Annotated in this window: 53 protein-coding genes and 1 tRNA gene (1 of these 54 cut by a window edge); 21 read left to right on the forward strand and 33 right to left on the reverse strand. The window is 36.4% G+C overall.

Annotation, left to right across the window (positions count from 1 at the left end; genetic code table 11):
* Positions 1 to 216: 216 nt before the first annotated feature.
* Positions 217 to 3,009 (forward strand): excinuclease ABC subunit UvrA, encoded by a 2,793-nt coding sequence (gene uvrA, locus G9C87_RS16455; RefSeq protein WP_172283139.1) that lies wholly within the window; start codon positions 217 to 219, stop codon positions 3,007 to 3,009.
* A gap of 54 nt (positions 3,010 to 3,063) precedes the next feature.
* Here uvrA and G9C87_RS16460 read toward each other — a convergent pair whose 3' ends face one another.
* Positions 3,064 to 3,702 (reverse strand): NAD(P)-dependent oxidoreductase, encoded by a 639-nt coding sequence (locus G9C87_RS16460; RefSeq protein WP_172283141.1) that lies wholly within the window; start codon positions 3,700 to 3,702, stop codon positions 3,064 to 3,066.
* A gap of 309 nt (positions 3,703 to 4,011) precedes the next feature.
* On the opposite strand from G9C87_RS16460, the gene G9C87_RS16465 reads away from it, so the two are divergent.
* Complete coding sequence (locus G9C87_RS16465; protein WP_172283143.1) at positions 4,012 to 5,118, forward strand: epoxide hydrolase family protein; 1,107 nt, start codon at positions 4,012 to 4,014, stop codon at positions 5,116 to 5,118.
* Positions 5,119 to 5,480: 362 nt separating this feature from the next.
* Here the strand turns inward: G9C87_RS16465 and G9C87_RS16470 are convergent, their stop codons facing one another.
* The 5 genes from G9C87_RS16470 to G9C87_RS16490 are packed head-to-tail and all read right to left on the reverse strand — an operon-like array spanning position 5,481 to position 8,539.
* Positions 5,481 to 6,212 (reverse strand): hypothetical protein, encoded by a 732-nt coding sequence (locus G9C87_RS16470; protein ID WP_172283145.1) that lies wholly within the window; start codon positions 6,210 to 6,212, stop codon positions 5,481 to 5,483.
* 4 nt (positions 6,213 to 6,216) lie between these two features.
* On the reverse strand, positions 6,217 to 7,197 hold the full coding sequence (locus G9C87_RS16475) for a hypothetical protein (protein WP_172283147.1): 981 nt from the start codon (positions 7,195 to 7,197) through the stop codon (positions 6,217 to 6,219).
* A gap of 29 nt (positions 7,198 to 7,226) precedes the next feature.
* The gene (locus G9C87_RS16480; RefSeq protein ID WP_172283149.1) at positions 7,227 to 7,724 is read right to left on the reverse strand and encodes a hypothetical protein; all 498 of its coding nucleotides are present in this window, start codon (positions 7,722 to 7,724) and stop codon (positions 7,227 to 7,229) included.
* Positions 7,724 to 8,197: a hypothetical protein gene (locus G9C87_RS16485; RefSeq protein ID WP_172283150.1), complete on the reverse strand. Its 474-nt coding sequence runs from the start codon at positions 8,195 to 8,197 to the stop codon at positions 7,724 to 7,726. Before G9C87_RS16485 ends, G9C87_RS16480 begins: the two co-directional genes overlap by 1 nt.
* A gap of 18 nt (positions 8,198 to 8,215) precedes the next feature.
* Positions 8,216 to 8,539, reverse strand: a complete 324-nt coding sequence (locus G9C87_RS16490) for a DUF4870 domain-containing protein (protein WP_172283152.1) — start codon at positions 8,537 to 8,539, stop codon at positions 8,216 to 8,218.
* Positions 8,540 to 8,773: 234 nt separating this feature from the next.
* Here G9C87_RS16490 and G9C87_RS16495 point away from each other — a divergent pair, with 234 nt between their 5' ends.
* Together G9C87_RS16495 and G9C87_RS16500 are read left to right on the forward strand one after the other, a co-directional pair.
* Positions 8,774 to 10,630, forward strand: a complete 1,857-nt coding sequence (locus tag G9C87_RS16495) for a helix-turn-helix transcriptional regulator (RefSeq protein ID WP_172283154.1) — start codon at positions 8,774 to 8,776, stop codon at positions 10,628 to 10,630.
* Positions 10,631 to 10,681: 51 nt separating this feature from the next.
* Positions 10,682 to 12,121 (forward strand): S41 family peptidase, encoded by a 1,440-nt coding sequence (locus G9C87_RS16500; RefSeq protein WP_172283155.1) that lies wholly within the window; start codon positions 10,682 to 10,684, stop codon positions 12,119 to 12,121.
* Between the two features lie 50 nt (positions 12,122 to 12,171).
* Here the strand turns inward: G9C87_RS16500 and G9C87_RS16505 are convergent, their stop codons facing one another.
* Together G9C87_RS16505 and G9C87_RS16510 are read right to left on the reverse strand one after the other, a co-directional pair.
* Entirely contained in the window at positions 12,172 to 13,320 is a 1,149-nt protein-coding gene (locus tag G9C87_RS16505; RefSeq protein WP_172283157.1) for a hypothetical protein, read from the reverse strand.
* A gap of 70 nt (positions 13,321 to 13,390) precedes the next feature.
* Positions 13,391 to 13,840 (reverse strand): DUF1569 domain-containing protein, encoded by a 450-nt coding sequence (locus G9C87_RS16510; protein ID WP_172283158.1) that lies wholly within the window; start codon positions 13,838 to 13,840, stop codon positions 13,391 to 13,393.
* Between the two features lie 120 nt (positions 13,841 to 13,960).
* Between G9C87_RS16510 and G9C87_RS16515 the strand changes: the two genes are divergently transcribed.
* Both G9C87_RS16515 and G9C87_RS16520 read left to right on the forward strand, forming a co-directional pair.
* Entirely contained in the window at positions 13,961 to 14,947 is a 987-nt protein-coding gene (locus G9C87_RS16515) for a GlxA family transcriptional regulator (RefSeq protein WP_172283160.1), read from the forward strand.
* 30 nt (positions 14,948 to 14,977) lie between these two features.
* Entirely contained in the window at positions 14,978 to 15,532 is a 555-nt protein-coding gene (locus tag G9C87_RS16520; protein WP_172283161.1) for an AAA family ATPase, read from the forward strand.
* A gap of 55 nt (positions 15,533 to 15,587) precedes the next feature.
* Here the strand turns inward: G9C87_RS16520 and G9C87_RS16525 are convergent, their stop codons facing one another.
* Positions 15,588 to 16,502, reverse strand: a complete 915-nt coding sequence (locus G9C87_RS16525; RefSeq protein ID WP_172283163.1) for a helix-turn-helix domain-containing protein — start codon at positions 16,500 to 16,502, stop codon at positions 15,588 to 15,590.
* A 76-nt stretch (positions 16,503 to 16,578) separates the two neighbouring features.
* Positions 16,579 to 17,376, reverse strand: a complete 798-nt coding sequence (locus G9C87_RS16530) for an SDR family oxidoreductase (protein ID WP_172283165.1) — start codon at positions 17,374 to 17,376, stop codon at positions 16,579 to 16,581.
* A 165-nt stretch (positions 17,377 to 17,541) separates the two neighbouring features.
* Here G9C87_RS16530 and G9C87_RS16535 point away from each other — a divergent pair.
* The 3 genes from G9C87_RS16535 (at position 17,542) to G9C87_RS16545 (ending at position 19,341) form a co-directional block, all read left to right on the forward strand.
* A tRNA-Arg gene (locus G9C87_RS16535) sits at positions 17,542 to 17,613 on the forward strand.
* 524 nt (positions 17,614 to 18,137) lie between these two features.
* Positions 18,138 to 19,085, forward strand: coding sequence for an MBL fold metallo-hydrolase (locus G9C87_RS16540; RefSeq protein WP_172283167.1), 948 nt, complete (start codon positions 18,138 to 18,140; stop codon positions 19,083 to 19,085).
* A gap of 82 nt (positions 19,086 to 19,167) precedes the next feature.
* Complete coding sequence (locus G9C87_RS16545) at positions 19,168 to 19,341, forward strand: hypothetical protein (RefSeq protein ID WP_172283168.1); 174 nt, start codon at positions 19,168 to 19,170, stop codon at positions 19,339 to 19,341.
* A 43-nt stretch (positions 19,342 to 19,384) separates the two neighbouring features.
* Here the strand turns inward: G9C87_RS16545 and G9C87_RS16550 are convergent, their stop codons facing one another.
* Positions 19,385 to 20,134, reverse strand: coding sequence for a DeoR/GlpR family DNA-binding transcription regulator (locus G9C87_RS16550; protein ID WP_172283170.1), 750 nt, complete (start codon positions 20,132 to 20,134; stop codon positions 19,385 to 19,387).
* Between the two features lie 81 nt (positions 20,135 to 20,215).
* On the opposite strand from G9C87_RS16550, the gene G9C87_RS16555 reads away from it, so the two are divergent.
* Positions 20,216 to 20,779 (forward strand): 5' nucleotidase, NT5C type, encoded by a 564-nt coding sequence (locus G9C87_RS16555; protein WP_172283171.1) that lies wholly within the window; start codon positions 20,216 to 20,218, stop codon positions 20,777 to 20,779.
* 438 nt (positions 20,780 to 21,217) lie between these two features.
* Here the strand turns inward: G9C87_RS16555 and ilvA are convergent, their stop codons facing one another.
* The 7 genes from ilvA to G9C87_RS16590 all read right to left on the reverse strand — a co-directional run bounded on the left by ilvA (position 21,218) and on the right by G9C87_RS16590 (position 30,033).
* Positions 21,218 to 22,483, reverse strand: a complete 1,266-nt coding sequence (gene ilvA / locus G9C87_RS16560; protein ID WP_228457033.1) for a threonine ammonia-lyase IlvA — start codon at positions 22,481 to 22,483, stop codon at positions 21,218 to 21,220.
* Complete coding sequence (gene ilvC, locus G9C87_RS16565) at positions 22,473 to 23,534, reverse strand: ketol-acid reductoisomerase (protein WP_172283174.1); 1,062 nt, start codon at positions 23,532 to 23,534, stop codon at positions 22,473 to 22,475. The genes ilvA and ilvC overlap by 11 nt, the downstream gene beginning before the upstream one ends.
* Before the next feature lie 69 nt (positions 23,535 to 23,603).
* Entirely contained in the window at positions 23,604 to 24,143 is a 540-nt protein-coding gene (gene ilvN, locus G9C87_RS16570) for an acetolactate synthase small subunit (protein WP_228457034.1), read from the reverse strand.
* Between the two features lie 8 nt (positions 24,144 to 24,151).
* The gene (ilvB, locus tag G9C87_RS16575) at positions 24,152 to 25,891 is read right to left on the reverse strand and encodes a biosynthetic-type acetolactate synthase large subunit (protein ID WP_172283176.1); all 1,740 of its coding nucleotides are present in this window, start codon (positions 25,889 to 25,891) and stop codon (positions 24,152 to 24,154) included.
* Positions 25,892 to 25,901: 10 nt separating this feature from the next.
* On the reverse strand, positions 25,902 to 27,584 hold the full coding sequence (ilvD, locus tag G9C87_RS16580; RefSeq protein ID WP_172283178.1) for a dihydroxy-acid dehydratase: 1,683 nt from the start codon (positions 27,582 to 27,584) through the stop codon (positions 25,902 to 25,904).
* Positions 27,577 to 28,476: an aminotransferase class IV gene (locus tag G9C87_RS16585; RefSeq protein WP_172283179.1), complete on the reverse strand. Its 900-nt coding sequence runs from the start codon at positions 28,474 to 28,476 to the stop codon at positions 27,577 to 27,579. The genes ilvD and G9C87_RS16585 overlap by 8 nt, the downstream gene beginning before the upstream one ends.
* Positions 28,477 to 29,244: 768 nt before the next feature.
* Positions 29,245 to 30,033, reverse strand: coding sequence for a helix-turn-helix transcriptional regulator (locus G9C87_RS16590; RefSeq protein WP_172283181.1), 789 nt, complete (start codon positions 30,031 to 30,033; stop codon positions 29,245 to 29,247).
* A gap of 166 nt (positions 30,034 to 30,199) precedes the next feature.
* On the opposite strand from G9C87_RS16590, the gene G9C87_RS16595 reads away from it, so the two are divergent.
* From G9C87_RS16595 to G9C87_RS16605, 3 genes are read left to right on the forward strand one after another with little or no spacing between them, the layout of a single operon-like run.
* On the forward strand, positions 30,200 to 31,519 hold the full coding sequence (locus G9C87_RS16595) for a TolC family protein (protein ID WP_172283183.1): 1,320 nt from the start codon (positions 30,200 to 30,202) through the stop codon (positions 31,517 to 31,519).
* 9 nt (positions 31,520 to 31,528) lie between these two features.
* Positions 31,529 to 32,575: an HlyD family secretion protein gene (locus G9C87_RS16600; protein ID WP_172283185.1), complete on the forward strand. Its 1,047-nt coding sequence runs from the start codon at positions 31,529 to 31,531 to the stop codon at positions 32,573 to 32,575.
* A 5-nt stretch (positions 32,576 to 32,580) separates the two neighbouring features.
* On the forward strand, positions 32,581 to 34,170 hold the full coding sequence (locus tag G9C87_RS16605; RefSeq protein ID WP_172283187.1) for an MFS transporter: 1,590 nt from the start codon (positions 32,581 to 32,583) through the stop codon (positions 34,168 to 34,170).
* Positions 34,171 to 34,317: 147 nt separating this feature from the next.
* Here G9C87_RS16605 and G9C87_RS16610 read toward each other — a convergent pair whose 3' ends face one another.
* The 4 genes from G9C87_RS16610 to G9C87_RS16625 all read right to left on the reverse strand — a co-directional run bounded on the left by G9C87_RS16610 (position 34,318) and on the right by G9C87_RS16625 (position 36,782).
* Positions 34,318 to 34,821 carry an endonuclease V gene (locus G9C87_RS16610; RefSeq protein ID WP_172283189.1) on the reverse strand — a complete coding sequence of 168 codons (504 nt, stop codon included), beginning with the start codon at positions 34,819 to 34,821 and terminating at the stop codon, positions 34,318 to 34,320.
* 6 nt (positions 34,822 to 34,827) lie between these two features.
* On the reverse strand, positions 34,828 to 35,196 hold the full coding sequence (locus tag G9C87_RS16615; protein WP_172283190.1) for a glyoxalase: 369 nt from the start codon (positions 35,194 to 35,196) through the stop codon (positions 34,828 to 34,830).
* Positions 35,193 to 35,636: a GNAT family N-acetyltransferase gene (locus G9C87_RS16620; protein WP_172283192.1), complete on the reverse strand. Its 444-nt coding sequence runs from the start codon at positions 35,634 to 35,636 to the stop codon at positions 35,193 to 35,195. Before G9C87_RS16620 ends, G9C87_RS16615 begins: the two co-directional genes overlap by 4 nt.
* A 93-nt stretch (positions 35,637 to 35,729) precedes the next feature.
* Entirely contained in the window at positions 35,730 to 36,782 is a 1,053-nt protein-coding gene (locus tag G9C87_RS16625) for a M28 family metallopeptidase (RefSeq protein ID WP_172283194.1), read from the reverse strand.
* An 89-nt stretch (positions 36,783 to 36,871) separates the two neighbouring features.
* On the opposite strand from G9C87_RS16625, the gene G9C87_RS16630 reads away from it, so the two are divergent.
* Positions 36,872 to 38,011, forward strand: a complete 1,140-nt coding sequence (locus G9C87_RS16630) for an aminotransferase class I/II-fold pyridoxal phosphate-dependent enzyme (protein WP_172283196.1) — start codon at positions 36,872 to 36,874, stop codon at positions 38,009 to 38,011.
* A 62-nt stretch (positions 38,012 to 38,073) separates the two neighbouring features.
* Here the strand turns inward: G9C87_RS16630 and G9C87_RS16635 are convergent, their stop codons facing one another.
* Positions 38,074 to 40,815: a sodium-translocating pyrophosphatase gene (locus tag G9C87_RS16635; protein WP_172283198.1), complete on the reverse strand. Its 2,742-nt coding sequence runs from the start codon at positions 40,813 to 40,815 to the stop codon at positions 38,074 to 38,076.
* Positions 40,816 to 40,947: 132 nt separating this feature from the next.
* Here G9C87_RS16635 and G9C87_RS16640 point away from each other — a divergent pair, with 132 nt between their 5' ends.
* Entirely contained in the window at positions 40,948 to 42,675 is a 1,728-nt protein-coding gene (locus tag G9C87_RS16640; protein WP_228457035.1) for an amidohydrolase, read from the forward strand.
* 116 nt (positions 42,676 to 42,791) lie between these two features.
* Here G9C87_RS16640 and G9C87_RS16645 read toward each other — a convergent pair whose 3' ends face one another.
* On the reverse strand, positions 42,792 to 43,403 hold the full coding sequence (locus tag G9C87_RS16645) for an inorganic pyrophosphatase (RefSeq protein WP_172283200.1): 612 nt from the start codon (positions 43,401 to 43,403) through the stop codon (positions 42,792 to 42,794).
* Positions 43,404 to 43,425: 22 nt separating this feature from the next.
* A complete protein-coding gene (locus tag G9C87_RS16650; protein WP_172283202.1) occupies positions 43,426 to 43,938 on the reverse strand; it encodes a hypothetical protein in 513 nt (170 codons plus the stop codon).
* Positions 43,939 to 44,123: 185 nt separating this feature from the next.
* On the opposite strand from G9C87_RS16650, the gene G9C87_RS16655 reads away from it, so the two are divergent.
* Positions 44,124 to 44,870, forward strand: a complete 747-nt coding sequence (locus tag G9C87_RS16655) for an FkbM family methyltransferase (protein ID WP_172283204.1) — start codon at positions 44,124 to 44,126, stop codon at positions 44,868 to 44,870.
* Here the strand turns inward: G9C87_RS16655 and G9C87_RS16660 are convergent.
* The 7 genes from G9C87_RS16660 to pdhA form a co-directional block, all read right to left on the reverse strand.
* Complete coding sequence (locus tag G9C87_RS16660) at positions 44,865 to 45,695, reverse strand: phytanoyl-CoA dioxygenase family protein (RefSeq protein WP_317168568.1); 831 nt, start codon at positions 45,693 to 45,695, stop codon at positions 44,865 to 44,867. The genes G9C87_RS16655 and G9C87_RS16660 overlap by 6 nt on opposite strands.
* 184 nt (positions 45,696 to 45,879) lie before the next feature.
* On the reverse strand, positions 45,880 to 46,800 hold the full coding sequence (locus G9C87_RS16665) for a hypothetical protein (RefSeq protein WP_172283208.1): 921 nt from the start codon (positions 46,798 to 46,800) through the stop codon (positions 45,880 to 45,882).
* Positions 46,797 to 47,474: a RadC family protein gene (gene radC / locus G9C87_RS16670; RefSeq protein WP_172283210.1), complete on the reverse strand. Its 678-nt coding sequence runs from the start codon at positions 47,472 to 47,474 to the stop codon at positions 46,797 to 46,799. The genes G9C87_RS16665 and radC overlap by 4 nt, the downstream gene beginning before the upstream one ends.
* 37 nt (positions 47,475 to 47,511) lie before the next feature.
* Complete coding sequence (locus tag G9C87_RS16675; RefSeq protein ID WP_172283212.1) at positions 47,512 to 48,081, reverse strand: murein L,D-transpeptidase catalytic domain-containing protein; 570 nt, start codon at positions 48,079 to 48,081, stop codon at positions 47,512 to 47,514.
* 12 nt (positions 48,082 to 48,093) lie between these two features.
* Positions 48,094 to 48,762: an ABC transporter ATP-binding protein gene (locus tag G9C87_RS16680; protein WP_172283214.1), complete on the reverse strand. Its 669-nt coding sequence runs from the start codon at positions 48,760 to 48,762 to the stop codon at positions 48,094 to 48,096.
* Between the two features lie 140 nt (positions 48,763 to 48,902).
* Positions 48,903 to 50,519, reverse strand: a complete 1,617-nt coding sequence (locus G9C87_RS16685) for a pyruvate dehydrogenase complex dihydrolipoamide acetyltransferase (RefSeq protein WP_172283216.1) — start codon at positions 50,517 to 50,519, stop codon at positions 48,903 to 48,905.
* A 96-nt stretch (positions 50,520 to 50,615) separates the two neighbouring features.
* Positions 50,616 to 51,617 carry a pyruvate dehydrogenase (acetyl-transferring) E1 component subunit alpha gene (gene pdhA / locus G9C87_RS16690; protein ID WP_172283218.1) on the reverse strand — a complete coding sequence of 334 codons (1,002 nt, stop codon included), beginning with the start codon at positions 51,615 to 51,617 and terminating at the stop codon, positions 50,616 to 50,618.
* Positions 51,618 to 51,742: 125 nt separating this feature from the next.
* Between pdhA and G9C87_RS16695 the strand changes: the two genes are divergently transcribed.
* Positions 51,743 to 52,345, forward strand: coding sequence for a phosphatase PAP2 family protein (locus G9C87_RS16695; RefSeq protein ID WP_172283220.1), 603 nt, complete (start codon positions 51,743 to 51,745; stop codon positions 52,343 to 52,345).
* Positions 52,346 to 52,353: 8 nt separating this feature from the next.
* Positions 52,354 to 52,821, forward strand: coding sequence for a BlaI/MecI/CopY family transcriptional regulator (locus G9C87_RS16700; protein ID WP_172283222.1), 468 nt, complete (start codon positions 52,354 to 52,356; stop codon positions 52,819 to 52,821).
* A gap of 127 nt (positions 52,822 to 52,948) precedes the next feature.
* Here the strand turns inward: G9C87_RS16700 and G9C87_RS16705 are convergent, their stop codons facing one another.
* Positions 52,949 to 53,305 (reverse strand): RNA recognition motif domain-containing protein, encoded by a 357-nt coding sequence (locus G9C87_RS16705; RefSeq protein WP_172283224.1) that lies wholly within the window; start codon positions 53,303 to 53,305, stop codon positions 52,949 to 52,951.
* A gap of 577 nt (positions 53,306 to 53,882) precedes the next feature.
* On the opposite strand from G9C87_RS16705, the gene G9C87_RS16710 reads away from it, so the two are divergent.
* From G9C87_RS16710 to G9C87_RS16720, 3 genes are all read left to right on the forward strand, one after another.
* Positions 53,883 to 54,278, forward strand: a complete 396-nt coding sequence (locus tag G9C87_RS16710) for an acyl-CoA thioesterase (protein ID WP_172283226.1) — start codon at positions 53,883 to 53,885, stop codon at positions 54,276 to 54,278.
* Complete coding sequence (locus G9C87_RS16715; protein ID WP_172283228.1) at positions 54,275 to 54,835, forward strand: helix-turn-helix domain-containing protein; 561 nt, start codon at positions 54,275 to 54,277, stop codon at positions 54,833 to 54,835. The genes G9C87_RS16710 and G9C87_RS16715 overlap by 4 nt, the downstream gene beginning before the upstream one ends.
* A 292-nt stretch (positions 54,836 to 55,127) precedes the next feature.
* Positions 55,128 to 57,671 carry the 5' portion of a heavy metal translocating P-type ATPase gene (locus tag G9C87_RS16720; protein ID WP_172283230.1) on the forward strand. The gene runs 309 nt beyond the window's last position, so only the first 2,544 of its 2,853 coding nucleotides appear in the window; it begins with the start codon at positions 55,128 to 55,130; its stop codon lies beyond the right edge, outside the window.

The following is a 57,671-nucleotide window of genomic DNA, read 5'->3' on the forward strand; positions in this document are numbered from 1 at the left end:
AGTAATAATATTTTATTATTGAAATAATCAATTGGTCTGTTTAAAGTATTTACATAAGTGTTTTTTTATCAAAAAAGTACCAAAGCAATGACCGGTCAATGTTTTTATTTTGTAAATATTAACAGTCTGTTTAATAGATTTTTTGAATAGTAAAAGCGATAATTAGACGAAGAAAATCCGTTAAAAATTCGTATTTTTGTTGGTCTTAATTTTACTATGGCATCAATTACAGAAATAGATATAAAAAAGCAGGTATTTGTTAAAAATGCACATCTTAACAACCTGAAGCACATCGATGTATTAATCCCGAAAAATAAACTGATCGTTATCACAGGAGTGTCCGGAAGCGGAAAATCATCACTCGCTTTTGACACAATTTATGCGGAGGGACAAAGGAGATATGTTGAAAGCTTAAGTTCGTATGCACGACAGTTTTTAGGGAAACTGGAAAAACCAAAAGTGGATGATATTAAAGGACTCGCTCCTTCAATTGCTATCCAGCAAAAAGTTATTTCTTCCAACCCCCGTTCAACAGTCGGAACTTCCACAGAAATTTATGATTACCTTAAACTTTTATTTGCCAGAATCGGGAAAACATTTTCCCCGGTTTCAGGACAGGAGGTAAAAAAAGATTCGGTGACAGATGTCGTGGATTTTATTAAATCTTCAAAGAAGGATTCTTCTTTTCTTTTAACGGCTCCACTGGAATATGATATTGACAATTTTGCAGAGAACTTAAATGTCCTCAAGCTAGCCGGTTTTACGAGATTGGAGATTAATGATAACGTTGCAGGAATTGAAGATCTGGAAAGCTTTGGATTTACTCCTGAAAAAGGAATGATCATTAATCTGGTGATCGACCGTTTTGCTTATGAAGAAGATGAGAGTTTTCTTCAAAGATTGGCAGACTCTATTCAGATGGCTTTCTACGAAGGTAGAGGGTATTGCTCGCTTAAAAATATTGAAACAGGAAAAGTTAGAGAGTTTTCCAATAAATTTGAGATGGACGGGATAGAATTCCTGGAGCCCAATGTCCATTTTTTTAGTTTTAATAATCCTTATGGTGCTTGCCCTACCTGTGAAGGTTATGGAAAAGTAATAGGAATCGATGAAGACCTTGTAATTCCTAACAAGACCCTTTCCGTTTATGAAGATGCTGTTGTGGCATGGAGAGGAGAAACGATGAGTGAATGGAAAAAAGCATTCATCAAAAAAGCGGGGGACTTTCCTATCCATAAGCCTTATCATCAGCTTACGAAGGAGCAAAAAAATTATTTATGGAAAGGAGATGGTAGCAGCAGTTTTCCATCGATCAATAATTTCTTCAAAATGCTTGAAGAAAATTTATACAAGATCCAATACCGTGTCATGCTTTCCCGTTATCGGGGTAAAACACTTTGTCCAACCTGTGAAGGTTTAAGGCTTCGTGAAGAAACAAGCTGGGTAAAAGTTGACGGGCATAATATCCAGTCTACGATTGAATTACCGCTTGACGAGCTCTTCCCTTTAATCAATTCTTTACAGCTTTCGGAACATGATCAGGAAGTAGCTAAAAGGCTTCTCTATGAGATCACTACCCGTCTGGAATTCCTATTAAAGGTGGGATTAGGATATCTTACCCTTAACAGAACATCCAATACGCTGTCTGGAGGAGAAAGCCAGAGGATCAACCTTGCTACCAGTTTGGGAAGTTCATTAGTAGGTTCCATCTATATTCTGGATGAACCTTCAATCGGGTTACACTCCAGGGATACTGAAAATTTAATCGGAGTTTTAAAAAATCTGCGGGATTTGGGAAATACCGTTATCGTTGTTGAACACGATGAAGATGTAATGAGAGCTGCAGACTATATTATTGATATTGGTCCTGAAGCCGGTTACCTGGGCGGTGAACTTGTTTTTGCCGGGGATTACAAAGAATTAAAAAATGCTGATACCCTTACCTCTCAATATTTAACAGGCAGACTGGAAATTAAAGTTCCCGAGAAAAGAAGGAAAGCTAAAGAATGGATCCATATTAAAGGAGCCAGACAAAATAATCTCAAAAATATTGATGTAGATGTTCCTTTGGAAAACCTGGTTGTTATTTCAGGAGTTTCCGGAAGTGGTAAATCTACACTAATGAAAGAAATTCTCACAAACGATATCCAGATACAGTTGGGAATGGGAGGAAAAAAAGGAGATTACGATACAGTGGAATTTCCTAAAAAACTGATCAAGAATATTGAACTCATCGATCAGAATCCTATCGGGAAATCTTCACGTTCAAACCCTGTTACTTATCTTAAAGCTTACGATGATATCAGAGATCTTTTTGCCAAACAAAAGATGTCTAAGATGATGGGCTATAAACCGAAACATTTCTCATTCAACGTAGATGGTGGAAGATGTGATGAGTGTAAAGGAGAAGGGGTCATCAATGTCTCTATGCAGTTTATGGCTGATATCGAGCTGGAATGTGAAACCTGTAAAGGAACCCGTTTCAAAAATGAAATTCTGGAAGTAAAGTTTGATGAGAAGAATATTTCTGATATCCTCCATATGACGGTGGATGAAGCTCTTGAGTTTTTTAAAGAAAATCATGAAGACAAAATTGTTACGAAATTAAGACCTTTGCAGGAGGTTGGTTTAGGTTATTTACAGCTTGGGCAAAGCTCTTCTACCCTTTCGGGAGGTGAAGCACAGCGTGTAAAACTTGCTTCTTTCCTGGTAAAAGGAGTAACAACGGATAAGACTTTATTTATCTTTGATGAACCCTCAACCGGACTCCATTTCCATGATATCCAAAAATTACTGAAATCTCTTCAGGCACTGATTGATCTCGGGCATTCTGTAATTGTTATAGAACATCAACCGGACATCATCAAATCTGCAGATTATATTATTGATATTGGTCCTGAAGCCGGAAAATATGGTGGTGAAGTAGTTTTTGCCGGGACACCTGAAGAACTGGCAGACAATAAAAAGTCGCATACGGCCAAATATATCAAAGAAAAATTAGAAAATTAATATGAACAGAGAGTCAAATTTGACTCTCTGTTTTTTTAATCTTATTAAATGATCTTAAAGCACATTATACAAAAAGGGGCTTTCCCTGATGTATGTTGTATCTTCAATTTGTGAAATCAGAAATTCCGCCAGGTCTGCTGCGCTGATATTTTCACCCTTACAATCTTCCAGACTGGTTTCCACATTGAAATGTTCATCGGTCTGAATAATTAAAGGAAGTCTTACCAATGTCCAGTCCAGATCTGTTGTCGTAAGTAATTCATATTCTGTCTGCTTGTCTTTTGTTGTTTTCGGATAGTTTTGATACATCCAGTCTGTTGCCTGTTTCACCTTTATATTTTTTTTATCAAAAGGGGTGTTAACATTCAATCCGGTAGTTACAATATATCTTTTAAGACCGTGAAAGGTCATCGCCTGTAGAATATTTCCCGTGGCATCACTGAATATAGGATCTTCACCAACCGGCTGCCCTAAAGTACTGATGGCACAGCTGGAATCTTTAAGTAAAGCATGAACGGACCGATAATTTCTGGCATCCCCTTTCATAATTTCTATCAGAGAATTTTCTGATTTAAAATTCTCGGGATTTCTGAGCAAAAGTTTAATGGAATAGCCTTTTTCCAAAAGCTGACGAACAAGATATTTTCCGGATTTTCCGGTACCGCCGATCACGGCTATTGTATTTGTTTTCATAAGAATCTCTTTAATGTTATAAACTGTACACGCCGGTAATATAATATTACCATTGGTTTTGTTTTTATGTAAATATAAAATGACAAGGAGTCCAGGAGCCTGAACCCTTATAAAGCCCGGTTATAGAATCTTACCGGTAAATACTGATGATATTTATAAAGAGATTTTAATAGGATAAATTTACTTATTTAATTTAAAACAGCAGTATAAAAATTTATAAATATCTAATTAATACGACTTTACAAAACAATTAAAGAATTATATTTGTTAAGAACCATAATACAACTCATACAACCAAATTCAAATCATATGAAACCATTTACCGTAAACATTTCAGAGACTGTTCTTACAGATCTGAAAAACCGAATTCAAAACACCCGATGGCCCGGAGAAGCTGAAGGTTCTGACTGGCACTTCGGAACAAGCGAAAAGTACCTGAAGGAAATTACAGACTACTGGATCAATGGATACGACTGGAAAAAACATCAAGACCAGCTGAATCAATATCCCCAATATACAACTGACATTGACGGGATTCAGATTCATTTTCAGTATATAAAAGGAAAAGGAAGCAATTCCATCCCCTTATTGCTAACCCACGGCTGGCCGGATACCTTTTATCGTTTTCACAAAATAATTCCTCTGCTTACGGAGGGTGAACAAACTTTTGATCTTATTATTCCTTCTATTCCCGGGTTTGGCTTTTCTGATAAGATTGCCATTAGTAGTGAAGCCGTAGCAGATGTATGGATCAAATTAATGACGGAAACATTAGGGTATAATAAATTTTGTGCTGCGGGTGGAGACGTGGGAATGGGAGTTACCAAAGCTTTAGCTTCCAAATATCCGGATATTATGGAGGGAGTTCATTTTACGGATATCGGTTACCCTATGGGACAGGAAGATCCGAATACAATGACAGAGGAAGAAAAGCAATTTGCCCAGTTTGTACAGCGCTGGTGGTATTCCGAAGGTGCTTACGCTATGGTTCACTCTACAAAACCACAATCATTGGCTTATGCACTCAATGACTCTCCTGTCGGGTTAGCGGCATGGATCATTAGTTTTGGAAACGCCGGTGCTCCTCCTGAATTAATCGAAACAGCTTTTGGAGGACGCGATGAGTTGCTTACAAATATTATGATCTATTGGGTCACCCAGACCATCGGTACATCCATGAGAATGTATAAAGCCGATGCTATAGCACAATGGGGAGGATCTCAGCCATTGGAAAAAACCGATGTTCCTGCGGGAATTGTAGTGCTTCCCCGTGAGGCCCAGTTTCCCAGAGAATGGGCAGAACGGTTTGTCAATGTTGTCTCTTTTAAAAAACTGGATAATGGCGGCCATTTTGCAGCATTGGAAATACCCGAGGTATTTTCAGATGAATTGAGATCATTCTTTTATTCTTTGTAGCTGCGCTAAGAATTGGTTCTCAAAACACCATGATAAGGATAAAAACGGGAAATTGATAAAGCCAATTAATACACTGAAAAACCTGATCACGGACTTATCCACAAAAAAATGTGGATAACTTGTGAATTTTAACATTTAATTCATGTTTTGTATTAAAATTATTCCTACATTTACTATGTAATACAACTGAAATGAAATCGTTTTTTGCTTTTTTCAGATTTGAAATTGCAATTAAATTTATAAAAATTTAAGCACAGCATTGTCGGCTGTGCTTTTTATTGTTGTCTAATTAAAAAAATGAGATGTATTTATCTACTGGATCCGCTCCTAAAGAGCGGATTCTTTTATATTATACCTCCTTACTACTCTCTCTCAAATTTTTTTAATGTTCCGTTTTCGTTTAGCTCAATTGAATAGCGTTCCCTGCTTCCGTTAATGCTTGAAGGATACCATCTTATCATATTGTTCCAGACCGAGATGGAAATATTTGTAACAGGCTTTGCTCCTTCAACGCGAGCTGTTTTTTCATTATAGATTTCTGCCGCTTTGGCAATATTTACGAAAGGAAGCTTTCTTAAGGGGACCAACCTGGTTTTAATATTATCTTTAACGGATAATTGTTCCGGGCTGGGATCAGACCATTTACCATTTTCATAGCGGTAATTGTCTATGTATTCCGGGTTCTGAGGATGCTGAAGCATCAGCCTGATATTGCCATCGTTATAAAAATAAACGGAAGAGTAGATAAAGATCTCTTTACCCATGTACTGAGGCAGCTTTTTCAGTGCTTCCTCAGCTTTGATTAATTTTTCTTCGTTGCTTAGAAAGTCTGTGCTTTTACCTTCCTGATGAGTCTGAACATGGGTTTTAGTATGTTTTTCCAAAATAGTATTGACCATATGCTGCGCTTCTTCTATCTGCCGTTCTACTGCAGGATCAAATGGGCTTTCAGGAAAAGTTTCTTCCTTTTTTACATAGGTAGAGATACTATCTTTTGGTACAGGCTTAAGGGTATCCTTAACACTCTTTGAAATCTGTTCGCAACCTGTAAAAAGAGTACTGCCTGCAATTATTATAATGATTGATTTTTTCATGGTGTTAACTAATTTGATCCAAATCAGAGGCAAATGCAACAAGGTCAGGATTTTCTTTGAGGTAAAAAATATCTATGTTTGCCTGTTTTACTATATTTAGGTCAAGAAGATTTACAATTTTTTTGAGCTCTGCCCTTCTTGTATGATTTTGGAAATCTATATATTCTACTTTAAACAGAACCATAGGCTGTTCATTAATATAGGTTCCTGTCTGGTTGGCGCTCACTAATCTGGCTGTAGTTTTTATCCCTTTCAATTTAATAAGCGCGGCTTCACCCTTTTTTTTTCCTTCAAATACTCTTATAATCAAAGGAAATCCTACTCTATACAGCAAAAGAATGGCAGGGCAAAGAATAAGAGGATGCCAGAAAACCATAAACCTCCAACCCATTCCCATACTTTCCGTATGATAAGAGTAGATATAATACCAGGAAATAATTGCAACAAGCGCAAGCCATCCTAAACAAATAAGAGAAATAGTCAGGATACTGATCTTCGCTTCAGTTCCTGCAAAAATAAAATAAGGTTCTCTTTTTACTTCTTTGTCAATAAGAATATCAATCTTTTTCCCGGCTTCAAATCGATGCTGCTGAGGTTTTGAATCGTTTACCGTTGTTTTCTGGACAATTTCAGTATCTACTAAATTTTTAAATAATAGTTTTAGTTCATAAGAGTTGTATTTACTCTCCTCCTTTATTTTTACAGCTTCAATTATTTCGGCTTTGCGAGGGACTCCATTTTTGTTTAAATATTCAATATTCTTTTTTGCTGTAAAATTAGACAGGATCCATTTGCGAAAATACCCGGTAAGAATAATGATCCATAATATAAGAGAAACGGCTAAAATACCTAAAGCAAGCCATGGGTTTACAAGGCTGAGATCAGTAGGGTCATCCCCCTTGATGTTGTAATACAAAATCATTGGAAATGGGATTGCAAAAAACAACATATACAGTATCCAGAATATAACAATCTTTTTTTTCATATTGATATGTATTTGGAGTGACTTTATATTTAAGGATTATTTACAAACTCAAGAATAGGATTCAGTATCTGTTCTACGTATTCATCCTCTCTCCTATTACTTCTTTTACTTCCGGAAAAGGTATCACTAATAGGATAATTTCTTAGAAACTGTTTCTTCTTTTTACCTATGGCATAAGCCCTGTCACCGTATTCTGCAGTATTGATAATTGTCATTTCATCAAAAGCCATTAGTCTTTTTCTTACCGACAATGGGTAAATCTTGTAAATACTGTTTGTTTTTTTATCAAACAGGAATTTTATACCGGCCCAAAAGATAAAATCATATACCGCATACAATAACATGATCCCGCCAAGGCCATACAACGTATATCGGATGTTATCATTCAGCTGGGTAAAAAAGGGAACAAAACAGAATATAACAATAGCCAGAAAAGCGAATATCTTTATCTTTGGTAAATATCCGAAATAAGGTTTTATACTTAATTCATTGGAGGTTATTTCCAGTTGATATTTATTCAATTCCATTATTTTTCTGCAATATTCATGATTTCGCTTACTTCGTTAATGGCATTTTGTGGAGTTCTTGAACTAAAAAGCCCTACAACGACCGGAACTCTCTTCTCTCTGCCATTCTGATCAAATATTAAGAAAGCTGTACTGTCCATGGTGATAAAAAGATATTTTCCCACGAGTACATAAAATTGTTCAAAATCTTCAAAACGGTAAACAACTTCTCCACTCAATATATTATTTTTATGAATGATGGTTCTGGCCTGCGTATCGATGATCAACTTTTTTGTTGTCCTCAACAAATTAACCAATGCAAAGAACACGAAAAGAACAGCTGACCAAAGCCTTATCTTATTTTCCGGAGGGATCATGTAATACAAAACAACAGCTATTACTACACATAATATTGTTCTTAGAACTGCAGTTGAGACTTTGGTTTTAAGATGAAATTGATTGCCTTCACGGATGAAATATTTATACTCGTCCATATTATTTTCCTGCTTGTGTTAACCAATGAAATTAAATTTATCTTCAAACATTTTTCCGAATACGGGAACCGGCTTTTCTGCTCCGTTTGCGGCATTAATGATTCCCAATATCCAGAATATGGTAATAAGAAGTCCTGCGATACCTAAAAAAGATAATGCAGGTGTCACAGAAACCAGTATTCTCATTAAAATATTGAAAAGGATACTTATGATCATAAGTCCTAAAGACTGTCTTAAATGATATTTAAGTAGAGCGTCTGCATTGTCTTTTCCTGATAGATAGGCTATAATCCAGCCTATAGGAGTAATATAGGAAACGATGGATAAAGTTTTGTTGTTCATAAAAATCTGTGATTAATTATACAGCAATATTGCTAAGACAAAGATTCGTTTGAATGACGCGTATTTCCAAACTTTATGATGCTACAAAACATCTACTTCTCTTATAAGGGTGTCTACAATATGACTACAGGAATCAAACAACACTGGTTTCCAACACCTTGCCATTCTACTATACTGGTCCATATTTACAAACTTTTATGCGGGAATCTAACAAATTATCTTAATTTTAAGTATATGAAATCTGTATTCTACAAAATATTTTTATGGACCTGTTTAGGAATAAGCTGTCATGTTTTTCCTCAAGGTGTGTATACCGACAATCTTCAATCGGCAATTAATAATCCGGCCACTGAGGAAAAAGAAAAGCCCTTTTTATTAAATCAACTTGCAGAAGCTTACAGAATAAACAGAAACTATTCTGCTGCCGAAAATAAGGCAAGGCAGAGTGCCTGTATCGCCTTAAGGAATAAGAATTACCTTGAAGCAACAAAAGCTTATACACTTCTCACAGTTATAAAAGCCAATGATCAGCAAATAGCCTCTTTAAAAAAGATAAGTGATTCGGCTTTAATGATTGCCCAGCAATCTAAAAATCCTCAGGCAATGGCTTCCGCATATTATGCAAAAGTGTTCTTGTATAAAACTTTGGATGATCACGAAAAAAGGATAAAATTTTGTCAGCTCGGGTTAAAAGAGCTGGAAAAATCACCGGACCCTTATATTGCAGCCTGTTTTTATTATCAGCTTTATGCTTCATATTCAACATGGAATAATGTACCCCAAGTCAATAACTATGCACACAAAACAGTTGAAAATGCAGAAAAAACAAAAAATTACAATCTTCTCAGTAATGCGTATGCAGCCTTATCCGTTGCCCACGAATATAATTACAATTCTTCCAAAGAAAAAAAAGGACTGGACAGTGTTCTCTTTTATTTAAGAAAGTCTGAAGATCTTTATCTGAAATATCCAACAAGAGTATCCAGATATACCTATGCCATTACTTGTAACAATATTGCCAATGTATATTTAAAATATTTTCCAGCCAATGATAAAGATGCAGAAAAAAAAGCCATTTATTATGCCGAGACAGCGGGGAATATATTAAAAGATAATCCTAATGCTTCAGAAGTTAAAGCCAGTAGCTTTGGGATATTAAGTGAATATGCCAAAAGAGATGGTAATACTCTTTTAGAAGAAAAGTATCTATTAGAAGCTTATCATCTGATGAAAGCCGATAAAGCCCCATACTATTATACTTTAATCAATATTACCCAGGCTTTGTCTAACTTTTATAAAAATCAGGGCAATTTTGAAAAAGCTTTGGATTTTCAGGCGGAAGTAACCGAATACAGCGACAAGAATTTTAATCAGCAGCAAGCCCTTAATGCGCAGAAACTTGAGATACAATTTGAAACAGAAAAAAAGAATAATGAAGTGAAAATTCTCAAAGAAAGGGAGGAAAGCCGTAAACTTCAAAACTATTTATATGTTTGCATTGCTATTGCTTCATTACTTGGACTCCTTTTTATGTTTCGTTCCTACCATTTCAAACTGCGTCTTTCCTTAGAACGGGAGAAACAACTTGAATTCGAAAAACACGAATCTGAAATGCAGGTAAAACTGGAGAAGGAAGAACAGGCAAGATTAAGGGCAGAACAACAACTGCTGGAAGCCCAGCAGCAGCAACTCCAAAAAGAAGCAATGGCCAACGTCCTTCAGCTGGAACATAAAAACCGCATGTTGCATAGCATCAAAGATAAACTTGCCGATGACAGCTCTCTGAATATGCAGAAGATTATGAAAGAAGAGCTCGTTCTTGATAATGATTTTGAAGATGCAAAACTCCAGATCCAGAGAGTTCACCCCGATTTCTTTAACCTCATCAACGAAAAAGCCCATAAAAAACTTACCCTTCTTGATATGAAGCTTTGTGCTTACCTGTATCTTAAAATGGATACCCGCCAGATTTCCCAATTGATGCATATCGAACCTAAAAGTGTAAGAATGAGCCGTTACAGGATCAAACAAAAATTAGGACTGGATAAAGAGGAAGATCTTAATCTTTTTCTTCAGAAATTAGGTAATTAGAGAGTTGGATATTTTTTAAATATTCCTATTTTTAGAAATCAAATTTAAACCATGAAAAAAATTTCCATTGGTATTTTTCTTTTGGCCGGTAGCATCTTTGCATCCGCCCAATTACAAAATTCCGGCTTTGAAAAAACAGAAAACAATTATCCTTCGGATTGGAGCCATAAAGTCCTAGACCCATATGAGATGAAATATGATAGTGAGGTTAAACACTCCGGTAACGGCTCATTACAAATCTTCGGTAAACAGGATCATGTCAATGAATTACAAACTTTTTCTCAAAAAGTAAAGATTCCTGGAAAAGGATTAAGAAAAGTTGAAATCGGTGCTTTTATAAAATCAGCAAATATCCAGGGTAATATTTCTCTGTGGGCACAGGTTTGGGATGGAAAGAATACTATGGTTGATTTCGGAAATTCTTTTTCCCAAAACCGTAAAATAGTCCAAAATGAAGATTGGAAAAAGTACACCCTGGAATTTATACTTAATGATCAGGCAGACTACTTTGTATTGGGTGGCTTTTTAAAAGGAAGTGGTAAAATTTGGTTTGATGATTTTTCTGTCACGGAAATCCCATTTTCCGATAAAGAAGCTTCGAAGACCGCTTTGAAGTACATCAATCAATTTAAAAACATCGTAAAGAAAAATTCGATTTTTAAAGATAAAATAGACTGGAGTTCACTTGATAATAACCTTCAGAAACTTTCAGGAGGTATGGTAACAGAGGAAGATACAGCTCCTGCTATTCAACATATTATAAAAATGTTGCGGGCTGCAGGAGATAATCATTCTTTCGTGGACAACAAACAATATGCTGAAGAAAAAAAGAGTACCAAAAGTTCTCCTATCGAACCTGAATATAAATTATTGGACCAAAAGATCGGTTATATTATGGTCCCCGCATTTTCATCTCTTAACAAAGAAGTAGGTAATGCTTTTGCTGAAAAAATACAGGGTATGATTAAAAAGCTTGATTCAGAAAACACCCTGAAAGGCTGGATTGTGGATCTCAGATCCAATACCGGGGGCAATATGTATCCCATGATCACGGGATTAGGCCCCTTAACAGGAGAAGGAGCTTTGGGTTATTTTACAAAAGATGGAAAAAGCAAAAGTGCCTGGAAATACAAGGATGGCAGTATGTATAGTGTTTCTGTTTCAAAACCCTATACGCTACATGATCAGAACCCTAAAATAGCAGTCTTAATAGGACCTATGACAGCCAGTAGTGGTGAGGCAACCACTATTTCCTTTATCGGAAAAAAGAATGTTAAAACCTTTGGTCAACCTTCTGCTGGACTTACCAGTGCAAATCAGGGATACGAACTGAGTGATGGAAGAACACTTTACCTTGCGGTTTCCTACGAAATGGACCGGACAGGAAAAGAATACAAGGAAGGCATACAACCGGACATTATGATTACTACTTCAGAGGATAAAAATGCTGATGCCGTTCTACAAAAAGCTACCGAGTGGATCATGGAATAAATATTAAAGCTCCGGATTTACCGGAGCTTTATTTCTTTCTGGCACAATTTCTATTCTTTTTTGAGCACATACATGCTTGAAAACAATTTATTATCATCAAATATTAAATTGATTTTATAAGCAGGATTTTTAATCTCTAAATAATTGGAGTACTTTAATCCCGGATCTCCTACAACATCATTTTTACCTATGATCTTTAATACATCCTCTCCTTTCATTCCTTTTTTCAACTGATTCCCAAAGGAAACCTCCACCGCTTCAAAGTCATTGATCGCATAACCTTTCAAAATGTTATTTTTCTGATCATTTTCACCGTTTTTTCCAGCCGTGAAATAAAAATGAAAATTATTATAGGTATTTTGCTGCATCAATTCTTTGAGGTCTCCTTTTGAATCTACGGTGGTTATTCTTTCAAAATTTTTGTTGAGCGAAGATTTAACAAAATCCGCTTCGGTTGAAATACCAAGTGCAAGACCGTTTATATTCCAGCTTTTATCAATTTTGATAACAGGTTTATCTTTGATATCTTTAGAATCGGTTCTGTTCTTGGTGAGTTCCTTCGTATAAGATTCATTGTCACATCCGCCAAAATCTATAAGACCGTTCATAGCATCCCAATAACATGTTTTTGAAAGATTTGTATTATTCAGAATAATTAGCCTGTCATAGTCCGGTGCATAGAAAATATATCGATTGTCTTTTTTTACATTCCAGTATAACCCATTATCCGTATTAGGATTTTTAATTCCCTTTCCGTACCGGCTTTCGAGCTTTTTTAGGATTTCTTTCTTCAGGGCAGGAGTTTTCATTTCTATCCTGAATCCATATATCGTGGGATCTGCTTTTTGCTTTTTCAAAATTGCAGCAAGTTCTTTTTTATCTTTAAAACCCTGCATATCAAAATGACCTCCACCAAATTTTGTAATACTGTCTGTTTTCAATCGCTCGGAATTAATCTGGAAAAATACTTTTTGTCCTTTTAAGTCTATTCCGTCAAACGTAAATTTCTCTGAATTATCTATTTCAATAAATAAACAAAAGGGATATTCAACAGTATTTACTTCAACCATATTTTTATTTTTAAAGTCGATCAGATCTTCAATGGACTCATTCAATCTCAATGTTGAAAGATCTGTTTTTCCCTGTCCTTTACAGGCAATAATTAAAATTGAGCATACTACTAAATATAGGTATTTCATGATATTAGGTAACAATTAGTGAAAGACCAATATAGCAAGAAATAATGATTAGTTTCCTATATCATGAATATTATACATTAAACTGCCGTAAATGATGATCCATGTGTTTATAAACAAACATGCCCAAATCCTCTGTTTTCATTTTCCCAAAGAAATTATGGATAAAATCAGGATTTGAATAGTTTTCATAAGCAGCAATCTGCTCCAACCATTTTTTTTTATATAAGTCCGTATCTCCTGTTTTTTCTTTAATGGCAAATTCACCGGCCGGTACATTTTTATCCATGACAGCTCCTTCCCGTAATAATCTTTTTAAAGCCATTCTCCCAAATAGTTTTCCCAAAAATTCCTGTTTATATTCTTGTTTATTTCTTCCTAAAATCCAATCATTCCAAACGGTACAGTGTCTGATCATCTGATAAAGATTCATCTTTCCCCACTGTGCAGTGTTACTATCTGTTAGTGCACTGATCCTTTCGATCAGCTCCTGCCTGTCTTTATGTTCAAATATTGTTTTCATAACTGATTTTTATGTAAAATTAAAGAGCCTCTTTGTAAAAAGGGCAACGCATAAATGACAACATGCAGTGCATTTTGTGCCATTTAATTATGTACTTTTGAGTATACAAGCACTGATATTATGAAACATATTTCAATTATAGTGTATGAAGATGCCATGCCTACAGCCGTCTCCACGGTAACAGCACTTTTAAGCAGTGCCAATGAGATGGCATTAATGAATGGCAGGCCACTTCCCTTTCATATAGAACTTATCGGTGTTCATCATAAAGAAGTTTCATCCGGGCTGCCTATGCAGTTTTGCTGTAGCAGAACACTGACAGAAAAATTCGATACGGATGTGGTGATTGTGGCTCCCATGAAATCCGGACAGGAAGATGTGAATGCCATATTAACAAAAAATGCTGTACTGACGGGATGGATTCTGAAAAAGTATGAACAAAAATGTGAGATCATCAGTCTTTGTACCGGAGCATATTTCCTTGCTGAAAGCGGACTTCTTGATCATATGCCTGCGACTTCACATTGGAACGCTATAGAAGATCTTCAGTATCGATACCCTTTGATCGATTTCAAACCGGACCATGTGGTTACTCATTCAAAGGCGATCATTACAGGCGGTGGCGGATTTTCATCATTGAATGCAATTTTGTATTTCATTGAAAAAAACTGCGGTAAAGAAGTGGCGATTTCTTTAAGCAAATTCTATGCTCTTGACTATGGACGAAGTTCCCAAGGCATTTTTACGATCTTTTCCGGACAGCGCAGGCATAATGATGATGAAATCCATAAAGCACAAAGTTATATTGAAAAGGAATTTACAACAGAAATTTCAGTAGAACAGATCGCCAGCCAGGTGAATATGAGCCGCAGAAATTTTATCCGCCGTTTTAAAAATGCGACTTCCTTAAATCCTATAGAGTACATCCAGCGTGTAAAGGTGGAAGCTGCAAAGAAAGCTCTTGAATCTGGAGAACACAATATTGCTGATGTTACTTACAGTATCGGTTATAACGATCTTAAAACCTTCAGAACGGTCTTTAAAAGAATCACAGGACTCACTCCGGCAGATTACAGGAACAAATATAAAAGCCAGGAAATAGATTAAATCATTTTCCTTTTAAAAAACTCCATAAAAATGGGAACGAAATACCTTAGAAACAACTTTTACATCATCACCGGTGGTCCCGGTGTTGGAAAAACAACTCTACTGAACGAGCTTGAAAATGCAGGATATCGGACAGTAGAAGAAGATGCAAGACAAATCATTAAAGAACAGATAAAAAATAAAGGAAATGGACTTCCATGGGGAAACAGAGAACTCTATACGGATCTTATGATCAGTGCATCTTTACAAAGTTATGAGGCTGTTTCTGCTGTTCGGGATGAGATTGTTTTTTTTGATCGTGGGATTATAGATGCTTTTTGCTATGCACGTATGATTCAACTACCTGTTAGCCCTGAAATGAAAAGTATTACTAAAAACTATCGATATAATCCTCAAATATTTATTCTTCCACCCTGGCCGGAAATTTACAGAACAGACGGCGAAAGAAAGCAAACCTGGGAAGAAGCAGCAGAAACTTATGATGTGATGAGGTCTACCTATATTGATTATGGTTATACGCCTATAGATGTACCGCCTGATACTCCGCAGGCACGGGCAAACTTTATTCTCAGGAATATCATATAAAGTGATTTCCAACAATAAAAAGCAACCATTCTTACATTTCAGCCCTTTGCAATAATCAGTTAAACGATTGCTTAAACATAAGGGGTGTGATATTCATTTTCTTTTTGAATAATTTATTAAATGATTGTGAATGCTCGAATCCCAGCTGATAAGCTATTTCTGCTACAGATAAGCTGGTGGTTGTAAGATATTCTTTCGCTTTTTCAATTAATTTTTCATGGATATGTTGCTGGGCATTTTGACCTGTAAGGTTACGAAGCATATCACTCAGGTAATGGGGTGACAGGTTCAGTCGGGAAGCCAGAAACTCAACGGTAGGAAGTCCATTTTGTAAGGTCTCCTGATCTTCAAAATAATTCTCCAGGATCTTTTCCATCCGGGAAAGAAGATCATTGCTTACGGTTTTGCGGGTAATAAACTGACGCTTATAAAATCTGTTGCTGTAATTGAGTAATACTTCAATATAAGATATAATGACATCCTGGCTGATATCATCAATCGCAGTATGGAGTTCTCCATTGATATTATCCAGCAATCCTACGATAAGCTTCTTCTCTTTGTCGGATAAGTGAAGTGCTTCATTTGTATCGTAAGAAAAGAAGCCATATTTCTTTATATTCTTAGCCAAGGGATAATTCCTAATAAAATCAGGATGTATGAATAAGGTATATCCATGGTATTCCGCTTCTTCGTCAGTGGACAGGATCTGGTTGGGAGCCGTAAACATCATTCCCCCTTCATTAAAGTCATAATATCCTTGCCCATATCCCATTTTCCCGTTCTCCGAAAATTTATATGATATCTTGTAAAAATTCAAGACAAAATTCCGGTTTAGTATTTCTTTATTTACGCTCATTGTGGTATTATCCACAAGACTGATCAGAGGATGTAGGGGTTTGGGAACCTGTAATATATCGTGCAGCTCGGAAATAGAGGAAATTTTCAGAGGAGCATTATCTTTCTTTTCCATAATATAAATGTAAGCATTATTTAAAGTTAAAAAGACAGTGCAGTCGTTATATCTGCACTGTTCTTTGAATGAATATTTATATAAATTGCTTTCCGAATTGTTCACGGAATGCTTCTGCTCCCATCTCCAGACGTTGTGCATACAGCTCATTAGCATCTTTACCTGCAACATAGCGAAGTTGCTTTTTACCGTCGGTAGCAGCTTCATATACTACTTCAGCAATTAATTCAGGCTCTGAAGCCCCTTCCATCATCGCTTCCGTATTGGAAAACATAGTATTGATCATTGGTTCATATTCCGGTTGGGTACCCATATCCAGCGACCTACTGATAAAATCTGTTTTAATCCCGCCTGGAGAAACGGTTTTTATATCTACCCCGAAGGTATTCAGTTCAAATGCCAGGCTTTCGCTCCATCCTTCCAATGCCCACTTCGTGGCATGATAGGTAGATCCTAATGGAAAAGCAATCAAGCCTCCAATAGAAGTTGTAGTAATGAACATTCCGCTTCTCTTTTCCCTGAAATAAGGAATAAATGCCTGTGTAACACGGATCACTCCTAAAAGATTGGTATTTAATTGTTTTACGATCTGATCATCTGTTAAAGCTTCCAAAGGTCCTATTAAACCATATCCCGCATTATTGAATACAAGGTCTATCGAACTCATCTCCAATGCCTTTTTTACTGTAGATTTGATCTGTTCCGGATTGGTAACATCCAAAGGAAGTAACGTTACATTTTCTAAAGTATGCAGTTCGGTATCAGATTCCGGATTTCTCATCGTTGCTATTACATTCCATCCTTTGCTTTGAAATAATTTGGCACTCGCTTTTCCAAGTCCTGTAGAGGCACCTGTTATAAAAATTGTTTTCATTTTTTGTTGTATTAAAATTACAATACAAATGTCCGTACTCGGAAAATGACTGAAGTTGCCAAAACGGATATTGATGTAGCCAAAATGGAAATCAGCCTTTTTGAAAGAAAAAATGGCTGAACATGGCTTATTTTTAAATGGATATTAATATATTTGACCCACTAAGGCCTCATAGTTCAATGGATAGAACAAAAGTTTCCTAAACTTTAGATCCAGGTTCGATCCCTGGTGAGGCTACACATCACCTTTTGTTCAAAGCTCTAAAAATAGTATCCCCGAAACATTCAAAATCGGAATTAAACAAGCGGCAACTTTATTTGAAGTGAAAGTTCTTTTTTTCATAGTTGAAAAATAGAACTTGACGCTACTTTGGTAAAGTAAGTTCCATAATTATTTTTGATAAACGACTAGTATAATTCACCACTTTATGATCATGATCATAAAAACAAATGTATAGCAATCACTATTTTTGAATACGAAACATCACCTTAATAATAATTTTCATCATTTTAGTCTAAAGCTTCCCTTCAGCGGGAAGCTTTTATTTAATAACTTATTACATGCTTATATGTAATGCATTTGCAGCAGGGGCTTTTCATTTATGAGAAGCCCTTTTCCCTTATTTCAGAATTGTAATAAACATAATTATAATTACCTGGAGTCTTACAAAACATAGATTTCTTTAATTTGTTTTGTGATCGCTATGTTTTAAATTAAATTTGTATTCCCATTATTCCTCATAACAATAACACGTATTTTACATGATAAAACAATTTTTCAGCCTGGCTATTATTTTGTCGACAGCCATTTGTTCCGCACAGAACAGCTTCAAAGTAATCCCATTGGGGATTTATGGTGGAGGTGATGAAAGTAATTTATCCAGCTACATGGCTGCTCCGGTGCATTCTGACAATTATATTACTCTTGATGCCGGAACAATACGTTCCGGAATTGAAAAAGCAATAAAGAAGGGAAATTTTAAACAAAATTCTGCATTGCAGGTGATCCAACAAAATATCAAAGGCTATCTTATCTCCCATGCACATCTTGATCATGTAAGCGGATTGATCATCAACAGCCCGGATGATACAAAAAAGTCCGTGTATACACTACCTTCTGTTGGAAACATCATTACAGATAAATATTTCTCGTGGCAAAGCTGGGCTAATTTTACCGATACCGGAGAAACACCCAGGTTAGGTAAATATAAAATGATCAGTCTGGAAGAAAACAGGGAAATACCTCTAACAGACACAGAAATGTATGTGACAGCTTTTCCGCTTAGCCACGTCAACCCTTATGAAAGTACAGCTTTTCTTTTACGGTATAATGACGATTACCTTCTTTACCTGGGAGATACGGGAAGCGATCGTATAGAAAAAAGCAATAAGCTCGAAAAACTATGGAAACAGGTTGCTCCACATGTAAATAAGCAAAAGCTAAAAGGAATTCTAATAGAAGTTTCTTTTCCAAATGAACAACCGGATAAATCATTATTTGGACATCTTACCCCAGCGTTATTGGAAAATGAATTGAATATTCTAAATGGTTTTTGTCAACCCGGAAAACTAAAAAACGTCCCTGTAATCATTACCCACCTGAAACCTGTGGATGATAACATAGAGAAAATCAAGAAGCAACTGAAGGAAAAAAATACTTTGGGAATCCGGTATATTTTCCCTGTACAAGGAGAAAAAATCACTTTGTAAAAAGATAAACAGTTTTTTAAATAACAGATAATTTCCTATTACATAATTCATTACATTTGTTTTACAACTAAAACTATGTACTATGAAAAATTTAAAATCATTGGAAAGAAGTGAACTAAGACGTATTAATGGTGGATACCTGCAATGTCCTGCCAACCTGGAATGTGGTGATGACTGGTGCTGCATTAACGGAGCATGCCGTCCAAGATCACAAGCAGGGCCTAATGGGTTATGCATGGCCATTATTATCGATTAGAATTGATCAAAAGGCAAAGAATAACTTTCTTTGCCTTTTGATTTTACCGTACTTCTATACCCGCTTCTATATAAGGTTTTAAATAATCAGAATCGGGATCAGCTTCTGTGATGATAACATTCAGGGAATTCGTGGCGCATATGTAAAAGGATTCCGATTTTCCCAGTTTATCTGAGGTCGATAAGGCAATCGTACATTTTGAAGTTTCTATCATTACTCTTTTAACCAGACTATCTTCGTAATCATCTCCCGTCACACCCATCTCCAGATCAATACTGCAAACACCCAGTAGACAGATATCTGCCCTGATATTTCTTATACTTTGTATGGTTTCGTACCCTGTTGTAGAGAATGAAATTTTATTCAGCATTCCTCCCATAAACAAAACTTCAATTTCTGTATGGTCTTCCAAAAGAGAAGCCACAGGAAAGCTATTGGTGACAACAGTTAAAGCGATATCCTTTGGCAAATTCGCTACTACAGCCAATGCTGAGGTTCCTGAATCCACAAGCAGAACCATTCCGGGAGTGATATATTCCAAAACCTTCTCTGCAATCATCTTTTTGTGGGCCACATCAATATTCTGCCGGTCCTTAAAATGCAACGGCATTGATGACCGTTGAAGAGCACCACCACGGACAGCTTTAAGCAACCCTTTATCGGATAATTCTTTAATATCCCGGCGTATGGTATCTTCAGATACTTTAAGGGTTTTGCTCAATTGATCAAGCAAAACCTTTTTGTCCTTGGCCAGATATTCCAGAATGCGATCCTGTCTTTCAGCTTTTATCATAACACAAATATAGAAAATATTTATTGCAAGATAATGCAACTTTATGCAATATTTAATATATTTGTTGCAAATAATTGCAAAATGAAAAATAAAAAAGAAACGATCGCTATAGATATGGATGGTGTAATAGCAGATGTAGAGGCACAATTAATCGACTGGTATCACAGGGATCATGGCATTTTAATCAGCCGGGAAGATATGATTGGTAAACCGGAACCGGACGCTTTTCCCAATAAAGAAGTAATATTCGAATATCTGCAAACTCCGGGATTTTTCCGCACCTTGCCAGTGATGCCTGGTGCCATAGAGGTAGTACAGGAACTGATGAAAGATTATGATGTATATATTGTGACAGCAGCAATGGAGTTTCCGCTTTCATTATATGAAAAATACCAATGGCTACAGGAGCACTTCCCTTTTATTTCATGGAGAAATATCATTATGTGCGGAGATAAGAGTGTAATCGATACGGACTACCTTATTGATGACCATATTAAAAATCTGGATTTCTGTAAAGGAAGACCAATTATGTTTAACGCAGGACACAACAGTAATATAGATCACCATCAAAGAGTAAATACATGGGGTGAAGTACGGACATTATTCAATGATATCAGGAATTTAAGTAAATCTGAAGCTGTTTAAGCCATCAGGAATAATCGTAACGATTTGATTTATCTAATAAACTAAAATAATTTATTCTAACAACTAATCCTTCCTATTATTGGAAGGGTTTCTTTTACAGGAACATTTATCCTGTAATAAAAGAAAACCGGTGAGATATGGCCTCACCGGTTAAAAAAACAAAAATTGATATGGATATGATTAGTTGTGTTATTTTTATTATACTTTCCAAAAAACAAACCGTAATAATTGAGAGTTATTATCTCTCTATTTCTTATTGTTATTTTGCTACAACAAATTTATATTTATTTAGACTGAATAAAAATAACAAACACATGACATTTATCAGTTTAGCCTTATTTTAAGTATCCATAAGACTATAACGGGTATTTATTACCGGTCAAAGCTTATGTTTACCAAATAATCAAGCCACTTTTGTAAGTGGCTTGATTCATTAATCTAAATTAAAATATTCATCATATTGGGGGAATCATTGAGATATGATTCATAATACCCTGCCTGCTTCATTCTCTTTAATAATCCTTCAAAGTCTGAAAAAGAAGGAACTTCAATACCAACGATCGCTGAAGCAGTTTCCCGGGAATTCCTTTTCGTATATTCAAAAAAAGTAATATCATCCGATGCTCCCAAAACACTCAGAACAAATTCTTTAAGAGCACCCGGTCGCTGAGGAAATTTTACAATAAAATAATGTTTCAATCCTTTATAAAGCATTGCCCTTTCTTTAATCTCCTCCGTCCTTGTAATATCATTGTTACTTCCGCTTACAATACATACAACATTTTTTCCTGCTATCTCTTCTTTACAGAGCTCCAGTGCAGCTATCGTCAATGCACCTGCAGGCTCAAGCACCATTGCATCCTTGTTGTAAAGTTCCAATAAAGTTTCACATACTTTCCCTTCATGAACAGCAATACACTCATGGATATGGTCCCTGCAGATTTCAAAAGTAAGGTCGCCTACCTTTTGAACAGCAGCTCCATCTACAAATTTATCAATTTGCAACAATTCGATATTGGTTCCGGCTTCTACAGATGCCTTCATCGATGCAGCTCCCTTTGGTTCTGCAATAATGATTTTCGTTTGAGGTGATAAAATCGAAAACACAGTGATAATGCCAGCAGCTAACCCACCTCCTCCAAGTGGTACAAGTACAAAATCTATAGGATCCTTTGCTTGTTCCAGAATTTCCATGGCCAAGGTAGCCTGGCCTTCAATGATTTCCACATCATCAAACGGATGGATAAATTCAGCTCCCGAATTTTCACTGTATGCTATGGCCGCATTCTTTGAGTCATCAAAAGTATCGCCTATAAGCTTTATTTCAACATATTGTTCCCCAAACATGGCTACCTGCTCCAGTTTTTGCTTAGGAGTCGTGACGGGCATGAAAATCGTTCCGTTGATCTTCAGTTTCCTGCATGCAAAAGCAACGCCTTGGGCATGATTTCCTGCACTGGCACAAACAACACCATTTCCGGTTTTATCATCTCTGTGGAGGCTGTAGATTTTATTATAGGCACCCCTGATCTTATAGGAACGGACCGGTTGCATATCTTCCCTTTTCAAAAAAATATTCGCTCCAATCTGTCTGGAAAGTCTAACGCTTTCCTGTAGTGGTGTTGTATTGACAATATTTTCCAGGGTTTTCCGGGCCTTTTTAACAGCATCTAAGGAAGGGAAAGTAATGGTTTTACTTTTCATATTCATATTCTCTATCCGGACGTAACGATCTTACGACTTTCCCGGCTTGCCATAATTCGCTGTTTCTCAATTCTTCTAGTTCTTTGTTAAGACCTTCCCTGTAATTTTCTTTACTGTTACTTGAAATTGATTTTTGTGATTCAGTTCCTTCTTTCACACTTTGATACAGCTCTTCAAATACAGGTTTAGTAGCATCATAAAACTTTTTCCACCAATCTAAAGCTCCTCTTTGGGCTGTTGTTGAACAGTTGGCATACATCCAATCCATTCCGTTCTCTGCCACCAAAGGCATTAAAGACTGTGTTAATTCCTCAACGGTTTCATTAAAGGCTTCGGAAGGTGAATGTCCCTGAGCTCTCAATACTTCAAACTGAGCCGCAAAAAGTCCCTGTATTGCACCCATCAATGAGCCCCTTTCTCCTACCAGATCACTATATACTTCTTTCTTAAAGTTGGTTTCGAACAAATATCCGCTGCCTACCGCAATCCCTAATGCAATTACTTTATCCTTCGCATTTCCCGTTGCATCCTGATGGATGGCATAACTGCTGTTCAATCCCTTACCTTCCACAAAAAGTCTTCTTAAAGATGTTCCGGATCCTTTAGGCGCTACCAAAACTACATCTACCTCTTTAGACGGTACAATGTTAGTCTGATGATTATAGGTAATTCCGAAACCATGTGAGAAATATAATGTTTTTCCAGGGGTAAGGTGTTTTTCTAATGTTGGCCAGAATTCGATCTGTGCAGCATCACTTAAAAGATAGCACAGAATAGTTCCTCTTTGTGCTGCCTCTTCTAATTCAAATAATGTTTCACCCGGAATAAATCCATCTTGTACTGCCTTATCCCAACTTTTAGAATTCTTACGTTGTCCGACAATTACATTGATTCCGTTATCCTGAAGGTTTAAAGCCTGACCAGGTCCCTGGATACCATATCCTAAAACCGCTACAGTCTCATTTTTTAATACATCCTGCGCTTTTTCAATTGAAAATTCTTCTCTTGTTACTACATTTTCTTCTACTCCTGCAAATTTAATTAATGCCATAATTTTGTTTTTAATTGTTATTTTTCCGGCCAATTCTGGCCACATTATAATATATTGAACTTGTGTTTTTTATTGATAAGCCATTTTTTCAAGGGCCGTCAGCTTTTTATGGAAAGCTTCATTGGATTTAATAACTGCTACTCTTCCGCTTCTGATAAACTCTATAAGACCATGGGGCTCCAGAAGGTCAAGGAAACGGCCTATTTCTTCATGATGTCCCACAATCGTAAAAACAGTATAATCATTTCTCACACTTACGATGGTTGCACCATATTGTCTTAAAATCCTTTCAACATAGAATTTTTCAGAAACGACATTGGTTTCTATTTTAAAAAGTGCCAGTTCCTGCCATACGATTTCTTCATTGGTATTGTAATATACTTTTATCACTTCTACCAGCTTCTGAATCTGGCGGGATATTTTCCTTACAGTTTCATATGTAGTTTCCACTACAATGGTAAACCTGGAAATACCTGTAATTTCTGTAGGTGAAACATTCAGGCTGTCTATATTAATCCCCCTCCTAGAAAAAACCGTTGCTATTCTGGCGAGTAATCCTACCTGGTTTTCTGTGAAAACGCTTATGGTGTATTCCTGTTTATTCATCATATTTATTTTTATTTTAAGCGGATTTCACTTACGCTGCATCCTTGTGGGACCATCGGGAAAACATTATTTTCTTTCCCTACTTTTATTTCCAGAAGATAAGATCCCTCTGTTTCAAGCATTTCTTTTAATGAAGATTCCAGGAAAGCTCTTTCTTTTACATGCTTTGCTTTAATGCCATAGGCTTCAGCAACAGCAGAAAAGTCCGGACTGGTGATATCCACGAAAGAATATCGCTTGTCATGAAAGAGTTCCTGCCATTGACGAACCATCCCGAGAAAAGAATTGTTCAGAACAATCATCTTTACCCCTATTCCGAATTGTGAAATAGTTCCCAGCTCCTGGATGTTCATCTGAAAACCACCGTCTCCGGCAATACAGATCACGTGCTTGTCAGGATTTGCCATTTTTGCACCTATTGCTGCAGGAAGACCAAATCCCATTGTTCCAAGACCACCGGAAGTGACGTTTCTTTTTGATTTTTTAAATTCAGCATATCTGCAGGAAATCATCTGGTGCTGTCCCACATCCGTACAGATGATGTACTCTCCATGAGTGAGTTGGTTCAGGTATTTTAATACCTCTCCCATGGTAAGTTCTTCTGTTTCCGGATTCAATTCCTTGTGTACAACCTCAAGATTTTCTTCACGATGCAGTTCTTTAAACTGATCCAGCCACTCTTTATGTGAGTTTTCTGAAAGAGCCTGAGCCAGCAGAGGAAGTGTTTCTTTACAATTACCAAGAACAGGGACATCCGCTTTTACATTTTTATCTATCTCCGCAAGGTCTATATCGAGATGAACTACTTTAGCTTGTCTGGCATATTGATCCAATTTTCCGGTTACACGATCGTCAAATCGCATTCCTACAGCGATAATCACATCACAATCATTGGTTAATTTGTTAGGAGCATAATGTCCATGCATTCCTAGCATTCCTACATAAAGCGGATGTTCTGTAGAAAGTGCTCCTAAACCCAAAGCAGTAGAAGCCGCAGGAATGCCGGTTTTTTCAACCAAATCCTGTAACTCTTTTTCTGCCTGTCCTATAATCACTCCTTGCCCGAAAAGTAGGAATGGTCTTTTAGCAGCATTGATCAATAGAGCAGCCTGCTCAATATATTCATGCCTGATTCGGGGTTTAGGATGATAAGACCGGATGGAATTACAGGCCTCATATCCTGTAAAATCGATTTCCTGAAGTTGTGCATTTTTAGTAATATCCACCAATACAGGACCTGGTCGCCCTGATCTTGCTATATAGAAAGCTTTTGCCAAAGCTGTCGGAATATCTTTAGCATCGGTTACCTGGCAATTCCACTTGGTAACAGGAGCGGTAACATTGATCACATCTACTTCCTGAAAAGCATCAGATCCCAAAAGGGATGCATATACTTGTCCGGTTATGCAAACAACCGGTGTGCTGTCAATCATAGCATCTGCAAGTCCTGTTACCAGATTGGTTGCTCCCGGGCCACTGGTTGCAATAGCTACCCCGGTATGGTTCGAAGACCTGGAGAACCCCTGTGCTGCGTGGATTGCTCCCTGTTCATGTCTAACGAGAATATGCTTTAAATCGTCTTTGTAATCATATAATGCGTCATAAATCGGAATGACAGCTCCACCAGGATATCCGAAGATCGTATTGACGTTTTCAGCTTTCAGGATTTCCAAAATAACTTCTGCCCCTTTCAATTTTTTTATGGTCTGTGTAGACCTTTCTGTTTCTAATGCATTAAATGTTGATTCCATTATATTCAATTTAAAAATCTGTTATACATCCCTGAGAGGCATCTGATACCAGCTTTGCATACTTGTATAACACCCCTGTTTTTACTTTATAATCCGGTTGTTTGAATCCGGCTTTTCTTTCTTTTAATTCTTCATCTGATATAATCAGGTTGATGGTATTCTTTACAGCATCTAGTTCGATCACATCATTGTCTTTAACCAAACCAATTAATCCTCCTTCAAAGGCTTCAGGTGTAATATGCCCTACCACAAAACCATGAGTTCCCCCGGAAAAGCGCCCGTCCGTAATTAATGCTACATTCTTACCTAATCCGGAACCCATCAATGCAGAAGTTGGTTTCAACATTTCAGGCATTCCAGGAGCGCCTTTAGGTCCTTCATTCTTAATCACAACTACATCACCTTCCTGGATTATTTTGTCTTCAATACCTTTGATAAATTCTTTTTCACCATCAAAAACCCTTGCTTTTCCTTTAAAGAAACTCCCCTCCTTGCCTGTAATTTTGGCTACACAGCCTCTTTCCGCCAGGTTGCCGTACATAATACGGATGTGGCCTGTTTCTTTTATCGGATTGCTGATATCCCTGATAATATCCTGTTTCCTATCTATAATTGAAGTAATGTTTCTAAGATTTTCTTCCATTGTCTTTCCGGTTACCGTAAGGCAGTCTCCATGGAGAAGTCCGAGATCCAATAGATATTTCATCACAGCCGGTACTCCTCCTACCTCATGAAGATCTTTCATCAGGTACCTGCCGCTAGGTTTCAGGTCAGCCAGCAAGGGCGTAGTATCACTAATCTTCTGAAAATCATCCAGCGTTAAATGATGACCAATACTCTTTGCTATTGCAATGAAATGGAGGACTGCGTTCGTGCTTCCCCCTAAAACCATAATGATTCTCAAGGCATTTTCAAAAGCCTTTGGCGTCATGATATCGGAAGGCTTGATGTCTTTTTCCAGCAATATCCTCATATAATGTCCAGCAAACTCACATTCTTCTTTTTTCTCTTTGCTTAGAGCCGGATAAGAAGATGAGTACGGTAAACTCATTCCCAGTGCTTCAATCGCCGAAGCCATTGTATTGGCTGTATACATCCCACCACAAGCCCCCGCGCTTGGACAGGAGTTTTTGATGATTCCATCATAATCTTCATCAGAAAGCTTTCCTGCAATTTTATTTCCCAATGCTTCAAAAGCAGATACGATATTGAGATCATTGCCTTTATAGTGTCCTGCTTCTATGCTTCCCCCATATACCATGATCGATGGCCTGTTTAATCTCGCCATTGCCATTAGGGAACCAGGCATATTTTTATCGCATCCCGGAACTGTAATAAGACCGTCATAGTACTGCCCTGCACACACCGTTTCAATGCTGTCTGCAATCACATCCCTGCTGACAAGAGAATATCGCATTCCATCTGTCCCATTGGTCATTCCGTCACTGATCCCTATGGTATGAAACATCAGGCCAACAAGATTCTGTCCGTTTACTCCCTTTTTAACAAGTTCTGCCAGCCCGTTAAGGTGCATATTGCAGGTATTTCCGTCATATCCCATACTCGCTACTCCAACCTGGGCTTTATCGAAATCCTCTTTTTTAAAGCCGATTCCGTAAAACATCGCCTGGGTTGCCGGTTGAGTAGGATCCTGAGTGAGAACCCTGGAATATTTATTTAATGTTTCACACATACAACGCCTGTTTTAAATAGGAATAATCTTCTTCAAAAACCAGATGTCTGTAAGCTTTTTGAATCAAAGCAGACACACTGTTTTCCCACTTCAGTTTAAATGGAATATTATTCAATGATTCTAACGCAACCACTTCCGCTGCAGTACCACAAAAAAATCCGGCATCTGCTCCTTCCATTTCTTCAGGTTTAAAGAATTTTTCTTCGTAGCTAATCCCTAGCTGATCGCATATCTCGAACATTGTCGCTCTGGTTATCCCCGGAAGAATACTCCCTTTTGCCGGTGTGTATAATTTTGCATCCTTTTCATAAAAAATATTAGCTCCTGAACTTTCCGCTACATTTCCATTGCCATCTAAAAGCATTGCTTCGTCAAATCCTTTATCTTTGGCTTCCTGCGATGCAAGAATAGAGTTTACATAATGACCACTCGCTTTTGCTTCTATTCTAAATGCCTTCGGATTGGGGCGCTCAAAAGAAGAGGTCATTATCCTTGCATGGTCGGATAAGTATCCGTTATCCCAACTCCACGCTTCAATAATCAAAGAACTTTTGTTTCCTTTTGAAAGGCTCATGTTAGGAGAGCAAATTACTAACGGCCTGATGTATGCATTACTTAAATTATTCATTTCCAAAAGCTTATAGGTCAAGTCAATCATCTCTTCCGTAGAATAATCAAAAGGAATCATCATTAATTCTGCTGATTTTTTCAGGCGGTCATAATGTTCTTTTGCCTTAAAAATTTTGGTCCCGTTCTTTGTTTTGTATGATTTAATTCCTTCAAAGACAGCATATCCGTAGTGAAGTGATTGTCCGTAAAGACCCGTAGAAGCAGTAGTAGCCTCCTGGAACTTTCCGTCATAATAAAGCATCGTTTTCTCGTTGTAATACATATTTATTTTTTAAATTATTTTAAGTTTAGACATAAAAAAAGCCATTCTCATCAGTCGGGTCAACATGGTAATAAACCTTACTTAACCCGTTCCGATTCCAAAAGCAGTACATGAAGTTCTTTTCTAATTTTGATTCAAAACTAAGGCTTGTATATTTTCTATCTTTCATATTTCAATTAAAATTACAATATTCAAATCACGATAAAATAAATACAAAACACTAATAATCAACAATTTAAATTATCTAATTCTACAATAGCAGAATTATAAAAAGACTTCACTTCTGCATTATAAAATCATTAGTCATACAGTACTTTGATTTGTTAGATAAAAAGCACCGGATGTATCATTGCTATCCGATTGAAAAGAATGATTGCAAACTCCGAATGATTTCAGAACCTTTTTCAGATTATGGAGTTTAAATTTTTTGTTGTAATACATATTTTAATTTTTTTAGATTTTTTAAAATTCGGGTATAAAAAAAAGCCATCCCGGATGAGGATGGCTTTCTAATAATTTTATAGAGTTTCAACAATACCATCGCTCATCACCGGAATCCGATAATGACAATAACGATAGTAATAATATTGTTGAATGTACTGTTCACTTTTATTTTTTGATGTGACAAATGTATAAACTTTTTTTAATTAAAAAAATATTTTATCATTTTTTTAATTAAATCTCAATAAAAAACAAAATGATTAATGGTATCTATAATCCCTGATAGAAAAGCTTAAGATGCAATTACAGACGGGAATAATTATTTCATTAAAGCATCGATTTAAATTCTGTTGGTCTCATATTAGTCAGTTGCTGAAATGTATTGCTAAATGCTGAAATATTGGAATAGCCAATTTCATAAGCAATCTCACTCATACTCAGAGTGGTATATTTTAGTAATTCCATTGCACGGATGATCCTTACCATCTTTACATACTGGATAAACGAAATCCCCAACTTATTGGTAAATATACGGGTCAGACTTCTTACACTAAATCCAAATTTACCCCCTACTTCTTCCAGTGTCAGTGGGTTTTCTAAATTGTTTCGAACAAATTTTATAATTGCAGTAAGACGTTCATCACTGGTGGTAGGCAACTGGATAGAAAATTTTTTCAAATTCTCCTTAGGAAGTAAATGTTTCATGGTGAGAAGGAATTCATATTCCCATGAATCTGGAAAGAAATCTCCATTCCAATCCTTTCCGAAATTCAAGAGCTCAGAAAGTAAATTACTAACAGGATATATCCCCAGATCATCATAAAATGGATGATTAAATTTTTCTTCCTCCGGGAAATAAATGTTAATGATATCAAGGTCTTTAGAATTGAACATCAAATTATGCGAATACATTTTAGGCATCCAGATATAGTGACTGCGTGGAATGTAAAGATCTTTTTCTTTTGTTCTCAATTTTGCCATTCCTCCAATAACCAAAAGCAACTGTCCTTTCTGATGCCTATGCATGGGTAGTCTTTGTTCCCATTGCTGACGGATCATCAATATGGATGCAGGATGAGCATCTACTTTTTCTCTTACTTCTTTTATCGTTTTCATACGCAGGAGTCGATTTTAAAATTTTAAAACAGGATACTGATAATCACTTATCAAATAGAGATAAGCCTAAAAATATTGGCCAGAATAAACAAAAATAAGGCTAATATTATAAAAAGACTCATTTTATTCCACAATAATTTTGCCAGTATAAAAATGTAATCTTACAATGAAAAGATATATCATACTTCTGTATCTGGCAGTTTCAGCTGGTATAAAAGCACAAATAAAGGATAATCCCTCCGTATTGACATTGAATGAAATCTGGAATATATCAGAGTCACAAAACAAACAATTGAAACTTGCAGAACTGGCAAAAGAAGAAAGCGATATCAGTATTTTAGAAGCAAAAGATAAGCAATTACCAGAATTGTCTGTCGTTGGAGATTTTCGTCTTAACTCCAAGTTTCTTCTGTATGAAAATGGTCTGTTTTCGTCACCTCAAAGTGTTCCAATTAAGGGATATGGTTATGGATTGGGTTACAATCTGGACTTCAATCTCTACAGTGGAGGAAAAGACAAAAGAAACATTGAAATTAAAAAAGAAGAGAAAATACGTAAACAATATGAGTTTGAATTACAGGAAGATAATGTAAAATATATGATCGCTGCATCCTATTACGATCTGTACAAATTCCAGGAATTTGAATCATTTATTTCCTCCGAAATTTCCAGCGAAAAGAAGCAGTTATCCACCATCGAAAATCTTAACAGGAATGGTATTGTATTGAAGAGTGATGTCTTAAGAATCTCAGTCAAACTATCGCAATTGCAACTCAGTGATTCGGATGTAAAAAAGAAAATTGATCTTACCAAGCAACGACTCAACATTCTGATGGGAAGAAGTAGTACTGAGCCACTGGCTATTTCTTCTGAAGATATTCTGGAAAACAAAAATTTACAAGGATCTAATTATGAAGACTATCTTGCAGCTGCACTCGATAATTCACCTGATCTTAAGATTGTTAACACAAATCAGACATTAAGTGAGCTTAATATTAGGCAGGTAAAATCAAGCCTATTACCAAGGATTTCTTTATACTCCAGATACAACTATACGTATCCTCAAATTTCATTTTATCCATACTCCAATGATCTCTGGGGATTTGGTCAAATAGGTTTAAAGGTAACCTACTCTGTAGACAATCTTTATAAGAGTAAACACACTATTGCTCATGCATATAACCTGAAAAAACAGGAGATTGAAAAGAGCCGGATAAAACAAGACGACCTATCGATTAAAGTAAGAGATGCTTTCCTTGAAAGAGAACAGGCAAGAGAAAGTGTAGAGACAGCAGAACTTACCATCCGTCAAAGTACTGAAAGTGTGAGAGTAATCAGAAACAGCTACCTCAATCAGCAATCTCTTCTGACCGATCTTTTAGATGCTGAGAACATTCTGTTACAAGCTAAACTCAATCTTACATCTGCTGAAGCAAATTTAAGACTAAGCCATATAAAACTATTGATTATCACAGGAACACTTTAAAATAAAATTATGAACAAGAATAAAACAGACCGTATTATAGTAGTAGCAACACAATGGTTAGGAATACTATTATTAATCGTAATCATCACTTGGGCTGTACTTCATTTCTGGAAAGGATATTGGTATGAGCAGACCAATGATGCACAGATAGAAGCTTATCTATCACCTATAAATGCTAAAGTTGGGGGATATATCAGCAAAATTTATTATCAGGATAATCAGGAAGTCCATAAAGGAGATACTCTCGTACGTATTGAAAGGGATGAATATGATCTTAAAAAAGAAACAGCTTTAGCAGAATTAGCGACATCGGAGGCCAAACTCCCTATACTAAGCGCCAGTGAACAAACCCAGATCAAAAATATTGATGTCATAAAAGCCCATATTTCAGGAATCAAAGCTAAACTGGATCAGCAGCAAAAGGAATACGATCGCTATAAAAACCTTCTGGCAGATGAATCGACTACTCAACAAAAATTTGATAATGTACATACTTCCCTATTAACCAATCAATCGGATTACGAAGAAACGCTCGCATCTCTTCGGGTAGCAGAGTCAAAACTCAATGATATACAAGCACAACGTTTCGCAATAAATGCTGAAATAAAAGTAAGACAGGCATCTATAGAAAGGCAGGATCTCGATATACGTTATACGGTAATCACGGCTCCATTTGATGGTAAAATAGGAAAAAAAAACATTCAGGAAGGACAACTGATTCAACCTGGGCAGACTCTGGCATTTCTTGTCAATAAATCGCAGGAGAAATGGGTGGTAGCCAATTTCAAAGAAACACAGATCAAGACATTCAAAATAGGCCAAAAGGTCAATATAGAAGTGGATGCTTTTCCAGGAGAAACATTTTCAGGTGTCATAGAATCCTTATCTCCTACTACAGGTTCCCGCTATTCTCTTCTACCACCAGATAATGCTACAGGCAATTTTGTAAAAGTAATACAACGTATTCCTGTAAGAATCAAGCTTACAGAAACCAAGGAGAAACTGTCCGGGCTATCTGCAGGAATGAATGCTAATGTGTATATCAACAAAAATTAAAGCTAATGGAAGCCCACAATATGCCCATATTTAAAAGTTGGATCCCTGAATGGCTGGCCAGAAGCATTATTTTTATCATATTAATGATCTCCTTATTCAGCTTTGCTCTGTACGGAAGGCCTATCAGTATGGCAGGATATTATGGAGTCCAGCCAACAGATGTTCAATATGCTATGGTACTTACCTATTCTTCTGCAGTCACTTTTTTAGCTTTAGATTTTCGTATTACTAAATATTTTGCACCCAGGAAATATCTGATAATAGGATTAGCATTAAATTCGGTGAGTTCACTCATCTGTTTTTATTCTAAAAACTGGGGATTATTTCTGGTATGTGGAGTCGTTCAGGGAATTGCCTGTGCACTCATTTGCAGTATCATCCTCAATATGGTTTTTTCCCGTTTATCTTCCACGAGAGCAAGAGTTATCGGTTACAGTATTTTCTATGCAGCCATACAGATCGCAGTTCCCGTATATGCTATTTATAGTAGTATTTTACTTGATGTCTTAGACTTTAACTGGCTGTTTTTCGGATTGATTTTAATGCTCATTACTCTGCTTTTTGTGATTTTAATAGGCATGAATTCAAAAGCCAGGTTTTCAAAAAAGATTCCTCTCTACAGAGTAGATTGGATCGGGTATCTCTACTATCTTACATTTTCCTCTGTTATCGGATACATTTTGATATATGGACAGCAGCTCAATTGGTTAGATAGTCCAGTTATTGTTCTGTTGGGCATGTTCTTTATCATCCTATTGTTTCTTTTTATAGTCCGGGAAAACAGGTTAAAACATCCATTGATTAATTTACAGATCTTTAAAGCCAAAAATTTTGTCATCGGTTTATTATTGCTTTTTGTTTTTTATATTTTTAAAGGAACAACCGGCCTTACCTATGGCTATATAGAAGTTGTCCTTGCCACTGATCCGCTCCATATTATTCCTGTTTGGATAGCCGTTATCTTAGGTACAGCAATCAGCATGGCAATCACTGCTCGTTTTATCTTAATGGGGATTTCCTTGATAAGAATTATTATCACGGGATTTGTCATCATGGCCTGCTATTATTTCTACATGTTACAATTTGTATCTTCTACGGGCGAAACAAAAGACTTTATTCTTCCAATGTTCATCTATGGAGTTTCTACAGGGGTCTTGTTTGTTCCTATTGTATCATTTATGGTTTCTTCAGCACCTCCAAAGGTTGCCTTCAATGCTGCTTTTCTTGGTATTTTTGCCAGATTCTTAGGATTTAGCAGCAGTATGGCTGTAAACAATTATACACAATTATATACCAGATCTGAAGCCAATGATAAGCTCAGAGAATCATTGACAGAAACGAATCCCCAATTATCAATTACCCTGCAGAATATTCAACAAGCTTATTTGAATGCAGGCAACGATATGTATACTTCCAAAGGAGCCTCAAATGCTTACTTCAATTATTTTATAAAACAACAGATATTAATACGCTCAACAAAAGATTATTATGACATTATGCTGATCGGATTGCTTGTTGTAATTGTTATTTTGATATGTTTACCTGGAATTCAAAATATTGTTCTCAGATTGCGAAAAGGAAATGTACCTTATTAAACTGGTTCGTAAATTCCTTTTATTATGGACTACATTAACGAAATAAGAAGCAGAATTATATATTCTGCTTCTTATCCGTTTTTATCCTTTTATAAAATTCAAAATTATGACAAAGTCCTCACCTAGTTGTAGATAAGAAGGTTGTAATTAAGCAATTCTTGTCAATTGATCTAGTTTTTTCAACAATGTCGGTATTCTGTACAATCCGTGCATTTTCTCTATTTTATTTTTTAAGAAATCTACATCTACTCCTTTCGAAGTAAGAAATAACGGTGTTTTACTTTCCCCCCTATAGATTGTTCTCCGCTGAGAGTCAGGAGCGGAGAATTCATTTTTTGCAATTCCCACAACAGGATATTTTTCTTCTAATTTTTCATATAAATATCCTCCGAGTCCAATCTTACCTTCATTATTGAGAGTCACATAACCATCTACTAACAGAATATCTCCATTTTTGAGATCAATCTTTGATAATAAACTTAGAATACATGGAAGTTCCCGTTTGTAAAAAGCTCCACTTTCGTAATCAGAAGTTATAGGAGTTTTTTCACTGTAAGCTGCTGTTTCCAGATCATCTGCCCAGTCTTTGAATGCCAGACAGACTGTGTAGGCGTAATTCTCATAATAGTAGGTATCAAAAGCGTAAATCATATTCAATTAATGGTTGAAAAATTCTCCAAAATGCCATAAAATACCAGAAGGATCATGCACGAAACATTCTTTTCCCCAATTCAGGGTTCTTACGGGCGTTAGTTTTATAGTATTATATTTCTCTGTCAAGTTCAAATCCAAAAGCTCCTGCCAATATTCATCCACATTTTCTACTTCAACAAAGATCATGGTATTATCAATCCACTCTTTCACATATGCATCCTGAAGATAGAATGCAATATCTTGTTTTTTAAATAATGATAATTTTTCTTCTAAAACAATTTCCTCAAATCCCAGATCCGTATAAAAAGATCTGCTTTCCATAAAGTTTTGAGCACCAATAAATGGTCGAATTGATTTCATTTTTTGTTTCATGGCTTTATTTGTTTCCAGGTATTATAAGTCATTTCAAATTTAATTTCGTGCTTTCCACGAGTTCCTGTTTCATTCCAGCCTATCTTCCGGTAAAACTTTTCAGCTCTTGTATCAAAAGCTGTTCCCAGCCAAACACTTTTTTTAGTTTGCTGAAAATACCAATCCAGCATGATGTGGTGAAGCTTTTGCCCTATTCCAAGACCTTCAAAATTTGGGTGAACAAATAGTGCCCAAATGTTATTTTCTTTCAAATCAACAATTGAAAAACCGACAACCTGATCATTGATTTCACACACCCAATCTTTCCCTCTTTCAAATAAAAATTCTTTGCAATCTTTATCAGTAACAAGATCAGGATTTGACAATCTATTTTCTTTTACAGCATTTCTCACTATCTGTATCTGAAAAATATCTTCTGATTTCGCCTCTCGAATTATCATCACGTAATACTTCAATAAAAATAAATAAACAACTATATAATAAATAATTACATAATTTATATAAAGTAATTGATTATAGTATTTTATTATCTATTATTTTCTATCAACCGTAATTCTCTCCGGTCTATTGGCAATTTCCCACGCTGTTGTAAATACCAGCTGAGCTCTTTTTTGCAATAAACTGAAATCAATCTTTTCAACATCATCGGTTGGTTTATGATAGTCTTCATGGATTCCGTCAAAGAAAAAAGCGACAGGAATATTATTCTTTGCAAAGTTATAGTGATCCGATCTGTAATACAATCTATCAGGATCATTAGGATCATCATATTTATAATTAAGTGCTAAATTATTGGTCTTTTTATTGGCAGCTTCATTAATTACTTTCAGCTGTGAACTCAACATTTCCGAGCCTATTACATACACATAGTTTTTTCCTCTGTTTTCAGGATCATCCCTTCCGATCATATCGATATTAAGATCTACTACCGTATTGGCTAATGGGAAGACCGGGTTGTCCGTATAATATTCTGATCCGAATAATCCATGCTCTTCTCCCGTTACATGCAGGAATAAAATAGATCTTTTGGGTCCGTTACCGGCTTTCTTAGCACTTTGAAAAGCTTTGGCTATCTCCATCACAGCTACAGTTCCGCTTCCATCATCATCAGCCCCATTGTATACGATCCCGTTCTTCGTACCTACATGATCATAATGCGCAGAAACCACAACTATTTCGTCAGGCTTCTCAGAACCTTCAATAAATGCAAGGATATTCTCAGAATCAGGAAGATTTCTACCTCCTCTCTGTTGCATGAAAGATGCGGGTACTTTCTGATAATATGAACCTAAAGCTTTTGGATAAGAAATTCCGAGATCTTTGTAAAATTTAACCATATACTCTCCTGCTTTTTTCTGTCCCGGGCTTCCGGTATCTCTTCCCTCCATTTCATCGGAAGCAATCACATATAAATTTTGCTTCAGGTCATCTAGCTTAATTTCTTTATATGCAGATTGAAAAGCTTTCTCAGACTTAGACATTGCCTTTGAAGCCGATTGCCCGTTTTGATTTTCCGATGTCACTTTAGCAGTTTCGCAAGCAGATAATATCGCGACAGCCAATAGTGGAATAAGTATTTTTCTCATTACAAAAATAATTTTACTAAAAGTAACAAAATTTATTTAATCTATAACCGATTCTAAATTTCCTTATATTTGATATAAACACGCAAAAGGTGGAAAATATTTACGGATTTACACATTATTCTTTTTTTACTAATATGTCTGAGCTGGCCGCAAAGCATAACAGTTATGATTTATCACTAGGGTTACCTGATTTTGATATTGATCACCGCCTCAAATATTACCTTAAAGAATCAGTTGATCTGATTCACCATCAGTACGAACCGCTTGCGGGTAGCCCGTCGCTTATAGAATCCATCATCAGGTTTAATGAAAAACGTCAAAATCCGATCCATCTGAAAAAGGAAGAGATCACCATAGTCCCTTGTACAACCTTTGCCTTATATACGGCTTTAAAAAGCATTATAAATCCCGGAGACGAAGTGATTATTATCCAGCCATCCTATTACACTTATGCTCCTTCTATTGTTCTCAATGGTGGTGTTCCTGTATATTATGATCTTGGAAATGATTTTGATATAGATTGGGATAAACTTCAATGCTGTTTATCGGAAAAGACCAAAGCGATCATTGTGAATTCTCCACAAAACCCCACCGGCAAAATATGGTCAGAACAGGATTGGAATCATCTTTATGATCTGATCAGGCATCAGGAAATCTATCTTATATCGGAAGAAATCTACGACACCTATTGCTATGATGAACAGGAACATTACAGTTCCTTTTTACATAAAGAGCTTAGAGAAAGGACGTTCTGCATTTTTTCCTTTGGTAAAATGTTCCACACAACAGGCTGGAAAGTAAGCTATTTGCTTACGTCCGAACCTCTATCCTCTCAATTCAGATGTCATCAACAGTATATTTCATATAGTGCCAACGGTCCTGCTCAATATGCTATTGCAAAATACCTTGAGGTTTTTGATCCCCTGGAAAACAAACTCCTGATGCAAAAGAAGAGAGATCTGTTCAATGAATTAATTAAAAATACGCCTTTAGTTGTTGAACAGCGGTCAGAAGGAAGTGTCTTTCAATTGGTTAACTTTAGAAACGTTTCTAAAACCATGACAGATGTTGAATTTTCAAAGTGGCTGACCACTGAAAAACAGGTCGCATGCCTTCCTTTGTCAGCCTTTTATAATTCAAGGCAAAACTCTGACTATGTAAGATTTAGCTTTATTAAAAGCGATGATATGATCATCCGGGCGATGGAACATTTAAAAAAGAACCTGTAGTTAGATTGCTCCACATAAAAAAGCACCGCAATTTGCGGTGCTTTTTTAGATATTATTTCGAATTATAAAGAAAGGACCCTTACGTCAATCCTTCTGTTCTTTGCTTTACATTCATCGGTATCATTTTCTTCGCAAACAGGGAATTGGGAACCATATCCCTCTGCTTCTACTCTATCTGACGGTATACCCATTTCTAAAAGTTTCAGTTTAGCTGTTTGAGCCCTTAAGTTGGATAGTTTTTTATTACTGTCAGGATTTCCTGTATCATCTGTATAACCACCTAATTTTATCCTAAGACCAGGAAAAGCATTCAACAGTTCCGCTAAATTAGCCAGCTGAGCATCAGAACCCGCCTTAAGATCACTGGAACCACTTTCAAAATAAAGATTTTCAATTGTGTACCAATGATTAGGATCCAGAACAGATTGATTTTTGTTTTTTATGCTGTTATACATTTCAAACAGACGGCTGTTTTCTCCAAGTGAAATGGTTTTTCCATTGTTCAGCTTGATTTCCTTGATATTTCCGGTTTCATATACAAAATCTCCGTTTTCATTCAAATGTCCTTTGATTTCGGCTGGAGTTACAGTAATTCCAGAAACTCCCGGATCCATATTTTCAACACCTGAATGTGCACCGGCTTTGCTCAATAAATTTTCAATTGTCGCTTTTCTTTCAGCTTCAATCTTATCTTTATGTAAAGTGGCCAATGTAGGCGCAATCACCAAAGAAACAATAGACATTAATTTAATTAAAATATTCATCGATGGTCCGGAAGTATCTTTGAACGGATCCCCCACAGTATCACCGGTTACAGAAGCTTTATGAGGCTCTGAACCTTTATAATAAGTCTGACCGTTGATATCTACACCTTTTTCAAAAGATTTTTTGGCATTGTCCCAGGCACCTCCGGCATTATTCTGGAACATCCCCATCAGAACACCACATACCGTAGCTCCGGCTAAGAATCCACCCAATACTTCAGGACCAAAAATAAAACCTACTAATAAAGGAGATATAATCGCTATGGCTCCCGGAAGCATCATTTTTCTTATCGACGCATCCGTTGATATGGCAACACATTTTTCATATTCGGGTTCAGCAGTCCCTTCAAGAATTCCCGGGATCTCTCTAAACTGTCTCCTTACTTCTTCCACCATGGCCATTGCCGCCTGCCCCACCGCTGTGATTGCCAGTGACGAGAAAATAAAAGGGATCATTCCCCCTACAAATAAACCGGCTAAAACATCAGCCCTGTATATATCGATTCCGTCAATTCCTGCAATTCCTACGAATGCCGCAAATAAAGCCAGGGCTGTTAATGCTGCAGAAGCGATAGCAAATCCTTTTCCTGTAGCTGCGGTGGTATTTCCTACGGCATCAAGAATATCTGTTTTCTCACGAACTTCTTTCGGGAGCTCGCTCATCTCAGCAATTCCTCCGGCATTATCAGCAATGGGTCCAAAGGCATCAATCGCTAACTGCATAGCTGTTGTCGCCATCATTCCGGCCGCTGCAATAGCCACCCCATAAAGACCGGCGCATAGATAAGATCCGTAAATACCTCCTGCCAAAACAATAATAGGAAGTAAAGTAGACTCCATTCCTACAGCAAGACCTCCGATAATATTCGTTGCGTGACCGGTCGAAGATTGTCTCACAATACTGGAAACCGGCCTTTTACCAATCGCTGTATAGAATTCAGTGATGATACTCATTAAAGTTCCTACCACCAATCCTACCATAATAGCCCCGAAAACACCCATTTTGGTAAATTCATGACCTCTTAATACCATTGTTTCAGGTAAAATATAAGTAACCAGGAAATAAGAAGCTACCGCAGTAATTACGATACTTCCCCAGTTCCCCAGATTCAATGCATTCTGCACACTGGAAGTTGAAGCTCCTTCATTGTCATTAATTCTGACAAATAAGGTCCCTATGATGGAAAAAATGATCCCGGTTCCTGCAATAAGCATCGGAAGCAGAATGGGAGCAAATCCCCCAAAAGAATCCACCGAAATTGTTTCTCTTCCTAGTACCATTGTTGCCAGAACAGTGGCTACGTAAGAACCAAATAAATCGGCTCCCATTCCTGCCACATCCCCTACATTATCTCCCACATTATCTGCAATGGTAGCCGGATTCCGGGGATCATCCTCAGGAATTCCTGCCTCCACTTTCCCTACAAGATCCGCCCCTACGTCGGCCGCTTTAGTATAAATACCGCCGCCCACTCTTGCAAACAATGCGATAGACTCTGCACCTAAAGAAAATCCGGTAAGGATCTCAATCGTTTTTTCCATCTCATGAGAATCAACCGGAGCATCAGCAGCAAAGATCTGCTTAATGATCAGGAAAAGAGCTCCTAAGCCCAGGACGGCTAATCCTGCAACCCCCATTCCCATTACTGAACCTCCTGTAAATGAAACTTTTAAAGCTTTAGACAATGAAGTCTTCGCGGCTTCTGCAGTTCTCACATTGGCTTTGGTTGCTATTTTCATCCCAATAAAACCAGCAGAAGCAGAAAAAATAGCTCCTACCACAAAGGCAATCCCGATACTCCAGTGGGAATTAGAATTACTCATTCCCATTACGGCTAATAAGATCGCCACAACTACTACGAAATAAGTTAAAATCTTGTACTCGGCCTTTAGAAAAGCCATCGCACCGTCAGCGATATGCCCGCTGATAATTTTCATTTTTTCATTTCCGGCATTCTGTTTTTGCACCCAATTACTTTGTATAAAAGTGTATAGTAAAGCAATAACACCAAAAACCGGAATTAAATAGAACAAATCCATAGTTTATTATTTTTATATTAATAAATAGTAATTAGTTTTATAAATATAACAAAAATTCTTATGGTTTATTAAGACTAGGCCGATAATATATTTATTCGTAAATTTAAGAACACCACAAAAACACGATATTGTATGAAAGCATCAATTTATTTACTATTTTCAGTAATTCTTATTGTTATCAGCTGTGCAGGAAGACCTCAGAAAGAAAAAGCAGAAATTCTTTATTTTGGAGGAACAATTTTAACAATGGAAGATACACTTCCCCAGGCGGAGGCAATAGTTTTAAAAAATGGTAAAATACTTTTCGCCGGAACAAAGGCAGAAGCTGACCGTTACACAGATGAAAAAACGAAGATCATCAATCTTGAAGGGAAAGTTTTACTTCCCGGTTTTATTGATGTTCATAGCCATCTCACTTCAAGAGCGGGGATGCTGCAGGCAATCGATCTGTTTCCTGAACCTTATGGTACAGTTAATTCCATTAAAGACCTTCAGAATACCATCAGAAAATACCTTAAAGACCATGCTATTCCTGCTAATCAACCGGTCATAGGCAATGGGTATGATGATGCCATCATGACCGAACACCGACATCCGACCAGGGACGAACTGGATGCTATAAGCAAAACCAATCCTATTATTGTTATTCATACCTCAGGTCATGCAAGTGTAGCCAATACCGCCATGCTAAAGCTTTTAGGGATATCAGATTCTTCAAAAGATCCGGAAGGAGGCCATTACGGGCGAAATAAAAAAACAGGAAAGCTTAATGGAAAATTAGAAGAAAATGCAAGCTTTTCAGCGCTTCTTTCCCTTACAGAAAAAATGAGTAAACAAACAGGAAATGCTCAGGAGCAGGCCATGCAAAATCTTAAGAAAGCTCAGGATGAATGGCTCAGCTATGGCCAGACCACCATCTGTGACGGAAGGACAATGGGCGAAAGTGTGGCCCTTCTGGAAAAAGCGGCATCCGAACACGTTTTTAAAGCAGATGTTGTGTATTTTCCAGATTATGAGTATTTCAAAAAGGAGCTGAGTACCTTTAAGCCGAAATATATGAAATACAACAATCATTTAAAACTTGGCGGTTTTAAATTTTCAGATGACGGCTCGCCACAGGGAAAAACGGCCTGGCTTACCCAGCCTTATCTCGTTCCTCCCGAAGGCCAGTCAGCAGATTATAAAGGCTTTCCGATATTTTCTGACCAGGTCTTATACGAGGATCTGAAAACTTTATTTCAAAACAATATCACCGCACAGCTTCATGTAAATGGTGATGCTGCTATTGATCAGGCCTTACGGGTGATCGGAAAACTGAAAGAGGAAAATATCTACAGGCCGGAACTTCGTGTCACCCTGATCCATGTTCAGAACAGCCGTCCGGATCATATTCAGAAAATTAAAGATATAGGGCTTATTCCTTCTTATTTTTCTACTCATGTATATTTATGGGGAGACTGGCATTACTCAAGCGTTTTCGGGCCGGAAAGGGCATCATTCATCAGTCCCGCAAATTCAGCGTTAAAGGCAGAAATTATCTTCACCATGCATCACGATGCTCCCGTTACCCCACCTGATTTGATTACAGCAATGTATTCTGCCGTGAACAGGAAAACCCATTCTGGGAGGATCCTGGGTCCCAATGAACGAATAACCCCTCTTCAGGCATTAAAAGCCATCACGATTAATGCAGCTTATCAGCTTCAGGAAGAAGAAAGGAAAGGCTCCATCAAAGCTGGAAAACTTGCTGATTTTGTCATATTAGATCAAAATCCATTAACCATTGATCCTGAACAAATCCGGAATATTAAAGTATTGGAAACGATTAAAGAAGGAGTTTCTGTTTATCAAAGAAAATAGGAAGTTCTTATAATATGATCAAGGGTTATACCCTCTTCATTTAATTAAAAATATAAAGAAGGCAGATGAAAATTCATCTGCCTTTATATATATTGTGTTCCGGAGGCTGTTTTATTTTAGCCACCGAATTTTTCTGCGTAGTCTTTTTGCGATGCTTTTATTACTTTTCTTGCATGCTCTACTCCGTAAACTTCCTGGATTCTACATTTTGCAGGCTCATCCGGTAAGTTTTTGTATGTTAAGAAGTAATGCATCAATCTTCTTACTTCAGCTTCCGGTAATTCAGCGATATCCCTGAAATGTCCGAAAGCATGATCACCTACCATTACAGCAACAATTTTATCATCTGCCTCACCTCCATCAATCATTTTGAAACCACCGATTGGAATAGCTTCCATCAACATTCCTCCTGAGTGGATGTTGTGTGAACTTAATACACAAATATCCAATGGGTCATGATCTCCCATTGTTACATCATCAGCACCGCTTTCAACAGCAAGCTTCATAACTTCATTATGGCAATATGTTCTTGGCACAAAACCATACAAAGCAGGGATAATATTTGAAAATTTCTGAGGACGGTCTACTTTTAAATATCCAGTTTCCTTATCAACTTCATACTTAATCGTATCTGAAGGAACAATCTCCACAAATACATTTACAACATTTGGCGCATCTTCTCCTGCAGAAATTCCATGCCACGGATGTGCTTTAAAATTTGGAATCATTATTTATATTTTAATTTTTTTGTTATGATAATATTAAAACTTCTCTTCTTAAATCTTCTATGGTAACAGCAATATAATCTTCAGCATTCATGTAATTCATAATAAAAACCGTTTTAAATTCATTAAGATCGGCATTATTATTAAGACCTTCATACGTCTTATGAAGCAAATCTATAATTGCATTTTTACAATCGACAACATTCTTCCATGAATTTTTCGTTAAATAAAGCTGCTGAGAAGAATTGTACTCGAACTCTTCATTGATCGTTTTTTCCGTAAGAAAAATAAATTCATGAACTGCCAGATCCTTATCAAACCGTTGAACAATATTCGAAGGTTTGATCCTTTCCAGAAACAATGTCATCCTTTCATATGAATGGCTCTTGTTCTCAGAATTTGATTTCACGGACAGAAGCTTTATTTCCTGGTTTTTAAGGGTAATATAGGTATGTACAAATTGTCTTAGCAAAACCAGAAAAGGAATTGCAATAATTAGAGCAAAAGCATACGGCAGATATTCTGAAAAACTTGTCATAATTCGATGTGCAAAATTACTAATAATTTACTATTCACTATGCAAGTTTAAAGCTTTTATTTTTCATTTTCCTCTCAAAAAAATAGTGAAATAAACATAAATACCATTAATTTGTACTGTCAACCATCTTATAATTTATAATGTCTTTAAAAAACTACATTTCAAAGGTAATTTTCAATAAAAATATGAGCGGTACTCTGAAGACCTTTTTTACAATTATTGTGAATTCAAAAAGGTACAGTTCCAAATTCAGAAAGAACGATCTCAATTTTAATAACAATGAGACCTTTGTATATAATTTTAAGAAGAATAAAAAAGAATTCAGCCTGTATTTGAGGACCTTTAAAGGTGATATTGATATTTTCTACGAAATATTCTGGAAAGAAACCTACACCGATCATCTTAAATTCTTAAACAAAAGCCCTGAGATTATAGTTGATCTCGGTGCTCACATCGGAATGACCTCCATTTACCTGTCTCTGAAATATCCAAATGCTAAAATTTATGCAGTAGAAGCTTCCCGGGATAATTTTGAACTGCTAAAAGCCAATACGCAGTCATTTAAGAATATTATTTGTTTACATGCAGCAGTCCATTTTGAAGATGGTGCTTTACACTTTGGTGGAGATGAACTTTCTTACAATCAAAAAATATCTGAAACCGGTATTCTTACGGACGCTTTATCTATTGTAAGCATCTTGAAAAATAATGGTATCCAAAACATAGACCTTCTTAAAATCGATATTGAAGGAGCGGAAGCTGAACTACTCAGCAAAAATAATTCATGGCTTCAAAATGTAGAGAATATAGTAATTGAAACTCACCCGCCTTATGATTCCATTGCGTTAAACAGAGATCTGAGTCCATATCAATTTACCATAAAAAGCCAGAGTAAAGATGTGTTTTTTGCATGCAAACCAGTCGGTTTATAATTCAAAAAGTGCGGGACGTTGGGTCACTTCATGATAGCAAACACTGTTTTCATCAAAATAATGATAAACAAGACTTTTGCGGGTTCTGCTTTTATCCAGGTGTGGTTCCCCTCCATGGAGAATGTTCGCATGCCATATTAAAAGATCTCCCTTTTTAGCTCGAAAAACCTCTTTCTTTAACCCCAACTCCTGAACTTTATTTTCTAAAAACTCTTCATAAGCCTTATAACTTTTTTTACCGATTTTAAAGACACTTCCTTCATTATCATAATCAGAATTCAGGAAATAAGGTAATTGATGGCTTCCCGGAATATAGTGCAATGCTCCGTTATTTTCGTCTACATCTTCCAAAGCGATCCATACGCCCAATAATCCTCCCAGAGGATAGGTAGTCATGTGGATACTGTCCGAATGTGTTTTTTGCTGGCTCCCGTTAATAAAATTGATACTCTGGAAAAGTTTGGCCTGCCCGTCCAGTAACACTGATAGAAAATCGAGAAACTCCTTATCATTACCAATACTTCTGATAATTTCCGAATGATGGATAGCAAACATCAGCTTACCGCCGTAACGGAATTTCAAAGTCCCGTCATTCATTAATTTTTCGATTTCAGCATTGATCTGGTCCACCGTTGAAGAATTAAGGTAATTTTTTAAGATCAGATATCCATTATCATTATACCTGGATGCACTTTCCTTATTTTCTTCCGATAGGCTTTTATAAAAATCCGTATTCATCATCTTTTCCTGATGCACTTCTCTTTTGCTTGCAGGAAGATGCGAAAAATCTTTACTTGAAATACTTGAAAAGTAGTTCTTTTTCACACCATACTTTTTATAAAGCGGAATATTATGTTTTAATTTATTCTTATTGAAAAAATTATAAATAACGTAAGGTAATTTGTAATTTCGGATCTGCTTGAACATCGCTAAATAGGTTGTTAAAATAACCTCATAAAGGTACAAATAATATTTAGAACGAATCTAAATGAGATACAGGTCTTGTCATCTATTTTAATGTTGAGAATTTTCCTTTAATAATTAATCTCACTAAATTCTCAGCCAAAGATTTCACAGAACTCTGCAGAACCCCATAAGGTCTTAATTCCGGACGAAATCCTCTGAAAAACTCTTCAATATTAGGTAGCTCTCCTCCTTCAAAATCAAATATTTTACTTTCAATATGATTCCTGATTGCATGATCGATGAGAACGGATGCGCCAGAAATTTTTACATGTTCTTTATCGTTAAATGTTCCAAGTAAGGCAACAGTACCTAAATCTTCATAAAGCGCAATTATATTAATGATCTGATCTTTAAAATAAAAAGCTGAAAATTGAATTTTACCCAGCTTATAAAATACTTCAAAAATCCTTAAAAAGCCGTTAAGATCACCTTCTTTATCAAGTCCAAGCATATTGGCCGAAATAAAACTTCGGGCCTCTTCAAAGCTTACATTTTTAATCAGGGAATTCTCCATTACATTTTCGTCAAGCCTTAACTTCCTTTTCCTTTTAGGTGAATATTTGGCATACACCCTTTCGTATGCATCAGGTAGAATAAGGAAATTTTTCCTCAATGGTATTGTAGATTGAAACTGATTACGATCATTGAACTGGTAAATTCTTATCAGATAGTTTTCCTGTAAAAATTCCAAAAACGCCTGGTTGATTGAAACATCATCTTTCTTTGAAAAAACGCCTAGCTGCTGACAAAGCATAGGATTGTGAACGATTTTTATTCCGTATTTTTTTACGTACGGAACCGGCATTACTGCTTCATAATCATTATACACAAGCAATTCCCATTTATCCAGGGACGTGATATCTAAAAAAGTTTTAGAAGCTGAATATTTCCTTTGTTCAGAGCCTTCCAGGCATTGGGTATATTTTTTAAAATCAATTTCGGGGTATGGTACTCTCTTAATCATAATAATCCTTCGTCTGAGAAACTAAAATATGCATTCTGGGTTATTATTAAATGATCCAAAAGCTGGATACTTAAAAACCTTCCCGCTTCCTTTATCTTTTGGGTTATGGTGAGATCTTCACGGCTGGGTTTTAAACTTCCGGAAGGATGATTATGTGCTATAATTACACCTGTAGAAAAATTATCCAGCGCTGTTTTGAAAAGAACACGTACATCAACGATAGATTGACTGATCCCCCCCTGTGTTAGCTGTGAAATCTGGGTAACTTTGTTACTTTGGTTAAGGAACAGTGCCCAGAATTCTTCAGTCCTTAAATCCGATAAATGATTTTTAAAAATGACATAAGCATCATTACTATTCGAAATAACCGGCTTGTCTGAGATTTCCTGCCGGGCACGTCTGCGTCCTATTTCAAGAGAGGTAGCAATTGAAAGTGCTTTTACTTCACCTATCCCTTTAAACTTCATAAGCTCTTTAACGGACAGCAAACTGAGTTCATTCCAGTTATTATTAACAGATGATAAAATCTTCCTGGCTAATTCCAGGGCAGATTCATCTTTATTTCCACTTCCCATTACAATGGCCAATAATTCAGAATCGGAAAGTGAATCCTTACCTTTTCGTAAAAATTTTTCCCGTGGCCTGTCATCCTCAGCAAGAAATTTAATGGACATAATTGAAGTTTAAATTAAAAGTACAAAGTACGAATTTTTAATAAAAAGCATACAATATTACCGGTAGTTTAGATGAATCAATAAAGCGGGCGGTTTGTTGAAAAGCACCAGACGATAACATCGGACAGCCAAGGCTCAGACAAGCAGGAGTTTGTGATTCTTTATCCGGTATGCATCCGTATGAATGAATAACAATAGCTCTGCCCATTGCATTATTATTGCTTGAATCAAGACCGTTTAACCGGTAAGATTTCCCGAACTTCCCTATATAACTTTCTTTGATTTCAAATTTCCCCAAGGAAGACTGATAAGAGCCTTCAGTATTACTAAAGCTAAGGACGTCCGTGTTTTTATTAACGGAACCACTTCCATGAGAAACAATAGCCTGCTGAAGTATTGTATTATTTTTCAGGTCGTAAACAAAATAACGGTATTTACCGGAGTGGATTTTATAATTAATGAATATAGCGAGGTCTTGATTATAACTTTTCCCGGCTAAGAATCTTTTAATTTCGATGATCTTTGCTTCCGGCAAATTAGAGTTGATCTGTGATTTAAAGCCCACAAAAATAAATAATACCAGAAAAAAGAACATTCTTTTTTGCATGATTGAAGCAAACTATTCTATAATCATTCCATCTTTCATCACAAGCTTACGGTCTGTAATCTCCGCAAGATTAGGATTATGGGTTACAATAACAAAGGTCTGATTATATTTATCCCTAAGGTCAAAAAATAAACGATGCAGATCATCCGCATTTTTTGAATCAAGATTCCCCGTTGGTTCATCAGCAAAAATAGTTTTGGGAGAATTGATAAGTGCCCTTGCTACCGCTACCCTTTGTGCTTCTCCACCAGATAACTGGTTCGGCTTATGATGCAATCTCTGTTCAATTCTTAGATCTTCAAACAGTGCATAAGCTTTTTCCAGCGCTTCTTTTTCATTTGCTCCTGCAATTTTGGTAGGTAACAAAACATTTTCCAGTGCTGTGAATTCAGGAAGCAACTGATGGAACTGAAATACAAAACCAATATTCTGGTTTCTGAATTTAGAAAGCTGCTTATCTGTCATATTGATAAATGACTCGCCAGCCAATGTAATTTCGGTGTCGTAAAGTTTTGAATTAGTAGGTGAATCCAATGTTCCCAAAATCTGTAATAGAGTAGATTTTCCGGCTCCGGACTCTCCCACAATAGAAATTACTTCCCCGGTTTTGATATGAATATCAACCCCTTTTAACACTTCTAAATTTCCATAAGATTTATGGATATTTCTTGCTATAATCATGTTTCAAAAATAGTGAATATAAATAAAATTCTAATGATCTTACATTAATTTTTTAATGATTGAAATTCTATTGAGTTACAAGATCTATAAACAAAAAACCTCTCGTAACGAGAGGTTTTTATCTATATCATCCGGATTTGTTACAGTAACAAAGTCAAAGGACTTTCCAGATATGTTTTTAAAGTCTGTAAGAATTGAGCTCCTGTAGCACCATCTACTACTCTGTGGTCACATGCTAAAGATAGCTTCATAATGTTTCCAACTACAATTTCTCCGTTTTTAACAATTGGTTTTTCAATGATTGCTCCAACAGAAAGGATTGCAGAGTTCGGTTGGTTGATGATACTTGTAAATGTTTCAATTCCGAACATTCCAAGGTTAGAGATAGAGAATGTAGAACCTTCCATTTCATTTGCTTTTAAGCCTTTAGATTTAGCTCTTGAAGCCATATCTTTCACAGCCGCAGAAATCTGATTATAGTTCATCTGGTCTGTATTCTTAAGAACAGGAACTACCAAGCCATCAGGAATCGCAACGGCTACTCCGATATTGATGTTTCCTCTGTGAATGATCTTATCACCTGCCCAGCTTGAATTTACCTGCGGATGTTTTCTTAACGCAACAGCTGTTGCTTTAATGATCATATCATTGAAAGAGATCTTCGTGTCTGGTAAGGAATTGATTTCTTTTCTTGCCTCAATTGCTTTATCCATATTGATCTCTACCATCAGGTAATAGTGAGGTGCAGAGAACTTACTTTCTGCAAGACGTTTTGCAATTATGCTTCTTACCTGAGAATTTGGAGTTTCCGTATCTTCTCCCTGAACAAAATTTAAAGCAACCTGAGCTGCAGGACTTGCCGTCGGAGCAGATGCTGCGGGCTTAGCCTGAGAAGGCTGATAATTTTCTATATCTTTTTTTACAATTCTTCCGTTTTCTCCGGAACCTTGTACACCATGGATATCCACCCCTTTTTCCTGAGCAATTTTCTTAGCCAAAGGAGAAATAGCAATTCTATCCGTAGATGATGAACTCACCGCCTGAGCAGCTGGTTTATCTTCTGCCTTCACTTCGGATTTTTGTTCAGCTGGTTTTTCTGAAACAGTACCTGATGATTTTGCAGCACCTACTCCTGAAACATCTGTTCCCGCAGGTCCTATAATTGCCAATACCGAATCTACCGGAGCTGCTCCGTTTTCTTCGACACCTTGCTTTAATAATACCCCGTTGAATTCAGATTCAAAATCCTGAACAGCCTTGTCAGTTTCGATCTCCGCAAGAAGATCTCCTTCTTTTACGGTATCTCCTACGTTTTTATGCCATTTCGCTACCTTCCCTTCTGTCATTGTATCAGAAAGTCTTGGCATTGTAATCACTTCCACTCCTGCAGGAACTTCAGAAGAAGCTTGTTCTACACTCGTTTCTTTATTTTCGGTTTTAACCTCTTCTTCGGATTTTTTCTCTTCAGATCCTCCCGCTGCCGGAGCGCTTCCGCCTTTTAGTGAGGATATATCTTCACCTTCATTACCAATGATTGCAAGAACAGAATCTACAGCTGCAGCACCGCCTTCTTCTACACCTACGTACAAAAGGGTTCCTTCTATCTCAGATTCGAAATCCTGAACAGCTTTATCTGTTTCAATTTCAGCTAAAATATCTCCTTCTTTTACTTTATCTCCAACTTTTTTATGCCATTTCGCCACTTTCCCCTCCGTCATTGTGTCGGAAAGACGAGGCATTGTAATTACTTCTGCCATAATTTTTTAATATGATAATGAATTAATTTGATAATTTGATAATGAAAGGGATATGATAATAACTCCCGGTCATCATCATATGATCTCCTATTATGTTTAGTTTTCCAGTTTATCTACGAATGGGAAATCTTCCTGTGCATATACATACTCATAGATTTTTTCCGCGGTTGGATATGGGGAATTTTCCATAAATTCCACACACTCGTCAACAAAATCTCTGGATTTATTTTCAATAGTTTCCAATTCTGCTTCTGTAGCCCAGTTATTCGCAAGGATTCTTTCTTTTACCAATTCGATTGGATCATCTTTTTTATGGATAGATACTTCTTCCTTGGATCTGTACGGCTCAGCATCCGACATCGAGTGACCTCTGTAACGGTATGTCCTTGCTTCAATGAATGTAGGCCCATCACCTCTTCTTGCTCTTTCTATAGCTTCATAAGCTGCCTCAGCCACTTTTTCAGGATCCATTGCATCTACTGCAAGACAAGGCATTTCATATCCTAATCCTAATTTGTAGATATCTTCATGGTTGGCAGTTCTTTTTACAGAAGTTCCCATCGCATACTGGTTGTTCTCTACCACAAATACTACCGGAAGCTTCCAGTTCATTGCCATGTTAAATGTCTCATGTAATGATCCCTGTCTTGCTGCTCCATCTCCAAAGAAACAGATATTTACAGCTTTTCTGTCAAAATACTTATCAGCGAAAGCAATACCAGCTCCCAAAGGAATTTGTCCTCCTACAATACCGTGACCTCCGTAAAAACGGTGCTCCTTACTAAAAATATGCATAGATCCACCCATACCTCCGGATGTACCTGTAGCCTTTCCGCAAAGTTCTGCCATAATTCTTTTAGGGTCTACTCCCATTGCCATTGGATGAATATGACATCTGTAAGCAGTAATCATACTATCTTTGGTTAAATCCATTGCATGGGTAAATCCGGCTGGAATAGCTTCCTGACCGTTATACAAATGTAAAAAACCTCTGATTTTTTGTTTTAGATAAAGAGAACGGCATTTGTCTTCAAACCTTCTCCACATTGTCATATCTTCATACCACTTAAGGTATACCTCTTTAGAAAATTCTTTCATGTGCTAGCTCTTGCTTATTTATTATGAAATAGTTGAGCAAAATTATAAAAAAAACTTTGTTTTTATTGTATACATACCAATTGTTTTTTTACTTATAATGTTATATTTGAGTTTTTAATTTAAACATGGAAGAAAAACAAACATCCGCATTGCATAAAATCTCCAGAATTATCTCAGAATTTTTCAGTCCGCTGGTATCTTTATTTTTATTCTTTGTTTATAAAAGTGTTCGTGAATATTCCCTTAAAGACTCAGTTACTTACTTTCTTCCTATTTTACTTATCATTATAATTCCTATTATTATCTGGCTGATCTGGAATGTAAAAACCGGAAGATATACCAATATGGATGTTTCAAACAGGCTTCAGAGGAAGACATTTTATATTTTTGCTGCAATTGCTGTGATTGCCTATTTACTTTTTCACTATATCAAATATGGCTCACTGGATTTTCTAATGCTTTTTATCCTTATTCTCCTTTTTTCCTTACAGATAAGTAATTTTTTTATTAAAAGCTCTATGCATACGGCCTTCAATGTTTTTGTCGCCGGCTTATTTTATGCCATTAGTTGGAAAATGGGACTTTTATGGCTGGGAATAGCTGTTCTTGTGGGAATTACAAGAGTAATATTAAAGAGGCATACTATAAAAGAAGTATTTATGGGTGCAGCAATAGCATTTTTAATTTCTTTTCTTTATCTTTATTGCAGTATACACTTTCAACATTAGAATATCTTATGAAAATAAATCATCTTACAACTGCAGAAGAAAACTTAATGAAGCTATTTTGGAAGCTCGATTCATTCTACCTGAAAGATGTTATGGAGCAGCATCCGGAACCAAAACCACACCAGAATACTGTATCCACTTACCTGAAGATCCTTGTTGAAAAGGGATATCTTTCTACACAGAAAGAAGGCAGGATTTTTAAATATTCAGTCACCATACCCTATGAACATTATAAAAAGTTTTTATTAAAAGAACTTTCGCATAACTTCTTTCATGATTCGGGAAAAGAGATCTTACAATTCCTATTGAATGAAAAATTAATATCACAGGATGATTTAAAAGAGTATTTCGATCTTAAAATTGAAATAAAACCGGTAAAAACCAAAATACCGAAGCTGGAGATTGCCAATGAGATCCTTAATCCCAAAAAGGATAAGAAAAACAGGGATAAAAAGAAAAAGAAGAAAAAAGATTAGCCCCCGAAGAAGGCATATTTATAAATAAGTAAAACAGTATCGTATAAATTTATTTATATTGATTAATTAACAAGGAACACGAAATAAAAAGACATAAAAAAAGCGGCTTAAAAGCCGCTTATATTTTTTACCAACGATTTCCGCCGCCGTTTCCACCACGGTTGTTACCACCGCCGTATCCACCGCCTCTGTTGTTTCCATAACCACCACTTCTGTTGTTATCGAAACTTCTTCTTGGCTTCTCCTCTCTTGGTTTAGCTTCTGAAACGTTAAGTGTTTTTCCGTTAAATTCTTTTGCGTTTAATGCTTCAATAGCTTGCTTTCCTTCTTCTTCTCCCATTTCTATGAAACCAAAACCTCTGGAACGTCCAGTTTCCTTGTCTGTAATGATTTTAGCAGAAGATACTTCTCCAAATTCTGCGAATAAATCTTGTAATTCGTACTCTTTAGTTGAGTAATTGATGTTTGAAACAAAAATGTTCATTGTTAAATAAAATTATAATAATTAATAAAAATTTGGTATATAAAAGAAAAGCAACATATATTAAATGAACAAATATTGATTCCAAATATAAACGTTCGCAAGATACAATTTAAAATTTCAAATCAAAGCGTTTTTACAAGTATTTTATCACCCATATTTGATCTATTTACAAAAATTATCGTAAAACAATATTTTATATATGTATATCAATAATATTATAAGCAATATTTGGGAAAATTAAATATTTTTTAACACTAGATCTTATAGTAAAATGACACTTATATAGCAACAAATACTATTAAATTGCTAAAATGCAAGCTAAAACCACATCTATTTAAGCTTATCATTGAATATTTTTTAATAAACACAACTACATATTTTTAAAACACTATATATCAAATGATTAAATAAAACGGAAATAATAAAAAATGAAAAAAGATGATATGATAAGTTTGATATTGCTAAATGATGAAATTTTCTGATCGAGAAAATAAATATTTCTCTTTTGATAACTAAATCCTATTCGTTTGATTAAGCCAGTTTTTAGCGCTAAATTTGTGGGGCAAATTATTAAGGTATGAACTATCACACTAGAAAATGGGTAAAACCCGAAGATCTGAATCCTAATCATTCACTTTTTGGAGGCAGGTTATTACAATGGATCGATGAAGAAGCTGCTCTCTATGCTATCATTCAGTTAGAAAACACAAAAGTGGTTACGAAGTTCATTTCGGAAATCAACTTCGTTAGTTCTGCCAAACAGGGAGATATTGTTGAAATCGGGATTGAAGTAACAGCATTCGGTTCAAGTTCTATTACATTGCGATGCGAGGTACGAAATAAAATGACGCATCAAACTATTATCACGGTAGATAAAATTGTAATGGTCAATTTAGGTGAAGACGGAAATCCTCTTCCTCATGGCAAAACGCAGGTAGAATTCGTAAAGGACCGATTAAATAACCAGCTATGAAAATTTTCATCAAAAATATGGTTTGCGGCAGGTGCATTTCTGCCGTTTCTTCTATTTTTAATGATTTTGGGATCGGAATACAATCCATACAACTTGGGGAAGTGGAAACGGAATCAGATATTTCAGATCATGATATGCGTTCCATTGAAACAGAATTGGAAAAAACAGGTTTTGAAAGAATAAAGGATTCCTCCCATCAACTTGTTGAGAAAATCAAAAATCTCATTATTACCAAAATCAGCGAACTCGATATCGATGAAGACTTTTTATTATCAGAATTTCTGGCTTCAAAAATACATAAGGATTACAGTTCCCTTTCAAAAACCTTTTCCCAAAATGAGAATATTACTTTGGAGCAGTTTTTTATCCTTCAAAAAATAGAGAAGGTAAAGGAGCTTCTTTTGTATAATGAATTTACGTTAACGGAAATTGCAGGAAAGCTTGGTTATAAAAGTGTACAGCATTTATCCTCACAATTCAGAAACAGCACAGGATTCACCCCTACTGAGTTTAAAAAACTGAAAGTCCATAACAGAAAACCGCTTGACAGTTTTTGAGTGAAGTACCAGAGCGTATGGGATTAGTGAGAGTCTACGTGTTTAAGGTTTTAAGCACATTACAGTTAAAGATTATAAAAATAGCTTTTAAGTAGATTAGTACTTCAGTACTACAAGATCATAAAATCCCAAATAACTCAATATTACTCCATTATTCAATACCCTAATACCCTAACACCCTCCGACTCTCAAACATCCAAATACCCGATTTCCCAAATTCTATAACTATTATCCTTAAATTTATAACATACATTATTTTCCTTTACGGAATTTTGTATTATAATTTAAGATCATGGAACAACAATATAAAATACTCGGAATGAGCTGTTCCGGTTGTCAGAAAAAAATCTCTGAAAAGCTAAATTCAATCGAGGGAATTACAGCAGATATCAGTCTGGAAAATAATCTTGCAACTATTATCTCAGATACTCCAATTAACCTTAATACGCTAAACAAGGCTTTAGCCGAGATTGGCCATTATCAGCTGGAGGATCAGACGCAGCCGGAAAAAGCTTTCATTAAACCTCAGGATCGTGTTTCTCCATCTTCAGTTTACTATTGTCCTATGGAATGCGAGGGAGATAAAGTATACTTCAAACAGGGAGAACGATGCCCGGTTTGTCATATGTACCTTGTTCCTATTGAAGAAAAGCAAGCTAAGGACCCTAATTACAAACCGGCCTATTCTTCCAAACATTTGCCGGAAAACTTCAAAGACCATATTGGAAAATATTATTGTCCGATGTTTTGTGAAGGAGATAAAATATATGATGAAAAAGGCGACTGTCCGGTTTGTCATATGCACCTGGAAGAAATTACACAAGAGCTTGTTAATAATTCATCATCAGAACATACCCATCAACATTCTCATTCACACACCCACCATCATCATGAAGCTCCTAAAGTTACGGATGATATGGCTGGAAGATACTATTGCCCGATGTATTGCGAAGGAGACAAAACTTATGACAGCAATGTAGGGTGTCCTGTCTGTGGAATGGATCTTGTGAAATATCCTGAGAAAAAGACCGCAAAATATACCTGCCCTATGCATCCTGAAATTATACGGGACGAGCCTGGAAGCTGTCCCATATGCGGAATGGATCTCATAAGAATGCCTGATACTGGAGGGGAAGAAGATGATGAAACCTATAATATATTAAAAAGGAAATTCATTATTTCATTGCTATTTACCGTTCCCGTATTTATTCTTTCTATGGGAGGTATGCTGATTAACTTCCCGTTCTCTCATCAGATTCAGGGCTTTATTGAGCTGGCTTTAACAATTCCTGTGCTTTTCTATTCTGGGTGGTTTTTAATGAAAAGAGGCTGGGTTTCATTTAAAACATGGAATCTGAACATGTTCAGTCTGATTGCCCTGGGAGTTTCTGCAGCATTTATTTTCAGTATTGTCTCTCTTCTTTTTCCGGATATCATCCCACATGAAATCCGCGGTCACAATCATGAGATCCCTCTTTATTTTGAGGCGGTCTGTGTTATTCTTACGCTGGTTATCCTGGGGCAACTCATGGAAGCCGCTGCTCATAAAAAAACTGGAAATGCGATCAGGGAGCTGATGAATCTTTCACCGGATGAAGCCAACCTGATCGTAAATGGAGAAGAAAAAAGGGTTCTTCTTTCTCAAGTAAAGATCGGTGATTTTTTAAAGGTAAAGCCCGGAGAAAAGATACCGGTAGACGGAAAAATAACGGAAGGCAACTCTATTGTTGATGAAAGTATGATCACCGGAGAACCGATTCCTGTAGAAAAAAATATGGATGATAAGGTCTCATCAGGAACAATCAACGGGAATCAGGTTTTTATTATGAAAGCTGAAAAAGTTGGTGATGAAACCCTATTGTCCCAGATCATCAAAATGGTGAATGAAGCAAGTCGTAGTAAAGCACCTATTCAAAAATTAACCGATAAAGTTTCCAAAATCTTTGTACCGACGGTTATCCTTATTGCCGCTTTAACATTTGTCGGATGGCAATTCTTCGGGCCCGAAGGGAAAAGAAGTTTGTTTGCTTTCGTCAATGCTGTAGCTGTACTTATTGTAGCCTGTCCTTGTGCATTAGGTCTTGCTACTCCAATGTCTTTGATGGTTGGAATCGGAAAAGGGGCTAAAAACGGCATCCTGATTAAAAATGCCGAAGCTTTGGAACAAATGAACAAAGTAAATGTTCTTATTACGGACAAAACAGGAACTCTTACCGAAGGGAAACCATCTGTAGAACACATTGAAACAGTGGATAACGGAAATCAGGATCAGATTTTAAAATTAGCCTATTCATTGAATCAGAATTCAGAACACCCACTGTCTAACGCAGTCATTAAAAAAGCTAAGGATCAAAAAATCTCTTCCGCGAAGGTAGAAAAGTTTGAAAACATATCCGGAAAAGGGGTAAAAGGAATCATCGATGGAAAAACGGTGTATGTTGGAAACGAAAATCTCCTGACCTCTCATCAGATTGCCATTCCTGATAGTTTAAAACAGAAGGCAATTGAAGTTCAGTCCAAAGCGCATACGATTTCATATATTGCCGAGGATCATAATGTTTTAGGGTTCATAAGTTTTAGGGATAAAATCAAAGAAAGTTCTAAAAAGGCCGTTGAGCTCTTAATGAAAGAAGGTCTGGATATCGTGATGATGACCGGCGATAATGAACATACAGCTAAAGCTGTAGCGGATGAGCTGGGTATCATACACTACAAAGCCAATTGTTTACCTGAAGATAAATTAAATGAAGTTAAAAAACTTCAGAAAGAAGGAAAAATTGTCGCAATGACAGGTGATGGAATCAACGACTCTCCTGCTTTGGCACAATCCGACATC

It is taken from the genome of Chryseobacterium sp. LAM-KRS1 (assembly GCF_013184525.1).
GTDB lineage: Bacteria > Bacteroidota > Bacteroidia > Flavobacteriales > Weeksellaceae > Chryseobacterium > Chryseobacterium proteolyticum.

Coding starts and splice junctions, on each gene's coding strand:
- G9C87_RS16495 (WP_172283154.1), top strand. CDS start 8,774: ATGAAATCTGTATTCTACAAAATATTTTTATGGACCTGTTTAGGAATA.
- G9C87_RS16635 (WP_172283198.1), bottom strand. CDS start 40,815: ATGGATTTGTTCTATTTAATTCCGGTTTTTGGTGTTATTGCTTTACTA.
- G9C87_RS16530 (WP_172283165.1), bottom strand. CDS start 17,376: ATGAAAACAATTTTTATAACAGGTGCCTCTACAGGACTTGGAAAAGCG.
- ilvN (WP_228457034.1), bottom strand. CDS start 24,143: ATGATGAATAAACAGGAATACACCATAAGCGTTTTCACAGAAAACCAG.
- G9C87_RS16545 (WP_172283168.1), top strand. CDS start 19,168: ATGAAAAATTTAAAATCATTGGAAAGAAGTGAACTAAGACGTATTAAT.
- G9C87_RS16475 (WP_172283147.1), bottom strand. CDS start 7,197: ATGAAAAAAAAGATTGTTATATTCTGGATACTGTATATGTTGTTTTTT.
- G9C87_RS16665 (WP_172283208.1), bottom strand. CDS start 46,800: ATGATTAAGAGAGTACCATACCCCGAAATTGATTTTAAAAAATATACC.
- G9C87_RS16460 (WP_172283141.1), bottom strand. CDS start 3,702: ATGAAAACAAATACAATAGCCGTGATCGGCGGTACCGGAAAATCCGGA.
- G9C87_RS16525 (WP_172283163.1), bottom strand. CDS start 16,502: ATGGAAAAGAAAGATAATGCTCCTCTGAAAATTTCCTCTATTTCCGAG.
- G9C87_RS16515 (WP_172283160.1), top strand. CDS start 13,961: ATGAAACATATTTCAATTATAGTGTATGAAGATGCCATGCCTACAGCC.
- G9C87_RS16500 (WP_172283155.1), top strand. CDS start 10,682: ATGAAAAAAATTTCCATTGGTATTTTTCTTTTGGCCGGTAGCATCTTT.
- G9C87_RS16620 (WP_172283192.1), bottom strand. CDS start 35,636: ATGATAATTCGAGAGGCGAAATCAGAAGATATTTTTCAGATACAGATA.
- radC (WP_172283210.1), bottom strand. CDS start 47,474: ATGTCCATTAAATTTCTTGCTGAGGATGACAGGCCACGGGAAAAATTT.
- G9C87_RS16645 (WP_172283200.1), bottom strand. CDS start 43,403: ATGATTCCAAATTTTAAAGCACATCCGTGGCATGGAATTTCTGCAGGA.
- uvrA (WP_172283139.1), top strand. CDS start 217: ATGGCATCAATTACAGAAATAGATATAAAAAAGCAGGTATTTGTTAAA.
- G9C87_RS16555 (WP_172283171.1), top strand. CDS start 20,216: ATGAAAAATAAAAAAGAAACGATCGCTATAGATATGGATGGTGTAATA.
- G9C87_RS16465 (WP_172283143.1), top strand. CDS start 4,012: ATGAAACCATTTACCGTAAACATTTCAGAGACTGTTCTTACAGATCTG.
- G9C87_RS16715 (WP_172283228.1), top strand. CDS start 54,275: ATGAAAATTTTCATCAAAAATATGGTTTGCGGCAGGTGCATTTCTGCC.
- G9C87_RS16485 (WP_172283150.1), bottom strand. CDS start 8,197: ATGGACGAGTATAAATATTTCATCCGTGAAGGCAATCAATTTCATCTT.
- G9C87_RS16595 (WP_172283183.1), top strand. CDS start 30,200: ATGAAAAGATATATCATACTTCTGTATCTGGCAGTTTCAGCTGGTATA.
- G9C87_RS16650 (WP_172283202.1), bottom strand. CDS start 43,938: ATGACAAGTTTTTCAGAATATCTGCCGTATGCTTTTGCTCTAATTATT.
- G9C87_RS16710 (WP_172283226.1), top strand. CDS start 53,883: ATGAACTATCACACTAGAAAATGGGTAAAACCCGAAGATCTGAATCCT.
- G9C87_RS16550 (WP_172283170.1), bottom strand. CDS start 20,134: ATGATAAAAGCTGAAAGACAGGATCGCATTCTGGAATATCTGGCCAAG.
- G9C87_RS16600 (WP_172283185.1), top strand. CDS start 31,529: ATGAACAAGAATAAAACAGACCGTATTATAGTAGTAGCAACACAATGG.
- ilvC (WP_172283174.1), bottom strand. CDS start 23,534: ATGGCATTAATTAAATTTGCAGGAGTAGAAGAAAATGTAGTAACAAGA.
- G9C87_RS16510 (WP_172283158.1), bottom strand. CDS start 13,840: ATGAAAACAATATTTGAACATAAAGACAGGCAGGAGCTGATCGAAAGG.
- G9C87_RS16625 (WP_172283194.1), bottom strand. CDS start 36,782: ATGAGAAAAATACTTATTCCACTATTGGCTGTCGCGATATTATCTGCT.
- G9C87_RS16640 (WP_228457035.1), top strand. CDS start 40,948: ATGAAAGCATCAATTTATTTACTATTTTCAGTAATTCTTATTGTTATC.
- G9C87_RS16470 (WP_172283145.1), bottom strand. CDS start 6,212: ATGAAAAAATCAATCATTATAATAATTGCAGGCAGTACTCTTTTTACA.
- G9C87_RS16590 (WP_172283181.1), bottom strand. CDS start 30,033: ATGAAAACGATAAAAGAAGTAAGAGAAAAAGTAGATGCTCATCCTGCA.
- G9C87_RS16490 (WP_172283152.1), bottom strand. CDS start 8,539: ATGAACAACAAAACTTTATCCATCGTTTCCTATATTACTCCTATAGGC.
- G9C87_RS16540 (WP_172283167.1), top strand. CDS start 18,138: ATGATAAAACAATTTTTCAGCCTGGCTATTATTTTGTCGACAGCCATT.
- pdhA (WP_172283218.1), bottom strand. CDS start 51,617: ATGAAAGAATTTTCTAAAGAGGTATACCTTAAGTGGTATGAAGATATG.
- G9C87_RS16480 (WP_172283149.1), bottom strand. CDS start 7,724: ATGGAATTGAATAAATATCAACTGGAAATAACCTCCAATGAATTAAGT.
- G9C87_RS16695 (WP_172283220.1), top strand. CDS start 51,743: ATGGAAGAAAAACAAACATCCGCATTGCATAAAATCTCCAGAATTATC.
- G9C87_RS16585 (WP_172283179.1), bottom strand. CDS start 28,476: ATGTATTACAACGAGAAAACGATGCTTTATTATGACGGAAAGTTCCAG.
- G9C87_RS16605 (WP_172283187.1), top strand. CDS start 32,581: ATGGAAGCCCACAATATGCCCATATTTAAAAGTTGGATCCCTGAATGG.
- G9C87_RS16505 (WP_172283157.1), bottom strand. CDS start 13,320: ATGAAATACCTATATTTAGTAGTATGCTCAATTTTAATTATTGCCTGT.
- ilvA (WP_228457033.1), bottom strand. CDS start 22,483: ATGAAAAGTAAAACCATTACTTTCCCTTCCTTAGATGCTGTTAAAAAG.
- G9C87_RS16655 (WP_172283204.1), top strand. CDS start 44,124: ATGAGCGGTACTCTGAAGACCTTTTTTACAATTATTGTGAATTCAAAA.
- G9C87_RS16610 (WP_172283189.1), bottom strand. CDS start 34,821: ATGATTTACGCTTTTGATACCTACTATTATGAGAATTACGCCTACACA.
- G9C87_RS16705 (WP_172283224.1), bottom strand. CDS start 53,305: ATGAACATTTTTGTTTCAAACATCAATTACTCAACTAAAGAGTACGAA.
- G9C87_RS16685 (WP_172283216.1), bottom strand. CDS start 50,519: ATGGCAGAAGTAATTACAATGCCTCGTCTTTCCGACACAATGACGGAG.
- G9C87_RS16615 (WP_172283190.1), bottom strand. CDS start 35,196: ATGAAACAAAAAATGAAATCAATTCGACCATTTATTGGTGCTCAAAAC.
- G9C87_RS16675 (WP_172283212.1), bottom strand. CDS start 48,081: ATGCAAAAAAGAATGTTCTTTTTTCTGGTATTATTTATTTTTGTGGGC.
- ilvB (WP_172283176.1), bottom strand. CDS start 25,891: ATGGAATCAACATTTAATGCATTAGAAACAGAAAGGTCTACACAGACC.
- G9C87_RS16680 (WP_172283214.1), bottom strand. CDS start 48,762: ATGATTATAGCAAGAAATATCCATAAATCTTATGGAAATTTAGAAGTG.
- ilvD (WP_172283178.1), bottom strand. CDS start 27,584: ATGTGTGAAACATTAAATAAATATTCCAGGGTTCTCACTCAGGATCCT.
- G9C87_RS16520 (WP_172283161.1), top strand. CDS start 14,978: ATGGGAACGAAATACCTTAGAAACAACTTTTACATCATCACCGGTGGT.
- G9C87_RS16700 (WP_172283222.1), top strand. CDS start 52,354: ATGAAAATAAATCATCTTACAACTGCAGAAGAAAACTTAATGAAGCTA.